We start from the raw sequence: 57,671 nt of genomic DNA on the forward strand, positions 1-57,671 counted from the left end.
GGTGGTCGAAGACGCCACCTTGACCAACATCACCGACGAACTCATCGAGCGTGACTGGGCGCCAAAGGTTTACGGCGCCTGGAACTTGCACGCCGCCACCGCAGACCAGCCGCTGGACTGGTTTTGCTCGTTCTCCTCGGCCGCCGCCCTGGTCGGTTCGCCCGGACAAGGCGCCTACGCCGCGGCCAACAGCTGGCTCGATGCCTTCACCCGCTGGCGACACGCCCAGGGCCTACCGGCCACCGCCATCGCCTGGGGCCCCTGGGCACAGATCGGCCGTGCCACCGCATTGGCCGAGGACAGCGAGGGGGCGATCGCTCCCGAGGAAGGTGCTCACGCGTTGGAAGTACTGCTGCGCCACGACCGCCCCTTCACCGCGTATGCGCAATTCCTGGGCAGCCCGCAGTTGACCGCCTTGGCCCAACACAGCCCCTTCGCCGAAATTCTCGGCTCCGCCAGGCAAAACCCAACGGGCACAAGCGGGTTGCGCGCGGAGCTCGCCGGACTGCCCCCCGCCGAGTGGCCCGCCCGGCTGCGGCGCTTCCTTTCGGACCAGGTCAACGTGATCCTGCGGCGCAACATCGATCTCGACCGTCCGCTCGCCGAGTACGGCGTCGACTCACTCGGCGCCCTGGAACTCAGTACCCGCATCGAGGCCGAAACCGGAATAAGCCTCACTTCCGGCAAAGTCTCTGCAACCACCATTCGCGATCTGGCAGAGGTACTGTACGAAAGGCTGGCGCCCGCGCAAGCCGTCTAGACGCCGACTTTCGGTTGTTGACTCGCGGACCTGCCGGGACCTGATCGTTGCGCCAACGCCGAAATTGCCTTTTTGAAAATGGCCTGTCCTACGCGTCCACCGCTGGATAGGCGCGTGAATCAGAGACCGACGCGGGTGTCGGTTACCAGCGCACTCAGATGGCTCGCTCTCGCTGCGGCAGAACATGTACTGCACGCTGTGCCCGGCGCTCCCCGCGCTAGTGCAAGCGCCTTTCTTTTGGTATCAGATTTTGGTATCAGACCCCGACCAAACGGTTTAGTTATCAGAGGCCCGCTGCGCTGCCAGCCGGTCGCGCAGGCTCTTCGGCCGTATGTCTGGCCAGTTTTGTTCGATGTAATCCAGGCACGCTGCGCGATCGGCTTCACCGAAAACCACCCGCCAGCCAGCTGGGACATCGGCGAAAGTCGGCCACAGGCTGTGCTGCTCTTCGTCGTTGATCAAGACGAAGAACGTGCCATTGTCGTCGTCGAACGGGTTAACGCTCACAGTTCCCCTAAAGCACCTAGTCGAGCTGACTCAAACCTTCCAAACCATACTGGAAGCCAACAGGACAAGCCGGGGTTTCAACAAAGTTCGCACCGCTGCGAATCGCCGACAATCCGTACCACGTCAATCGACGGCGAGTGTGCGGTCGGCTGACGCCGCGTTCGTTCACCGCCGCCGACCGCGGCGGCGAGCAGGCGGTCGCGTAATCGAAATGTCCGGACCGGCATACCGGCACCACTGCGCGTGGAGCCGGGGTCGGCCCGAGCAACAGGACCTGCGGCCCGGTACTGCGCAGCTGCTGCACCAGCCAGGTTAAGCCGTCGATCCGTGCGGGCTCGCATGACGTCATTCCCGACAGCCCAATGTCTTGCACCAACACGGCGCACAGCGTCAATCGTGCGACCCTCGCACCGAGTTCAGCCACATCACGATTGGGTAACAACCCGATCAGTTATCCATAAGCCCTCACGCGGTGCGTAATACCCTCCCTCTGCTTCCAGGCCGCCGGCGGCCCGGCTCGGGGAGGCCATCAATCGGGCGTGATGTAGCAACCTGGGTAGCCGACAAGCTGCCGCGTCTTGCGTCGGAAGGCGGAAAAGGCCAGGTAGTCATGCTGTAGGAGGCGGAATGGTTCCATCTCGAGCGATCGATGATGGTGTGCATCGCCCAGGTTCACCGGATTCTTCGCCCGAGGTCGCCGAACCCGTCACCGCAATTGCCGTCATCGGCATGGCCTGCCGCCTTCCCGGCGGAATCGATTCGCCGGAGCGGCTGTGGGAGGCGCTGCTGCGCGGGGCTGACCTGATCACCGAAATCCCGGCCGACCGCTGGGATGCCGAGGAATACTACGACCCCGAGTCCGGGGTGCCGGGACGGTCGGTGTCCAAGTGGGGCTCGTTCCTGGACGACGTCGCCGGATTCGACGCCGAATTCTTCGGCATCGACGAGAGCGAAGCTACCGCGATCGACCCGCAGCACCGCCTGTTGCTGGAAACCTCTTGGGAGGCAGTGGAACACGCGGGTTTCGACCCCGCCGATCTGGCCGGTTCGCAAACCGGCGTGTACGTGGGTTTGACGCACGACGACTATCTGTTGGTGGCGGCCGACGCACACGCATTGGACGGGCCACACGGCTTCCTGGGCAACAGTCACAGCATGGCGTCCGGACGCATCGCCGAGGCCATGGACCTGCGCGGTCAGGCGATATCGGTGGACACCGCATGTTCGTCCGGCCTGGTCACCGTGCACATGGCATGCCGCAGCCTGCATGAAGGCGAATGCGATCTGGCGCTGGCGGGCGGCGTTTCCCTCACGCTGGACCCACGCCGATACGCCGCGGATTCGGCCGGTGGCATGCTGTCTCCGACCGGCCACTGCCAGGCGTTCGACGCCGCCGCGGACGGATTCGTGCCGAGCGACGGTTGCGCGATGGTGCTGCTCAAGCGGCTGCCGGATGCGCTGCACGATGGTGACCGAATCCTGGCTGTGGTGCGCGGGACCGCCGTGAACAACGGTGGTCGTACGGCGAACAGCAGCACGCCGTCGCGGTCGGCGCAAGTCGCCGCGTATCGGGCCGCGTTGGCCGCTGCGGGCGTGGACGCCGACACGGTCGGCATGGTGGAGGCCCACGGCGCCGGCACGCCACCGGGCGACCTGATCGAATTCGCCAGCCTGGCAGAGGTTTACGGCATCGACGGCCCCTGCGCACTGACCTCCGCGAAGGCCAATTTCGGGCATAGCCAATCGACTTCGGGAACCTTGGGCTTGATCAAGGCGGTCCTGGCACTACAACACGGCATGGTCCCGCAGAGTCTGCACTTCTCCGGCCTGCCGGACGAGCTGGCCCCAACCAAGACCAACCTTTATGTGCCGCAAGACAATACACCGTGGCCGAGCGATGATAACCGACCGCGACGGGCGGCAGTCTCGGCCTACGGGTTCTCTGGAACCAACGCTCACGCAATTCTGGAGCAAGCCCCCGAGCCCGCCGAAACCCACGCGGCGTCACTGCCCGACCGGGCGCCGCTGCTGTTTCCGCTGTCGTCCACCTCGGCCGACGAGCTGCGCCGCACCGCCGACAGGCTGGCCGACTGGGTGCAAGCACATGACGACGCTGCGCTGACGGACCTGTCCTATACCCTTGCCCGCCGGCGCGGGCACCGGCCGGTGCGCACGACGGTCGTCGCCGGCAGCACCGATGAGCTGCTGGCTCGGTTGCGCGAGATCGCCCACAGCGATACGTCCTACCCGTCCGCGCCCGGACGCGATGACCGCGGTCCGGTGTGGGTGTTTCCGGGGCAGGGCTCACAATGGGCGGCGATGGGCGCGCGCCTGCTCGCCAGCGAGCCGGTGTTTGCCGCGACCGTCGCGGCGGCCGAGCCGCTGATTGCCCACGAGTCGGGGTTTTCGGTGACCGAGGCAATGACGGCGCCCGAGGTAGTGACCGGTGTGGACCGGGTCCAGCCGACGCTGTTCGCCATGCAGGTCGCGCTGGCGGCCACGATGGAGTCCTACGGAGTGCGCCCGGGCGCGATCATCGGACAGTCGCTGGGCGAGGCCGCCGCGGCGGTGGTGGCGGGGGCGCTGTCCCTGGAAGACGGGGTCCGCGTCGTCTGCCGCACCTCGCGGTTGATGTCCCGCATCACCGGGTCCGGTGCCATGGCATTGGTGATAATGCCCGCCCAGCAAGTGCTTTCGGAGTTGATGACGCACGGGATCAAGGGCGTCGCGATGTCGGTGGTGGCCTCACCGGAGTCGACGGTGATCGGCGGGCCGGCCGAGACGGTGCGCGAACTGGTGGAGGCCTGGCAGGCGCGGGAAGTGCTGGCGCGCGAGGTGATCGCCGATTTGGCATGGCACACTCCACAAGTTCAACCGATCCTTGACGAATTGGCGGAGGCGCTGGCAGATCTCGCCCCGAGGACACCGGCAGTCCCGTTCTACTCGACGAGCCTGTTCGACCCCCATGAGCAGCCGGTATGCGGGGCCCGGTACTGGGTGGACAATGTGCGCCGCACGGTGCGGCTGGCCGCGGCGGTCCAGGCGGCTTTGCAGGACGGCTTCCGGGTTTTCGCCGAGCTGGCACCGCATCCCCTGCTCAACCGCGCCCTGGTGCAAAACGCCCGCGGCCTCGATATCTCGGTGTCCGCGCTGGCCAGCTTGCACCGCGACGAGGAGTTGCCGCATGGGCTGCGGGGGTTCCTGGCGGATTTGCACAGTGCGGGCGCCGCCGTCGACTTCTCGGTGCTCTATCCCAGTGGGCGGCTGGTGGATGCGCCGCTGCCGACGTGGACGCATCGGCGGCTGTGGTTGGACCGGGACACTCAGGAAGCCTCCCCCGGCCACGCCGGTTGCACCGTTTCCGTCCATCCACTGTTGGGCCAGCATGTGCGCTTGCACGAGGAGCCGGAACGGCACGTGTGGCAGACGGAGGTCGGTACCGCGGCCGCGCCCTGGCTTAGCGATGGCCAAACCTCTTCTGCTGCACGGCTTCCCAGGGCGGCCTACTGCGAGATGGCGGTGGTGGCGGCACGCACTGTGCTGGGCCAGGAGGCCGAGGTCCGCGACATCCGCTTCCATGATGAGCGGCCACTGGAGGAGCAGACCACCTTCGACGCCGAGGCGTCTGTCGTATCGCCGGGCGTCGTGGACTTCACCGTGGCCACCAACCACGGTGCGCAACATGTGCGGCGCGCGACGGCAGCCCTTTACGCCGCGCCGGACGAGCAGCCACCTGCGCACGATATGGCCGCACTTCTCGCCGCGCATCCGACTGGCCGCGATGAGGCGTTCACCGGTCTGGGCATGGTCCACACCGGCGATGCAGCAGCTGGCACGGTGCTGGCCGAGGTCGCATTGCCACGCGAAATCCGCTCGCAGCAAGATGTTTTCGACGTGCATCCGGTGCTCCTGGACGCTTGTTTTCAAAGCGTTGCCGCTCATCCCGGCGTCGAGTCCAGCGACCGGGACGCCCCGGCGTTGCCGCTGGGCATCCGGCGGCTGCGGGCCTACGACACGGCCCGCAACGCCCACTACTGCTACACCCGAGTGACCGGAGCCGACGACTCCTCCATCGAGGCCGACCTCGAATTGCTCGACGAGCACGGCGCGGTCCTCGTCGTCGTAGCGGGGTTGCGGTTGCGCACCCGAGTCTCGGCGAAAGAGGCCAGAGACCGCGTGCTGGCCGAGCGGCTGGTGGCGATGGATTGGCAGCCGCGACAACTGCCCGACGTCGAATACGCCGACGCCGGTACCTGGCTGCTGATCAGCACTGCCGCCATCGCCGATGTGCTTGCAACCACCTTGGCGGACGCCCTGAAAAGTCATGGCGCGCAATGCACCACCATGTGCTGGCCGCCGCATGCCGACCACGCCTCCAGCAGCCAGCATCTTCGGAATCTGCTGCTTGGCAATGGGTTTACCGGTGTGGTTGTTTTGACCGAGCCGGAGAAGCGCGACGCGGGTGACCAATTCCCGCAGCGTGGCCGCGAGCAGGTGAGGCATTTGACACGCATCACCGGCGAATTCAGTGATCTGCCTGGCAACTGGCCTCGGCTCTATGTCGTGACCCGCTCCGCCCACGCCGTACTCGCCGACGAGACGCCGAACCTGGAACAGGCTGGGCTCAGGGGTTTGATCCGGGTGGCCGGCGCTGAGCACCCCCACTTGCAGGCCACTCAGATCGATCTGGACACCGACGTCGACGCCGAACAACTTGCAGCCCAACTGCTGGTCGGATCCGCGGAAGACGAAACCGCCTGGCGCAACGGCGCATGGTATACGGCGAGGTTGTCGCCCAGCCCGCTGCGCGCCGACGAGCGACGGACCGCCGTGCTCGACCACGACCGCGCTGGGATGCGGCTGCGAGTCCACGCCCCGGGCGATTTGGACAGCATGGAACTGGTTGCGTGCGAACGGATTCCGCCGGGTCCCGGCCAGATCGAGGTGGCCGTCAGCGCGTCGGGCGTCAGTTTCGCCGATGCGCTGGTCGCGTCTGGCCGCTACGGCGACGGGGCGCAGCTGGGCAGCGATTTCGCCGGGGTGGTGACCGCCGTCGGCACTGGGGTGGCAGGGCTCCGAGTGGGCGATCGCGTCGGCGGTCTTTGCCCCAGCGGGTCATGGGGCACGTTTGTGACCTGTGACGCCCGACTGGCAGTTCCGTTGCCGGGCGGGCTGTCTGAACAACAGGCGGCCGCGGTGACCACCGCCGGCGGCACCGCCTGGTACGGGCTGCACGAGTTGGCCCGCATCGAGGCCGGCGAGAAGGTGTTGATTCATTCCGCGACCGGCGGCATCGGGCAGGCGGCCGTCGCCATCGCCCGCGCTGCCAGAGCCGACATCTTTGCTACCGCGGGAACCGAGCAACACCGACAATTGCTGCGCGACATGGGGATTGAGCACGTTTACGATTCGAGAAGCATCGCGTTCGCGGAGCAGATCCGCCACGACACCGACGGCTACGGTGTGGATGTCGTGCTCAACTCGGCCACCGGTGCCGTCCAGCGCGCCGGGTTCGAATTGCTGGCGCACGGTGGCCGCTTCGTCGAGATCGGCAAACGCGACATCCACCGCGACATTCGGCTCGGCCGCGCGCCCTTGCAACGCAACCTCACGTTTTATGCCCTGGATCTGGCGGTGCTGGCGCAGAGCCACCCCCATCGGTTGCACACGCTGTTGAGCACGGTCTACCGGCTCGCCGCCGAAGGCGTGCTACCGGTTCCGAAGAGCAGGCACTACCCGCTGGCGGAGGCCGCGACTGCCATGCGGGTGCTGAGCAGCGACCAGCACACCGGGAAGATTGTGCTCGACATTCCGCGGACCGGGAGCAGCCTCGTGACCGTGCCACCGGAGCAGGCCCCGGTGTTTCGGCGCGACGGCGCCTATATCGTCACCGACGGTCCGGGTGGCCTCGAAATCCTTAGCATCCTGCTGGCGGCACGGATGGCTGATGCCGGCTGCGGTCGTATCGTGCTGTGTTCCCGCTCCCAGCCGCCTGCCGATGCTCGGGAGATCGAGCGGATCCGTGCCGGCGGCGCCGACCTGGTGGTGGAGTTCGCCGATATCGCTGAAGCGGCCACCGCCGACAGGTTGGTGGCCGCAGCCACGGCCAGCGGTCTTGCCTTACGCGGGGTGCTGCACACCGCGGCGGTTGCCGAGGATGCCCCCTTGACCACGTTGACCACCCTGACCGACGAGCTGATCGAGCGGACGTGGGCGCCCAAGGTGGGCGGCGCCTGGAACCTGCACCACGCCACCGCCGGGCACCCGCTGGACTGGTTTTGCGTGTTCTCCTCGGCGGCCGCGCTGGTGGGCGCCGCCGGACACGGTGCCGCCGCGGCGGCCAACAGCTGGCTCGACGGCTTCACCCTGTGGCGACGGGCCCAAGGCCTGCCCGCCACCGCGATCGCCTGGGACCGGTGGGACGCCATCACCCCCGACGAGGGCGCTTACGCCTTCGAAACACTGCTGCGCTACGACCGCGGCCACGCCGGCTATCTGGCGACCGCCTGGCTGGCCGCAACCGCCCAGCACAGTCCGTTCGCCCTGGCCTTCACCGAAGACCAAAAGACAACCGGCACAACCAAATTGCGTGCCGAGCTGGATGTGTTGCCGTTGGCCGAGTGGCCCACCCGACTGCGGCGGGTGATCTCCGATCAGGTCAACCTGATCCTGCGTCGCAACGTCGACGAAGACCGGCCGCTCTCCGAATACGGGATGGACTCGCTGGGCGCTCATGAACTACGCACCCGCATCGAATCCGAAACCGGCATACGCATCACTTTCACCGACCTCGCCGACATCGGTACGATCCGCGGCCTCGCAGAACTGCTGAGCGAGAGGATGGCAAGCGCTCAAGACATGAACACCGAAAGAGCGTATGAGTTGATGGAACAGCATGAATAATCGCTACATGCCGACACTCCGCAAAATCGAACCATGTGCGGCGAGGTGATCGGTGCCGACCCGGATACTTTCCGCGCGAACGTCTTTGACTAGTCGGGCAGCGAACGGCGCCACCCGGCCGGACAATCGGCTTACCTACGTGGACCAGGCCTTGTTCACCGGCCAGCGTGTGACCGGCCCCAAACAAGTCATGCAGGTCGTGGGAGTCTATGAGCACCCCATCGATCTGGACGGGCTGAGGCGCTTCAACCGTAACCTCGGATACGGGTTGTTAGGGCGGCGCGTCGAACGCTCCCCGCTGCCGTTTGCCCGGTACAGGTGGGTCCTGGATCGCGGACCCTCGGATATCGATATCGCCGAAAACCCGCGCCCCCGTTCCGAACTCAGCGACTGGGCTGACGAACGCACCCAAGTCCCGGTCGATCCGGAATGGGGGCCCACTTGGCATCTCGCCGTGCTCCCGCTCACCGACGGTTCGACCGGATTCAGCTTGCTGATCTCGCACTACGTCCTCGACGGTCTCGGGCTGGTGCTATCGATACTCGATGCGATTCTGGGCAACAGGCTCGATCTTGGCTATCCGCTGCCACATTCACGCACTCGACTGCGCGCGATGGTCGAGGATGCCCGCCAAACGGCGCGGCAAGCGCCCGAGGTTGCCCGGGCCGTTGTTGCGGCGGCAAAGCAGGGCCGTGCGCATCGGCAGGACATCGCCCGATCCCGGACAAAGCGACCCCGGGCCCGCACGGAACGCAACACCGCCACGGCCGCGGACGGCTTCGTCGTCGTGCCGAACGTGACCGTCTTGGTCGAGCTCGACGACTGGGACACCCGTGCGCAGGCGCTCGGCGGCACCAGCAAGACGCTGGTCGCCGGGTTCGTCGCGAAATTCGCGGAGCACATCGGCCGCCGCCGTGCCAGCGATGGCGCCGTGATGCTGCAACTCCCGATGAGCACCCGCACCGACGGCGATACCCGCGCGAACGCGGTGTCGTTTGTTCGGGTCAGCGTCGACACGTCGCAGGTGACGACGGATCTGCGGGAACTGCGCGCCGCCATCAAGCACGCGCTGCAGACGATGCCGGAAACACCCAACGACGCGGCGCTACTGGCTCCGCTGATCCCGTTCGTACCCAAACGCGTGCTGAAACGGCTGGGCGAGGTGGACGATGCGGTGCTCGGCGAAGATCTGCCCGTGCTGTGCTCCAATCTCGGCGAGCTCGGCGCGGTCGTGTGCCGCCTGGATGGCACCGACGCCGAATACGTCACCGGACGACTGGCCTTCCAGCAGCTGACGCGGCAGTGGCTGGACCGCATGGGCGGCCTGATGACGGTGCAGTCGTGGCGGCTGCCCGACAGGATCATCATCAGCATCGGGGCCTACCAGCCGGGCGCGGAGAACACCAAGCCCGCCATGCGGGACATCGCGAAGCGCACGCTGGACGACTTCAACCTGACCGGCCAGATCGACTGACAGCTCAGGGCTCCATCGCGAGTTTGAGCTGTTCGCCATATAGGGCGAGCGATTCGGCGGCCATCATGTCGTCATGTCCGCAGTCGACCGGATACACGGTGATGTTGCCGGCCACGTACGGCTCCCAATTCCGCGGATGGGCGGAATCGTTCCCATTGTCACTGCGCGCGGAAAATATGATCATGTCGCCGTCGAATACCCCGGGCTGATGTTCTCGAAGATGTGACCCGTTGGCGTTGTAATTCTCCACCACGAAATCGAAGACCTGCCGGGGCGGAAGAATGAACTCCACGGTTTTCCCGTGTTGCCGGATCAATTCCTCAGCCGTCCGGTAGGTAAGCGGCTTGGCATGTTCTGGGATATCGATGCTGTTCGATCGCAAGGTGAGGTCCAAGATGCGGCTCTCGCCTTGACCGTCCGCGTCGCTAGTTGCGCCGCCGTCGGCACCGAGCACCGGGTCCAGCAGGACAAGGCGTTGGACCGCACAACCGCGCCGGCGCAGTTCGACGGCCAGCTCATGCGCTACCGGGCCACCAAAAGACCAGCCCAGCAGCTTGTAGGGTCCGACGGGGTACAGCTCCTGGAGGCGATCGGCATAGCTTTTCGCCATCTCACGAATCGATTGCCGTCCAGCTTCCCCGTCGAGCGGGATTTGGTTGATTCCGACGATCGGGCAATCCAGGTACTCTCCCAACGCCCGATATGCATAACTGAGTCCGAGACCCTCGTGGACACAGCACAGCGGGACCCCGGTTCCTTTCTTGAGCACCTCGATGGGAAGCAGTTCCACCGCGGCGTCGTCGCTGCTCAGCTCCTGGCTCAGACTGCTGACCGACGGCGCGTCCAACAAGGTGCGCACCGCAAGGTGGGCGTCGAAAGTCTTGTTCACCATCGCGATCACCCGCATCGCCAACAGCGAATCCCCGCCCAGGTCGAAGAACGAGTCGTCCACTCCCACCCGGTCCAGCCCGAGGACCTGAGCGAAGATGCCGGCCAGCGTCGCCTCGGTGGCGTCGGCCGGCGCGCGGTAGCGTCCGGAATCGACGTAGTCGGGCGCCGGCAAGGCGCGTTTGTCGAGTTTGCCGTTGGACGTCAAGGGCAGCGCCCGCACCACCACCACTGCGGCCGGCACCATATAGGCCGGCAGCCGGTCGGCCAGCTGGGCGCGCACGACGGCCGGTTCGGCGGTGCCGGTGATGTATCCGACGAGTCGCTTGTCGCCGGGGCGGTCCTCGCGGACGATCACCACCGCCTGTCCCACTCCGTCCAGCTCGGTCATGGCGGCCTGGACGTCGCCCAGTTCGATGCGGTACCCGCGGATCTTGACCTGCTCGTCCGCGCGGCCGACGTACCGCAGCTGCCCGTCGGAACCCCAGCGCACCAGATCGCCGCTGCGATACATCCGTTCACCCGCAACCGCGCCGTCACCGAACGGGTAGGCCACGAACCGTGACGCGGTCAGCGCCGCCCTGCCCAAGTACCCATATGTGACACCGGCACCGGCCACGTACAGCTCGCCCACCACGCCCACCGGAACCGGGCGCAGCCAGCCGTCCAGAACGAACAGCGCAGCTTGCGGGACCGGCGCACCGATCGGCACCGGCCCGCTGGACCCTGGCTGCAGCGGCGCGCTGAAGGCGACACCCATCGTCGTCTCGGTGGGGCCGTACGCGTTGATCATCCGCCGCCCCGGCGCCCACCGATCCACCACCTCGGGCGGGCAGGCCTCACCGGCCACCATCAACGCCATTGACTCCAGACGCTCGGGTGACAGCGCTGCCAGCGCCGACGGCGTCTCGGTCAACAGGTCGACATGTTCGGCGAGCAGCAACGCCTGCAAGTCTTCCGGCGAGCGCACCACGTCTTCGGGCACCACCACGACCCACCCGCCGTGCAACAGCGCCGCCAAGATCTCGGACACCGAAACGTCGAAGGTCAGGGAGTGACAGTGCGCCGCGGCGCCCGTCGTCGGCAGATAGCTGTCGAGTATCTCCAGCAACTGGGTGACGTTGTGGTGGGTGACGGCCACCCCCTTGGGCACACCCGTGGTGCCCGAGGTGTAGATGAGGTACGCGATGTCGTCGGGCGCCGGTGCCGGCAACGCGGTGCACGGATAGCCCGCGATACGACGGTCCTCGATGTCGAGGACCACTAACTCGTGCCCGTCGAGCCGGGTCCGCGGATCGGCGGTGGTGATAGCGGCGACGGGGGCGGCATCGGCCAGCATGAACTCGAGCCGGGCCGTGGGCAGCACCGGGTCGATCGGCAGATACGCCGCCCCGGCTTTCAGCACCGCCATGATGGCCACGACCGCCTCGACCGACCGGGGCATCACCAGCGCGACCACGTCACCGGCCCGGACACCGCGGTCGGCCAGCAGGTGCGCCCACCGGTTCGTCGCCTCGTCCAGCTCCCGGTACGTCATCGAGCGGCCTTCGCACGTCACCGCGACCGCGTCCGGGGTGCGCGCCACCTGGGCAGCGAACAGCACCGGCACCGATACCGGCGCGGACCGCGCCCGGGTTAGCGCCGCCCGATTACCCCAATCAGCCAGCCGGGCCTGCTCGTCGGCGCCGAGCAGGTCGATCGAGCAGAGTCGCCGGGTCGGGTCGGCCGTCATGGCGACCAGCAACTTCTGCAGTCGGGCGAACAGCGCCTCGACGCCGGGTTGGTCGAATACGTCCAGGTCGAATTCGACGCGAAGCACCAATTCGTCACCCGGAACGGCCGCCACGCCTAGCGGGTAGTGGTTGGACTCGCGGGCGATGACGTCGGTGATGTCCAGGTCGTGGTCGGCGGTCAAGGCGGCGGTGTCGACCGGGTAGTTCTCGAACACCAGCATCGTGTCGAACAACTGGTCGTGATCGGTGAGGCGGTGGATTTCGGCCAGCGCCAAATGCTGATGCTCGAGCGTGCCGTTGTGGGAGTCTTGCAACTGCTCCAGCAGCCCCACCGCGGTGGTTGCCGCCCCGATGTGGGCCCGCACGGGCACCGTGTTGATCAACAGCCCGACCATGGAGTCCGCGCCGGCCAGCTCGGCCGGCCGCCCGGAAACCGCGGTACCGAAGACGACGTCATGCTGGCCGGTCAACCACATCAACACCTGCGCCCAGGCGGCCTGCAGCACGATGTTGACGGTGGTGTGCTGCGCGCGTGCCAGCTCGCTCACGGCCCGGGTGGTCGTCTCCGGCACCCGGAACCACTTGACGCCACGTTTTCCGGGTCTCGTCCGGCCGGGCGGACCCACCAGCGTGGGGAGGCCGAAACCGGCTAGTGCCTCGCGCCACGCTGCCTGTGCCGCGGCGCGATCCCGCTCGGCCAGCCAGGTCACGTAGCTGCGGTAAGGCGCGGCGGCCGGCAGCCGACGCCCGTAATAGCCGGCAAAGATCTCCTGGAGCAGGATCGGCAGCGACCAGCCGTCGACCACGATGTGATGATTGGTCAGCACCAACCGGTGTCGATCCGCGGCGATGCGGATCAGCGCCGCCCGAAATGGCGACTGCTCGGCAAGGTCGCACACCGCGGCCCGCTCAGCGGCGCACACCTGCTGAACCTGATCGTCAACGGCCACGCCGCCGGAATTCAGCTCCACATATCGCCAGGGCGCCACCGGATCGGCCGGTATGACCTGCACCGGCTCGTCCGTTTGCGGGTAGAAGCGGGCCACCAGGTTGGGATGGCGTGCCACCACGGTCTGCAGCGCCTGGCGCAGCCGCTGCGGGTCGAGCGCACCGATCACGGTGAAATCCAATTGCACCGCATAGACGTCGTCACCCCGGTCGCGCCCCGCGCTGGCGTGGAACAGCAACCCCTGCTGTAGCGGGGTCAGCGGCAACACATCGGCGATGCGGTGTTTCTCCTGCAGCTCGTCGAGCTGCTGCTGGGTCAGCCGGGCCGGCACGAAATCCGACGGCGTCCACCCGCCTCCACCACCGCGGACATGCGCGCAAATCCCGGACAGGGCCTCGAACCACAGCTGGCTCAGCAGGCTGACTTGGGTCTGGTTCAGTGCCGATTGCGCCCACGACCAGTTGGCGTACAGCCGCGGGCCGGTGTCGGCGTCGACCGTGCTGGCGTTGAGCTCCAGCGTGTTCGCCAGCGGCATCGGTAGGGCCGAGGCCGCTTTGGTCACCGCCTCGGTTTCCTGGGACAACGCCCAGACATCATCGGTGACGTCGGCTCCCGCCCCCAGCCGGCCCAGATAGTTGAAGCCGATCACCGGCTCCGTACCGGCCAGCTCCACCTCGGTATTCAGATGGCTCAGCAGACCATAGCTGAGCGGCTCCGGTAGGGCGCGGAGCTGCTCTTTGGCGTCCTTGATCACCCGACCGAGTTCGGCCGTTCCGGTCACCACCTGCGCCCACGAGAGCCCGCCGACCGCCAACGACACCGGATACCAGGTGGTAAACCATCCCACGGTGCGCGTCAAGTCCACGTCGGCGGCCAGCTCCTCGTGGCGTCCATGACCCTCGACATTGATGCCGATCGGCGCGTTACCGCTGCCCGCGAACTCCGCGACCGCCAATCCGAAGGCAATCAACAACACCTCGTGCACCCCGGTGTGAAACGCCGCGGGCACTTCTCCGAGCAACGTGCGTGTGGTCTCGGCGTCCAGCGACGCCGACAGGTGACCGGCCGTGGCGAACGTATCCAGGGCAGGTCGCACGGCTGGCAGCAGCGCCGGAGTGGCCAGCACCTGTCGCCACGCGTCGGCCAGCTCCGCTGTGTCCGGCGGGTAGGCGCGCTCCTCCAGCAGCGACGACCACCGGGCAAACGACGTCCCACCCGCCGGCAAGCTGATCGGCTGGCCGCTGCGGTGCTGAGCCCACGCAATGTTGAAGTCTTCCAACAGAATTCGCCAGGACACGCCGTCGACCGCCAGATGATGAATGATCAACGCCAACTGGCCCGTCGGCCCCACCCACAGGGCACTCAGCATCACCCCGGCCCTCGGGTTCAACCGCGACCGCGCGGCCACCAGCTCCTCCGGTGACAAGGCGGCCACCGCCCGCAAGCAGTTGCGCGCGGCCACGGCTCCCGGCTCGGGCACCAGCAGCGACCAATTCCGGTCGCGGTGCTCGGCGCGCAGCCGCAACATGGCGTGCCGATCCAGCAGCGCCTGCAACACCACCAGCACGTCGGCCTCGGTCGCCCCCGCGGGAGCCTGGATCAGCACCGTCTGGTTGAACTGCTCGACCGGCCCATCGATGCCCGCCAGCCAGCGCATGATCGGGGTGGCGACAACCGGGCCGAGGCCCTCGTCGATGACGCCTCTGGCACCGTCGGTCACCCCGACCACGCGGGCAAGCCGTGCCACGGTCTGCTCGACGAAGATGTCACGCGGCCGGCACCGCAGGCCGGCCACTCGGGCCCGGGCCACCACCTGCATCGACAAGATGCTGTCGCCGCCCAGTTCGAAGAACGATTCGTCGACACCGACTCGTTCCAGCCCGAGAACTTGGGCGTAGATCCCGGCCAGAATCTGCTCGGTCTGGTTGGACGGCGCCCGGTACCGATCGGCATCGGTGTAGTCCGGTGCCGGCAGGGCGCGTTTGTCGAGTTTGCCGTTGGCCGTCAACGGCAGCGCGTCTACGAGCACCACCGCGCTGGGCACCATGTACCCGGGCAGCCGTTCGGTCAGCCCGGCACGCACGCCCGCGGGGTCTGCGGTGCCGGTCACATATGCGACCAGGCGCTTGTCGCCGGGGCGGTCTTCACGAACGATCACCGCCGCCTGCTGGACTCCGTCCTGCCCGGCCACCGCGGCCTGGACTTCGCCCAGCTCGATGCGATACCCGCGGATCTTGACCTGCTCGTCGGCCCGGCCGACATAGCGCAGCTCCCCGTCGACGCCCCACCGCACCACGTCTCCGGTGCGATACATGCGCTGTCCCGGCCCGCCGTACGGAGAGGCCACGAACCGCGACGCGGTCAATCCCGGCCGGCCCACGTATCCCAGGCCGACCCCGGCGCCGGCCACATACAGCTCACCGGCGACACCGGCCGGTACCGGATGCAGCCAGCGATCCAGCACGAAGAAACCGAGCCGGGCCAACGGCACCCCGATCGGGCTGGCCACCCTGTCAACGTCGCTTGCCGTGATCTGCCGCAACGAGGCATGCACCGTGGTCTCGGTGGTGCCGTACAGATTGAGCAGCCGCGGCGACCGCGGGTGACCATCCAGCCACGTCCGCAGGCGGTGCGGCTCCAGCGCTTCTCCGGCGAACAGCACCGCCTGCAATGCCAGCCGCGTCCCCAGCTCAGGCGCCAGCGAGTCGGCGGTTTGCAGCGCGTAAAACGCCGACGGGGTCTGGCTCAGCACGCTGACCTGTTCAGCGACCAGCAGGGCGTGGAAGTCCTGCGGGGAGCGGGCCACCGACTCGGGCACCACCACCAGCCGCCCGCCGTACAGCAGCGCGCCCCAGATCTCGCACACCGAGACGTCGAAGGCCAACGAATGCCACTGCGACCACGCCTGCCCGGCCAGCTGCATCCCCGCCTCCAGGGATGCCAGCAGCTGGATCACGTTGTGGTGTGTGATGGCCACTCCCTTGGGCACACCGGTGGTGCCCGAGGTGTAGATGAGGTAGGCGATGTCCTCGGCCGCGGGCGCCGGCAACCCGGTGGCGGGTTGAGCGGCGATGCGCGGATCGTTCACATCGATGACGGCCAGGTCGTGCCCGACGAGTCGGTCGGCCAGTTGGGCGCTGGTCACCGCCGCAATCGGGGCGGCGTCGCCGAGCAAGAACTCGATGCGTGCCGCCGGCACCACCGGGTCGATCGGCACATAGGCCGCCCCGGTCTTGAGCACCGCCAGGATCGCCACGATCGCCTCAGCCGACCGCGGCAAAAGCAGCGCCACCCGGCCACCCGGGCCGACGCCGTGCCGGATGAGTAAGTGCGCCAACCGATTCGAGGTCTCGTCGACTTCGCGGTAGCTCACTGACCGGCCCTCGAAGGTCAGCGCCGTCGCCTCCGGCGCCCGTGCCACCTGCGCGGCAAACGCCGCCGGAATCGCCGACTGCGCCGACGACCCGCGTCGGGTCAGCGTCGCCCGGTTACCCCACCCCTCCAACTGGGCCTGCTCGGCTTCGCCGAGCACATCGATCGAGGAGACCCGCCGCGCCGGGTCGGCGGTCATGGCTGCCAGCACCCGCTCCAGCCGCTCGATCAGCGTCTGGATGGTGGCTGCGTCGAATACGTCGGTGCGGAACTCCACCACCCCACCGATCCCGGCGGGATCTTTGGCCTCGGTCCAGCGCTCACCCAGGGAAAACGTCAGGTCCATGCGGGCGGTTTCGGTTTCCGCCGGCAGCGGGCTGACCCGCAGGTCGCCCAAGGCCAACGCGGCGGTGGGCCCACCGGCGAAGTTCTGCCAGGCCAACATCACCTGGACCAGCGGGTGGTGGTTCAGGCTTCGGGCCGGGTTGAGCCGCTCGACCAGGACCTCGAACGGGACGTCCTGGTGCTGGTAGGCCGCCAGGCTGCGCTGCCGCACCTGGGCCAATACCTCGGCCGCGGTCGGATCACCCGCCATATCGACGCGCAACACCAGGGTGTTGATGAAGCAACCGACCAGCTCATCGAGGGCGGGGTCACGCCGCCCGGCGATCGGGAAGCCGACGGCCACGTCGGCGCTCCCGCTGAGCTTGGCCAACAGCACCGCGAGGGCGGCCTGCATGACCATGAAGCTGGTCACCTTGTGCTCGCGCGCCACCTGGGCAATCCGCTGTTGCAGCTGCGCCGGCCAATCCACCGCCACCCGGGCACCGCGGTAGTCGGCCACCGGCGGATACGGCCGGTCAACGGGCAGCTCGATGCGCTCGGGCAGCCCCGCCAGCTGCTGCTCCCAGTACGCCAGCTGGGCACCGATGCGACTGTCGCGGTCGTCGAGGTCGCCGAACTGTGCGCGTTGCCAGAGCGTGTAGTCGACGTACTGCACAGCCAATGGCGCCCAGCCGGGAGCCCGTCCGGCGCAGCGGCTGGCATAGGCCACGCCCAGGTCATGCACCAGCGGCCCGATGGACCAGCCGTCGGCGGCGATGTGATGCACCACCGCCACCAGCACGTGCTCCTCGTCGGCGACCCGGAAAAGCTTTGCCCGCAAAGGGATTTGGGTAGTCAGGTCAAACGGGTCGCGCGCCGCGGTGCCGACCGCGTCAGCCAGCCGGGAATCCGGCCAGCCGGTGGCGTCGACGACGTTCCACCGGAAATCCGCGCGCTCGACCGGGACCACCAGCTGCCGGGGTGTCCCGTCGGCGGCGGGGAAAAGGGTGCGGAGGCTTTCGTGTCGGGCCACCACGTCGGCCAGCGCCGCCCGCAGCGCCTCGGGCCGCAGCCGTCCGCCCAGCCGCAACGCGACGGCCATGTTGTAGACCGGGGAAGGCCCCTGCAACTGATCGATGAACCACAACCGGTTCTGGGCAAACGACAACGGCACCACATCGGGCCGCTGCACCGCCACCAGGGGCTCCAGCCCCACCCCGCCGGCACCGATGCGGGACGCCAACTCGGCCACCGTTGGCGCCTCGAACAATGCGTCCACTTCCAGCCGGGCGTCCAACGACGAGTTGACGGCGGCTGTCAGGCGCATCGCGAGCAGTGAATCCCCGCCCAGGTCGAAAAACGAGTCGTCGACCCCGACCCGTTGCAGACCCAGCACCTGGGCGTAGATATCGGCCAACAGCTCTTCTGCCGCGCTGGATGGGGCGCGGTAATGGTCCACATCCCCGTACTCCGGGGCGGGCAGGGCCCGCCTATCGAGCTTGCCGTTGACGGTCAGCGGCAGCGTCTCGAGCGCCACGACCGCGGCCGGAACCAGGTAGGGGGGCAGTTGCTCGGCGAGGGCGGCGCGGACCTCGCCTGGATCCGCCGTCCCGGTGATGTAACCCACCAGGCGCTTGTCACCGGGGCGGTCCTCGCGGGCGATCACCGCCGCGCGATCCACCCCGTCCAGCGCCGCCAACGCCGCTTGGACTTCGCCGAGCTCGATGCGATATCCGCGGATTTTGACCTGGTCATCCGCGCGCCCAAGGTAAATCAACTGACCATCGGTGCCCCACCGCACCAAATCCCCGGTGCGATACATCCGCTGCGCCGACGCTCCGGGCTCACCGAACGGACAGGCGACGAACCGCGACGCGGTCAAACCTTTCCGCCCCACATATCCGTACGCCACCCCGGCACCGGCCACATACAGTTCACCGACCACGCCGGCCGACACCCGGCGCAGGCCCGCGTCCAGCACAAACAACGCCGCCCCCGGCACCGGCGCACCGATCGGCACTGCCCCCTTCTCCGCCGAGCCCGGGGTCAGTGGCGCGGTGATGGCCGCATATATCGTCGCTTCGGTCGGTCCGTAGGCGTTGATCATCGCGTGCCCGCGCGCCCACCGCTGCACCAGCTCGACGGGGCAGGCCTCACCGGCCACCACCAACGCCAGCGACTCCAGCCCCTCAGGGGATAGCACTCCCACCGCGGACGGCGTTTGGCTCAAAACACTGACGTCTTCGCCGACGAGCAGGGCGTGGAAATCTTCCGGCGAAGCGGCCACCTCTTCGGGCACCACCACCAGCCGTGCGCCGTGGAAGAGCGCCGCAAAGATCTCGTACACGGACACGTCGAACGCCAACGAATGCCATTGGGACCAGGCCCGTCCCGGTCCAGTCGGCATGCCGGCCGGGACGGCCGCCAACAGCTGAGTGACATTGCGGTGGGCGACTGCGACGCCCTTCGGGACACCGGTGGTGCCGGAGGTGTAGATGAGGTAGGCGACGTCGTCGGGAGCCGGCGGCGGCAATGGCGTGGTGGGCTGGCTCGGGCCAGCGGGAGCCCCGATGTCACTGACGTCGATGACCAGCACGTCGCATCCGTCCAGGCGGGATCGCAGCTCCGCGGTGGAGATGGCGGCGACGGGCGCGGCATCGGCCACCATGAACTCGACGCGCGCCGCCGGCAGTGCGGGGTCGATCGGCAGGTACGCCGCTCCCGTTTTGAGTACGGCCAGGATCGCCACGATCGCCTCCGCCGACCGCCACGAGAGCAGCGCCACAGTTTCACCCGGGCCCGCGCCATGCCCCGCCAACAGGTGCGCCCACCGATCGGCGGCCTCGTCGAGCTCGCGATACGTCAACGAGCGGCCCGCACACGTCAAAGCCACCGCGTCCGGTGTTCGGGCCACCTGTGCAGCAAACAACTCCGGGATCGACGCGGAGGCCGGCACCTGCGCCGTCAACGCCGCCCGATTGCCCCACTCGTCCAGCCCGGCATACTCGTCGTCGTCCAGCAGGTCGAGCGACAACAACCGCCGGCCGGTGTCGGCGGTCACGACTGCTGCCCCGAATCGGCTGTCATCGCAACCAGCACCTTCTGCAACCGCCGGAACAGCGACTCGATCCGGGCGGCGTCGAACACGTCGGTGTCGTATTCGACGCGAAGCCGCAGTTGTTCGCCGGGTTGCGCTTGCACGGCGAGCGGGTAGTGATTGGATTCGCGGGCCGCGATCTCGGTGATGGTCAACTCCTGATCGCTGGTCAGTGCTGCTGCGTCGACCGGGTAGTTCTCGAAGACGAACAAGGTGTCGAACAACTGGTCGTGTCGGCTGACGCGGTGGATCTCGGCCAGCGCCAGATGCTGATGCTCCAGCGTGCGGTTGTGAGCGTCTTGCAGCTGGTCCAGCAAATCGCCGATCGTGGTCGAAGCGGTGATGGTTGCCCGCACCGGCACCGTGTTGATCAGCAGACCCACCATCGACTCGGCTCCGGCCAACTCCGTCGGCCGTCCGGAAACCGCCGTTCCGAAAACGACATCGTGCTGGCCGGTCAGCCACATCAGCACCTGCGCCCAGCCGGCCTGCATCACGACGTTGACGGTGGTGTGCTGCGCACGCGCCAGCTCGCTGACGGCGCGGGTGGTCTCCGTAGAGAACGTGAACGATACGACGTTCCGCGGCCCGGGCCCGGACCCGCCCGGTGGGCTCACCAAGGCCGGGGTGTCGAAATCGGCCAACACCTCGCGCCAGGCCGCCTGCGCCGCGGCGTGGTCCCGGCCGGACAACCACTCGACGAAGCGGCGATACGGCACTGGCGCCGGTAGCCGGCGCCCGTAATAGCCGGCAATGACTTCGCCCAGCAGCACTGGCAGCGACCAGCCATCCATGACGATGTGGTGATTGGTCAACACCAACCGGTGTCGATCGTCTGCGGTGCGGATCAACGCCGCGCGGAACGGCGGGTCGGCCAGATCGCACACTGCGGCCCGTTCGGCGGCGCATATCTCTTGGATCTGCTCGTCGACGCTGAGGCCGTTGGGATTCAGCTCGTCATAGCGCCAGGGCAGCGTCGGGTCCGCCGGGATGACCTGCACCGGCTCGTCGAATTGGGTGCAGAACCGGGCTGCCAGGTTCGGGTGGCGGCGGACCACGGCGTCCAGTGCCTGACGCAGCCGATGCCGGTCGAGCGTGCCGCTCAGGGTGATCTCGAGCTGCACCGCGTACACGTCGTCACGGCGGTGCCGCGCGGCGTGGAACAGCAGGCCCTGCTGCAGCGGGGTCAGCGGCAGCACGTCGGCGATGCGCTCGCGCTGCGCCAGCTCGTCGAGTTGCCGCTGGGTCAACCGGGCCGGGACGATATCGGACGGCGTCAGCCCGCCGCCGCCGTTGCGCACATGCGCGCAGATGCCGGACAGCGCCTCGAACCACAACCGGCCCAGCCGGCCGACCCGCTCGCGATCCAGGGCCGAGGGCGCCCATGTCCAGTTGGCGTGCAGCCGCGGACCGCTCTCGGTGTCAGCGGTGCCCGCATTGAGTTCCACGGTGTGCGGCAGCGGCATCGGTATCGCGGCTGCCGCGCCCGTCAACGCCGACGCCTCTTGGGCGATTCGCCAGAAATCCTCCGAAACGTCGGCGCCCGCGCCCAGCCGGCCCAAATAGTTGAACCCGATCACCGGGTCCGGGCCGGCCAGATCGACGTCGCTGTTCAGGTACCGCAGCAGACCGTAGCTCAGCGGGTCCGGCACGGCGCGCAGCTGCTCCTTGGCGTCCTTGATCAGCTCCCCTAGCGGCGCCTCACCCGCGACCACCTGGGCCCAGGAGAGTCCCCCGACCGTCAGCGACACCGGATACAGGGTGGTGAACCACCCCACCGTGCGGGTCAGGTCCACGTCGGCGGCCACCTCTTCGTGGCGTCCGTGTCCCTCGACGTCGATGCCGATGGGCGCGCTACCGGTGCCCACAAACTCGGCGATCGCCAGTCCCAATGCGATCAGCAACACCTCGTGCACCCCGGTGTGAAACGCCGTGGGCACTTCCCCGAGCAGCATGCGCGTGGCGTCGGCGTCCAGCGCCAGCGACAAGTGCCCGGCGGTGACGAACGTGTCGACGCCGGGTTGCACCGGCGGCAACATCGCTGGTGTCGCCGCGACCTGCCGCCACGAATCGGCCAGCTCGACGACCTCCGGCTTGCGCGCGTGTTCGGCCAGCAGCGACGACCACCGCGCAAACGATGTCCCCGCCGCCGGCAACGCCGCGCGCTGCCCGTCCCGGTGCTGGACCCACGCGATGTTGAGGTCTTCCAGCAGAATCCGCCAGGACACCCCGTCGATGGCCAAGTGATGGATGATCAACGCCAATTGTCCCGTCGACCCCGCCCACAAGGCGCTGAGCATCACCCCCGCGGCTGGGTTCAACCGCGACCGCGCCTTGACCAACGCTTCATCGGACAGCGCATCCACGGCCTGCAGGCAGGCGCCGGCATCCACCGACCCGGCCTCGGGAATCGTCAGCGACCACGCCGCCGCATTTTCGACGCGCGCCCGCAACATGGCATGCCGATCCAGCAGCGCCTGCAACACCACCACCACGTCGGCCTCGGTGACCCCCGCCGGGGCCTGTACGACCACCGTCTGGTTGAACTGCTCGACGGGTCCATCCACCTCCTGCAGCCAGCGCATGATCGGGGTGGCCGTCACCGGCCCGACACCCTCGTCGATGCGGCCGGCCTCGCCGCTGGTGACCCCGGCGACCCGGGCCAGCCGGGCCACGGTCTGTTCGACGAAAACGTCACGTGGCCGGAACAGCAGACCGGCGGCCCGGGCCCGGGCCACCACCTGCATCGACAAGATGCTGTCCCCGCCGAGCTCGAAGAACGACTCGTCCACGCCGACCCGGTCCAGCCCGAGCACCTGGGCGTAGATGCCGGCCAAGATCTCTTCGACAGCGCTGCCCGGGGCGCGGTAATGATCGGCCTCGGTGTATTCCGGCGCGGGCAGCGCGCGGGTGTCGAGTTTGCCGTTGGCCGTCAACGGCAGCGCGTCCAGCGCCACCACCGCGGCCGGCACCATGTAGGCCGGTAGCCGCTCGGCCAGCGCCGCCCGGATGTGAACCGTGTCCACGGCTCCGCTCACGTACCCGACCAGGCGCTTGTCGCCGGGACGATCCTCGCGGGCGATCACCGCCGCCTGATCCACCCCGGCCAACGCGGCCAGCGCGGCCCGGACTTCGCCGAGTTCGATGCGATATCCGCGGATCTTCACCTGCTCATCGGCCCGGCCCACATACCGCAACTGCCCATCGGCACCCCAGGACACCAGATCGCCGGTGCGGTACATCCGTTGACCAGGTGCTCCCGCCCCCGCGAACGCGCACGCCACAAACCGCGACGCCGTCAACCCGGGCCGCCCAACGTACCCACACGCCAGCCCAGCACCGGCGACATACAGCTCACCCACCACACCCGTCGGAACCGGATGCAACGCCGCGTCCAGGACGGCGAAGCCGAGATGGGCCAGCGGCAGCCCTATCGGACTGACATTGTTGGCCGTGTCGGCGTCGGTGATCTCGCGCAACGAGGCATGCACGGTCGTCTCGGTGATGCCATACATGTTGAGCAAGCGCGGTGATCCCCGATGGTTGTGCAACCAGGTCGCCAACCGCTGCGGTTCCAGCGCCTCGCCGCCGAACACCACCGCCTGAAGCCGGAGTTGATCGCTGAGCTCGGAAGCCAGCGCATCGGCGGTTTGCAGCGCGTAAAACGCCGACGGGGTCTGGCTCAGCACGCCGATCTGCTCAGTAACCAGCAAGGCGTGCAAGTCCTCGGGAGAGCGGACCGCCGGATCGGGCACCACCACCAGCCGTCCACCGCTGAGCAGCGCGCCCCAGATCTCCCACACCGAGAAGTCGAATGACAAGGAGTGACATTGCGTCCACGGCAGCCCTTGCCCAACCTCCGCATCCAAGGACCGCAGCAGCCGGGCGACGTTGCCATGGGTTACCGCGACCCCCTTGGGGATTCCGGTGGTGCCGGAGGTGTAGATCAGGTAGGCGATGTCGTCATGGGCCGGCGCGGGCAGTCCCGTACTCGGGTAGTCGGCGATGCGAGGCTCTTCGACATCGATGATGGTCAGGTCGTGCCCGGCCAGCCGGGGGCGCAGATCCGCCGTGGTAATCGCGGCGATCGGCCTCGCGTCGGCGAGCATGAACTCCATCCGGGCCGCCGGGTGCGCGGGATCGAGCGGCACATACGCCGCCCCCGTCTTGAGCACCGCCAGGATCGCCATGACCGCCTCAGCCGAGCGCGGCAGCAGCAGCGCAACCCGCTCGCCCCGGCTTGCGCCGTGTGCGGCGAGCCGGTGCGCCAACCGGTTGGCGACCTCGTCGACCTGCCGATAGGTCCAGGAACGACGCCCGCAGGTGATCGCCACCGCATGCGGGCTGCGGGCCGCCTGCTCGGCGAACAGCACCGGAAGTGACGGCGTTGACGGCACAAAACGGGTCAACACCCCATGGTTGCCCCAACCCGCGAGCCGGCTGTGCTCGACGCCGTCCAGCAAGTCCACCGCGGACAGCCGAAGTGCGGGGCCGGTGGTCAGCGACATCAGCACCCGCTCCAACCGCTCGGTCAGGGTCGCGATGCTTTCCGCGTCGAAGACGTCGGTGCGGAACTCGACCTCGCCGGTGATCCCGGCCGGGTCACCGGCCTCGCTCCACTGCTCGGCCAGGAAGAACGTCAGGTCCACCCGGGCCACCTGGGTGTCGGCCGGCAGCGGGGTGACCCGCAGCTCGCCCAGTTCGGCGGCCAGGTCGGCGTCGTTTCGGGCGAAGTTCTGCCAGGCCAACAGCACCTGAACCAACGGGTGGTGAGTCAGGCTGCGGGCGGGGTTCAGCCGGTCCACCAGCACCTCGAACGGCACGTCCTGGTGCTCGTAGGCGGCCAGGCTGCGCTGGCGCACTTGGGCCAACACCTCCGCGACGGTCGGATCACCACCCAGATCGACCCGCAGCACCAAGGTGTTGACGAAGAATCCCACCAGTTCGTCCAGCGCGGGGTCGCGCCGCCCGGCGATGGGGAACCCGACGGCGACATCGCTGCTGGCGCTCAGCTTGGCCAGCAGTACCGCCAGGGCGGTCTGGATCACCATGAAGCTGGTCGCATTGTGCTCACCGGCCAACTGGGCGATCCGCTGCTGCAACTCCGCCGGCCACTGCACCGACACCCTGGCGCCGCGATAGTCGGCCACCGGCGGATAGGGCCGATCGGTGGGCAGCGCAAGGCGCTCGGGCATCCCGGCCAGGGCCCGCTCCCAGTAGGCCAGCTGCGCACCGATGCGGCTGTGGCTGTCGGTCAGATCACCGAATTGCGCGCGCTGCCACAAGGTGTAGTCGACGTACTGCACCGGCAGCGGCGCCCAACCTGGGGGCTGGCCGACGCACCGGCTGGCATAGGCGAAACCCAGATCGCGCACCAGCGGCGCGATTGACCAGCCGTCGGCAGCGATGTGGTGCACCACGGCCACCAGCACGTGCTGACGGTCGTCGATGCGGAAAAGCCGCGCGCGCAACGGAATTCGCGTTGCCAGGTCAAACGGCTCGCGCACCGCGGTGCCGACGGCATCCTTCAGCCGGCTCTCCGGCCATCCGGTCGCGTCGATGATCTCCCAACCGAATTCGGCCCTTTCGACCGGCATCACCAGCTGTTGGGGAATCCCGTCCACCGCCGGGAACAGCGTGCGCAGGCTCTCGTGGCGGGCCACCACATCGGCCAGCGCCGCGCGCAGTGCCTCGAGGTCCAGACGCCCCTCCAGTTGCAAGGCGACGGCCATGTTGTAGACCGGCGACGGCCCCTGCAATTGATCGATGATCCACAACCGGTTCTGCGCAAACGACAGCGGAATGACCGCGGGCCGCTCCATCGGCCCCAACGGCTCGAGCCGACTCGTGCCCGCACCGATGCGCGGCGCCAACTGGGCCACCGTGGGCGCCTCGAACAATGCCCGCACCTCGACGTCGGTATCGAGTGCGGTATTGACCGCGGCGACCACCCGCATCGCTGACAGCGAATCCCCGCCCAGCTCGAAGAAGGATTCGTCGACACCCACCCGCGGCAGTCCGAGGACCTGGGCGTAGATGGTCGCCAGAATCTCTTCGACGGCGCTGGAGGGCGCGCGGTAATGCTCGACATCGCCGTACTCCGGAGCGGGCAATGCGCGCCGGTCGAGCTTGCCGTTGACCGTCAACGGCAACGCGTCCAGCACCACCACCGCGGCCGGCACCATGTAGGCGGGCAACCGCTCCGCGAGTGCACTGCGCAACCCGGCCGGGTCTGCGGTCCCCGTGATATAGCCGACCAGGCGTTTGTCGCCGGGTCGATCCTCCCGGGCGATCACCGCCGCCTGCGTGACACCTTCCATAGCGGCCAACGCCGCCTGGACTTCGCCCAGCTCGATGCGATACCCGCGGATCTTAACCTGCTCATCCGCCCGACCGAGATACCGCAACTGGCCGTCACCGCCCCAGCACACCAGGTCCCCGGTGCGATACATGCGGTGCCCCAGCGTCCCCTCGCCGCCGAACGGACAGGCCACAAACCGCGATGCGGTCAGGGCGGGCCGACGCCAGTACCCCAATCCCAGGGTCGTGCCAGCGATGTACAACTCACCGACCACACCGGCCGCCACCGGTCGCAGCCAGGAATCCAGCACGAACAATGCCGCACCCGGCAGCGTCGAGCCGATTGGCGGCGCTCCAGAACCAGCCGTCAACGGCGCGGTGTAAGTCACGTCCACCGTCGCCTCTGTCGGGCCGTATTTGTTGATCATCACCCGCCCCGGTGCCGCCCACCGGTCGACCAGGTCGGCTGGGCAGACTTCGCCGCCCACGAGCAAGGCCACCGACTCCAAGCCGTCCGGCGGTACCGCACCTGCAGCCGAAGGGGTCAGGCCCAACACATCGACCCGTTCGGACACCAACAGGTCGTGCAGCTCGGTCGGCGAGTTGGTAATCGGCTCGGGAACGACCACCAACCGCCCACCGGGTAAGAGCGCGCCCCAGATCTCCAAGACCGAGAAGTCGAACGACAGAGAGAACCACTGCGTCCACACTCCGGGGCGTCGCAGGCGGGCGTCTAGTGAACCGATGTACTGGATCACGTTGCGATGGGTGATGGCCACGCCCTTGGGGACACCGGTGGTGCCCGACGTGTAGATGATGTAGGCGACGTAGTCAGGGGCCGGCGCCGGCAACGGCGTACCCGGATACGCCGCGGTTGCGGGGCCGTCGATGTCGATGACCGCCACGTCGTGCCCGGCCAACCGTTCTCGCAGCGCCCGGGTGGTGATCGCGGCGACCGGCGCGGCGTCGTCGAGCATGAACTCGATCCGGGTCGCCGGCAAACCCGGGTCGATCGGCACATACGCCGCCCCTGCTTTGAGGACGGCCAGAATCGCCACGATCGATTGCTCGGAGCGGGGAAACAGCAACGCCACACAGCTGCCCGGGCGCACGCCACGGTGGGCCAAGAGACGCGCCAGCCGGTTGGCGGCCTCCTCGAGCTCCCGGTACGTCATCGCACGTTTCTCGCAGGTCAGCGCGACCGCGTCGGGTGTGCGCAGCGCTTGAGCGGCGAACAACTCGGGAAGCGACAGCGCCGCGGCAGCCGGCAACGGAAGGTCCAACACCGCCCGGTTGCCCCACTTCTCCAGCCGGGCGTGCTCAGCGGCGTCGAGCAGATCCACCGACGACAACCGCTGCCCCGGATCGGCGGTCAGCGATGTCAACACCCGCTCGAACCGCTCGATCAACAGCTGGATGCTGCCCGCGTCGAAGACATCGGTGCGAAACTCCACCGCCCCGCCGATCCCGGCGGGCTCACCGGCCTCGGTCCAACGCTCACCGAGCGAAAACGTCAGGTCCATCCGGGCGGTGTGGGTATCGGCCGGCAACGAGCTGACCCGCAGATCACCCAGGGCCAAGCCGGCCGCCGGGTCGATGTCCTGCCCACTGAAGTTCTGCCAGGCGAACAACACCTGAACCAGCGGGTGATGATTCAGCGCCCGAGTCGGGTTGAGTCGCTCGACCAGCACTTCGAACGGCACGTCTTGATGCTCGTAGGCGGCCAGGCTGCGCTGCCGCACCTGGGCCAACACCTCGGCAACGGCGGGATCGCCGCCGAGATCCGCGCGCAACACCAGCGTGTTGACAAAGCAACCCACCAGGCCGTCCAGCGCGGGGTCGCCGCGGCCCGCGATCGGGAAACCCACCGCCACGTCGGTGCTGCCGCTCAACTTGGCCAGCAGCACCGCCAATGCCGCCTGCATCACCATGAAGCTGGTCGCATTGTGCTCGGCGGCCACCCGGGCAACCCGTTGTTGCAACGCTGCGGGCCAGTCCACGACCACCTTGTCGCCGCGATAATCGGCCACCGGCGGATAGGGCCGATCGGTGGGCAACTGAATCCGCTCGGGCATCCCGGCCAGCGCCTGCTCCCAATACGCCAACTGCCCGGCGATGCGACTGTCACCATGGTCGAGATCACCCAGCTGCGCGCGCTGCCACAGGGTGTAGTCGACATACTGCACCGGCAACGGCGACCACCCCGGAGCCTGCCCCACGCACCTGGCGGCATACGCCATACCCAGATCACGCACCAGCGGCCCGATAGACCAGCCGTCGGCGGCGATGTGGTGCAGCACCGCCACCAGCACGTGCTCTACCTCGTTGATCCGGAAAAGCCTTGCCCGCAAAGGGATCTGGACGCCCAGATCGAACGGTTCACGCACCAGGGCGCCGATGGCCTGCGGCAACCGGTCGGCCGCCCAGCCGGTGGTGTCGACCATCTGCCAGCCGACGTCGGCCTGCTCGGGAGGCACCACCACCTGCCGCGGAGCACCGTCCACCGTCGGGAATAGCGTGCGCAAGCTCTCATGCCGGGTCACCACGTCAGCGACGGCTGCCCCCAAAGCGTCGGCCTGCAGCGGCCCGTCCAGCCGGAACCCGACCGCCATGTTGTACACCGGCGAAGGGCCCTGCAGCTGGTCGATGAACCACAACCGGTTCTGGGCAAACGACAACGGCACCACCGCGGGCCGCTGCACCGGAGCCAGCGGCTTGGACCGGGCCCCGCCGGCGCCGAGGCGCTGCGCCAACTGGGCCACGGTGGGCGCCTCGAACAACGTGCGCACCACCAGCCCGGCATCGAGCGTGGTGTTGACTGCGGCGACCAACCGCATGGCCGACAGCGAATCGCCACCCAAGTCGAAAAACGACTCGTCGACGCCGACTCGCTCCAGCCCCAGCACCTGGGCGTACATGCCCGCCAACAGGTCTTCGACGGCGCTGGCCGGAGCGCGGTACTGACCGCCCTCGTGATACTCCGGTGCCGGCAAGGCGCGGGTGTCGAGTTTGCCGTTGACGGTCAGCGGCAGGTCATCGAGTACCACCACCGCGGCGGGAACCATATACGCGGGCAGCCGCTCGGCGAGCCGGGCGCGCAGGTCACCCGGGTCCGCGGTGCCGGTCACGTAGGCCACCAGCCGTTTCTCACCGGGACCGTCCGCACGGGCGACCACCGCCGCCTGCTGCACCCCGTCCAGCCCGGCCAGTGCGGCCTGGACTTCACCGAGCTCGATGCGATACCCGCGGATCTTGACCTGCTCGTCGGCCCGGCCCAGATAGACCAGCTGCCCATCGGGGCCCCAGCGCACCACGTCCCCCGTGCGGTACATGCGCTGCCCCACGCCACCGAATGGGCAGGCCACGAACCGCGAAGCGGTCAGCCCGGCCCGCCCGACATACCCGTACGCCAACCCGGTACCGGCGACGTACAACTCACCCGCCACACCGACGGGCACCGGCTGCAACAACCTGTCCAGCACGAAGAAGCCGAGATGGGCCAGCGGCACCCCGATCGGGCTGACGCTGCGGTCCACGTCGGCGGCGGCGATCTCGCGGAACGAGGCGTGCACCGTCGTCTCGGTGATGCCGTACATGTTGACCAGCCGCGGTGATTCCCGGTGGCGGTCCAGCCACGTCCCGAGACGCTGCGGCTCCAGCGGCTCCCCGCCGAACACCACCGTCTGCAGCGTCAGCCGGTCTGGCTCGGGTGCTCGGGTATCCGCGCTTTGCAGGGCGTAAAACGCCGACGGTGTCTGACTCAACATGCTGACCTGCTCGGCGATCAGCAAGGCGTGCAGGTCTTCCGGCGATCGGACCACGGATTCGGGCACCACCACCAACCGGCCGCCGTGCAGCAGCGCACCGAAGATCTCCCACACGGAGAAGTCGAAGGCATAGGAGTGACACTGCGTCCAGACCTGGCGCGTCAGCTCGGCGTCGGCGTTCAGCGACGCCAGCAGCCGGATTACGTTCTGGTGCGCGACGGCCACACCCTTGGGAATCCCGGTCGTGCCCGACGTATAGATCAGGTAGGCGATGTCGTCGGGCGCCGGCGATGGCCGCGACGGCGGCGCGGTGCCGGTTCGTCCGGTGATCGCCGTGTTCCCGACGTCGACGACGGCCAGCCGCGTGCCGTCCAGGCGGTCGGCGAGATCCGCGGTGGTGACCGCGGCAACCGGCGCGGCGTCGGCGACCATGAACTCGATCCGCGCCGCCGGGTGCGCCGGATCGATCGCCAGATATGCGGCCCCGCTCTTGAGCACCGCCAAGATGGCCACCACCGCCTCGGCCGAACGTGGCAATAACAGCGCCACACAGTTGCCGGGCCGGGCCCCCCGGGCAACGAGCGCGTGCGCCAGCCGGTCAGACGCTTCGTCGAGTTCGCGATACGTCATCGAGCGGCCGTCGCACGTCAGCGCCAACGCCTCGGGGGCGCGCGCCACCTGTGCGGCAAAAGCCGCCGGGATCGACATCGACGGGGCCGCCGGCTGGGCCAGCACCGAGCGGTTACCGATCTGGTCCAGGTAGGCATGCTCATCGGCATCCAGCACGTCCATCGACGACAGCCGGCGCCGCGGATCGGCGGTCATGATCTCCAACACCCGCCGCAATCGCTCGGTCAGCGTCCCAATGCTTTTCGCGTCGAACACATCCGTGCGGAACTCGACTGCTCCACCGATTCCGGCGGGTGCCCCGGCGTCGGTCCAGCGTTCGGCCAGTGAGAAGGTCAAGTCCACGCGGGCCGTGCGCGTGTCAATGGGCAACGAGCTGACCTGCAGGTCCCCTAATGCCAACCCGGTGGCCGGGTCGCCGGCGAAGTTCTGCCAGGCGAACATCACCTGGACCAGCGGGTGATGGTTCAGCGATCGCGTCGGGTTGAGCCGCTCGACCAGCACTTCGAATGGCACGTCTTGATGCTCGTAGGCAGCCAGGCTGCGCTCGCGCACCTGAGCCAACACCTCGGCAAGGGTGGGGTCGCCGTCCAGGTTGACCCGAAGCACCAGGGTGTTGACGAAGAAGCCCACCAAGTCGTCCAGCGCTGGATCGCGCCGGCCGGCGATCGGGAACCCCACTGTGACGTCGGCGCTGCCGCTGAGCTTGGCCAGCAACACCGCTAACGCCGCCTGCAGGACCATGAAGCCGGTCGCGTCGTGCTCGCGGGCCATCCGAGCAACCCGCTGCTGCAATTGCGCCGGCCAGTCGACGGCCACGCTGGCGCCGCGATAGTCAGCGACCGGCGGATACGGCCGATCGGTGGGCAGCTCGATGCGCTCCGGCAGCCCCGCCAGCGCAGCTTCCCAATACGCCAGCTGGGCGGCGATGCGGCTGTCCCCGTCGTCGAGGTCGCCGAACTGCGCCCGCTGCCACAGCGTGTAGTCGACGTACTGCACCGCCAACGGCGTCCAGCCGGGGCCCCGCCCGGCACACCGGCCGGTGTACGCCAGCCCCAGATCACGCACCAGCGGGGTGATCGACAAACCGTCGGCGGCGATGTGGTGCACCACCGCCACCAGCACATGCTCGTCGTCGGCAACACGGAAAAGCCTTGCCCGCAACGGGATTTCCGATGCCAGGTCAAACTTGTGGCGGGTGCATTCTTCGATCGCTTCGGATAGCCGAGCGGGCGACCAGCCGGTGGCATCGACCACCTGCCAACCAAACTCGGCCCGCTCAACCGGCATCACCAGCTGCCGAGGTATCCCGTCGACGGCGGGGAACGCCGTGCGCAGGCTTTCGTGACGGCCCACCACATCGGCCAGCGCCGCACCCAGCGCGTCGGCGTCCAGCCGCCCGCCCAGCCGCAACGCGACGGCCAGGTTGTACACCGGCGACGGGCCCTGCAGCTGGTCGATGAACCACAACCGGTTCTGGGCAAACGACAACGGCACCACCTCGGGGCGCTGCATCGCCACCAAGGGCTCCAGTCCGCTGCCAGTCCCGCTCACGTGAGACGCCAGCTGGGCCACCGTCGGCGCCTCGAACAAGGTGCGCACCGAAAGATCGGTATCCAGGACGGTATTGATCGCAGCGATCACCCGCATCGCCGACAGCGAATCGCCACCCAGGTCGAAGAACGAGTCCTCCACCCCCACCCGATCCACGTTGAGGACTTCGGCGTAAATACCGGCCAGAATTTCCTCGACGTTGTTGGCCGGGGCTTGGTAGCGGTCGGCATCGGTGTATCCGGGCGCGGGCAGGGCCCGCCGGTCGAGTTTGCCGTTGATGGTCAGCGGCAGGGCGTCGAGCACCAGGACCGCGGTCGGCACCAGGTACGCCGGCAGTCGCTCGGCCAGCGTCGCGCGCGCGGCGGCCGGGTCGGCCGTGCCAGTGATATAGCCCACCAGTCGCTTGTCGCCGGGGCGGTCTTCGCGGGCGATCACCGCCGCCTGATCCACCCCGTCCAACGCAGCCAATGCGGCCTGGACTTCGCCGAGCTCGATGCGGTACCCGCGGATCTTCACCTGCTCGTCGGCCCGGCCCAGATACACCAGCTGCCCATCGGCACCCCAGCGCACCAAGTCGCCGGTGCGATACATCCGCTGACCCGCCACTGCGCCCGTTTCCGGCCCGGCGAACGGACACGCCACAAACCGCGATGCGGTCAGCCCGGCCCGCCGCACATAGCCACAGGTAAGTCCGGTGCCCGCCACGTACAACTCGCCGACGACGCCGATTGGCACCCGCCGCAGGCCCGCATCCAGCACGAACAACGCCGCGCCGGGCACTGGAGCACCGATGGGAACCGCGCCGCGACCCGGCCGCATCGGTGCGCTGATCGAGGCGTACACGGTGGTCTCGGTCGGGCCGTAGCCGTTGACCATCACCCGTCCCGCCGCCCACCGGTCCACCACCTCAACCGGGCAAGCCTCCCCGGCCACCATCAACCCAACCGAGTCCAAGCCCTGCGGGGAAAGCATCCCGAGCGCCGAGGGGGTCTGGCTCAACACGCTGACGCGTTCGGCAATCAGCAAGGCGTGCAGGTCTTCTGGGACGCGTGTCACCGATTCCGGCACCACCACCAACCGGCCGCCATGCAGCAGCGCACCCCAGATCTCCCAGACCGAGTAGTCGAACACCAGGGAATGACACTGGGTCCAGACCTCTCCCGGCGCGAGCGGCAGGCCGACGTCGAGCGAGTCGAACAACCGGGTCACGTTGTAGTGCGTGACGGCCACTCCCTTGGGAACCCCGGTCGTCCCCGAGGTGTAGATCAGGTAGGCGATGTCGTCGGGAGCGGGTGCCGGCAACGCGGTACCGGGCTGGGCGGCGATACGTGGGTCGTTCGCATCGATGACCGTCAGGCCGTACCGGGCCAGCCGGTCCGCCAGCGCGGCGGTGGTGACAGCCGCGATCGGTGCTGCATCGCCGAGCAGGAATTCGATGCGGGCCGCCGGCACCGCCGGGTCGATCGGCAGATAGGCCGCCCCGGTCTTGAGCACCGCCAAAATGGCCACGATCGCCTCAGCCGAACGCGGCAACAGCAGGGCGACGCACTCGCCTGGGCCGACCCCCTGCCCGGCCAGCAGATGGGCCAACCGATTGGAGGATTCGTCGAGTTCGCGGTAGGTGATTGAGCGGTCTTCGAAGGTAAGCGCTGCCGCTTCCGGAGTGCGGGACACCTGCGCGGCGAAAACCACCGGAATCGAGGCCGTCGGTGGCACCGGACAGGCCAACACCGCCCGGTTGCCGATCATGTCCAGGTGGGTGTGTTCGGCCGCGTCGATCAGGTCTACCGAGGACAACCGCCGGGCCGGGTCGGCGGTCAGCGTGACCAGCACCCGCCGCAATCGCTCGATCAGCGCCTCGATGCTGGCCGCATCGAACACATCTGTCCGAAACTCCACGCTGCCGCCGATCCCGGCGGGTTCCCCGGCGTCCGTCCAGCGTTCAGCCAACAGGAACGACAGGTCCATGCGGGCAGTGCGGGTATCTACCGGCAGTCTGGTGACCTCGAGATCGCCCAACTGCAAACCGGCGGCCGGGTCACCGGCGAAGTTCTGCCAGGCCAACAGCACCTGGACCAGCGGGTGGTGGCTGCGGCTACGCGCCGGGTTGAGCCGCTCGACGAGTACCTCGAAGGGCACGTCTTGATGGTCGTAGGCGGTCAGGCTGCGCTGCCGTACTTGAGCCAACACCTCGGCCAGAGTGGGATCACCAGAGAGATCCACTCGCAACACCAAGGTGTTGACGAATGCCCCCACCAGCTCGTCGAGCGTCGGCTCGCGCCGACCGGCAATCGGAAACCCTACGGCCACATCGGAATTGGCACTGATCTTGGACAGCAGCACCGCCAGGGCGGCCTGCATGACCATGAACCCGGTTGCGTCGTGCTCGCGGGCCACCCGAGCTACCTGCCGCTGTAGCTGCGCGGGCCAGTCGACGGGCACGCTGGCGCCGCGATAGTCGGCGACCGCCGGATACGGCCGATCCGTCGGCAGCTCGATCCGCTCGGGCAGCCCGGCCAGGATCTTCTCCCAGTAAGCCAGCTGCCCCGCAATGGGACTGAGCGGATCCTGCAGGTCACCCAGCTGTTCGCGCTGCCACAGCGTGTAGTCGACATACTGAACCGCCAGCGGCGCCCAGCGGGGGGCTTGTCCCGTGCACCGGTAGGCATAGGCCACCCCAAGATCACGCACCAGCGGGGTGATCGACAAGCCGTCGGCAGCAATGTGGTGCACCACCGCCACCAGCACATGCTCGTCGTCGGCAACACGGAAAAGCTGTGCGCGCAAAGGGATTTCGGACGCCAGGTCAAACGCGTGGCGCGTGCACTCGCCGATCGACTCCTCCAGCCGGCCCGCCGACCAGCCGGTGGCATCCACCACCTGCCAACCAAAGTCAACTCGCTCAACCGGCACCACCACCTGCCGCGGTGTCCCGTCGCACGCCGGGAACACGGTACGCAAGCTCTCGTGACGGGCCACCACATCGCGCACGGCGGCACCCAGCGCGTCAGCGTCCAGCCGTCCGCCCAGCCGCAACGCGACGGCCATGTTGTACACCGGCGAAGGGCCCTGCAACTGATCGATGAACCACAACCGGTTCTGGGCAAACGACAACGGCACCACCTCGGGGCGCTCCACCGCCACCAACGGCTCGAGCCGATGGGCGGCCGCGCCGATTCGGGGAGCCAGCTGGGCCACCGTCGGTGCCTCGAACAAGGCACGCACCGACACACCGCCGCCCACGGATTTGTTGATCGCAGCGATGACTCGCATCGCCGACAACGAATCCCCACCCAGGTCGAAGAACGAGTCTTCGACCCCGACGCGGTCGATGCCGAGGACCTGGGCGTAAATACCGGCCAGGAGCTCTTCGATGGCGGTTGCCGGGGCGCGGTAACGCTCGGCGTCCCCGTATTCCGGCGGCGGCAAGGCCCGCCGGTCGAGCTTGCCGTTGACGGTCAGCGGCAGCGCGTCGAGCGCCACGATCGCGGCGGGGACCATATACGCCGGCAGCCGCTCGGCCAGGTTCGCGCGCGCGCCGGCCGGGTCGGCGGTGCCGGTGATGTAGCCCACCAGCCGCTTGTCGCCGGGCCGGTCTTCGCGCGCCATCACGGCCGCCTGATCCACCCCGTCCAGCTCCGCCAAAGCGGCCTGGACTTCACCGAGCTCGATGCGATACCCGCGAATCTTCACCTGCTCGTCGGCCCGGCCCAGATACACCAGCTGCCCATCGGCACCCCAGCGCACCAAGTCGCCGGTGCGATACATCCGCCGCCCCGGCACTTCGGGCACGGTGAACGGACACGCCACAAACCGCGACGCAGTCAATCCCGCACGGCGGGCGTACCCATACGCCAACCCGCCCCCGGCCAGGTACAGCTCACCGACCACGCCCGCGGGCACCTGGCGCAGTCCCGCATCCAGGACAAACGCTGCCGCCGCGGGTACCGGCGCACCGATCGGCACGGTCCCGTTCGTCACCGATTGCGCCTCTAGCGGCGCGCTGACCACCGCATACACCGTGGCCTCGGTCGGGCCGTAGGCGTTGATCATCACCCGCCCCGGCGCCCATCGATCAACCACGTCCACCGGGCAGGCCTCACCAGCGACGATCAACGCCGCCGAACCCAGACCGTCGGGCGACAGCACCCCCACCGCCGACGGCGTCTGACTCAACACGCCAACTTGCTCGGCAACCAGCAACGCATGGAAATCCTGCGGCGAGCCGGCCACCTCGTCAGGCACCACCACCAGCCGCCCGCCGTGCAGCAGCGCACCGAAGATCTCCCACACCGATACGTCGAATACCAGCGAATGCCATTGCGACCACACTTGTCCGGGTCCCGTGGGCAGCCGGTCATCCACCGAGGTGAGGAACTCGGTGACGCTGCGGTGGCTGACCGCCACCCCTTTGGGCACCCCGGTGGTCCCGGAGGTGTAAATCAGATACGCCACGTCGTCCGGCGCCGGCACCGGCAGATCGGTGCACGGCTGAATGCCGACGGATAGATCGGTGACGTCGAGCACCGGGACGTCAGCCCCGTCCAGCCGCGAGTGCAGCTCCGCGGTGCTCAGCACCGCCACCGGGGTGGCATCCGCCACCATGAACGCGGCGCGTGCCGATGGCAGCGCGGGGTCGATCGGCACATACGCGGCCCCGGTCTTGAGTACCGCCAGGATGGCCATGATCGCCTCGGCCGACCGCGGCAACAACAACGCGACGCACTGCCCCGGACCCGCGCCGAGGCCGGCCAACACGTGCGCCCACCGGGACGATGCCTCGTCAAGCTCGCGGTACGTCAACGAGCGGCCGGCATACGTCACCGCGACCGCCTCCGGCGTGCGCACCACCTGCGAGGCAAACAACTGCGGAATCGACCGCGCGGCGGAGCCCGGCACTGGCTGCTTCAATGCCGCCCGATTGCCCCATTCGTCCAGCCCGGCATGCTCGTCGTCGTCAAGCAGGTCGATCGACAACAACCGCCGGCTGGCGTCGGCGGTCATGCTGACCAGCACCTGTTCCAGCGTCTTGAACAGCGACTCGATCCTGGCCGCGTCGAACACGTCGGTGTCGTATTCGACGCGAATGCCCAGCTCGTGACCCGGAATCGCCGCCACCGTCAGCGGGTAATGCGTCGATTCGTGCAGCGCGAACTCGGTGATGGTCAACTCGTGATCGCCCACCAACTCAGCGGTGTCTACCGGGTAGTTTTCGAAGACGAACAAGGTGTCGAACAGCTGGTCGTTACCGGCGACGCGGTGAATCTCGGCCAGGGCCAGATGCTGGTGCTCCACGGTGTGGTTGTGAGCGCCTTGCAGCTGATCCAGCAGAGCCCCGACAGAGGTCGCCCCGCTGACGCGCGCTCGCACCGGCACGGTGTTGATCAGCAGGCCCACCATCGAGTCGGCACCGGCCAACTCCGCCGGCCGGCCCGACACCGCGGTGCCGAAGGCCACGTCGTGCTGGCCGGTCAGCCACATCAGCACCTGCGCCCAGCCGGCCTGCAGGACGATGTTGACGGTGGTGTGCTGCGCGCGGGCCAGCTCGCTGACGGCGCGGGTGGTCTCCTTGGACAACCACAACGTGGTGACGTCTCGCCGCCCCAGCCGCGACCGGCCGGTCGGACTCACCAATGCCGGGGCATCGAAATCTGCCAGCACCTCACGCCAGGCCGCCTGTGCAGCAGCGCGATCCCGCCCGGCCAACCACTCCACGAAGCGGCGATACGGCGCGGCCGGCGGCAGCCGGCGACCGTAATAGCAGGCGAAGATTTCGTCCAACAGGATTGGCAGTGACCACCCGTCGAGCACGATGTGGTGATTGGTCAACACCAACCGGTGCCGATCGTCTGCGGTGCGGATCAGCACCGCGCGAAACGACGGCGGGTCGGCCAGATCGCAGACCACGACGCGTTCGGCGGCACAGATCTCCTGGACCCATTCGTCGACATCCAAGTCGGCGCCGTCCAAGTCGATATACCGCCACGGAATCACCGGACGGGCGGGAATGACCTGCACCGGCTCGTCGAATTGGGTGCAGAACCGGGCGGCCAGGTTCGGATGGCGATTGACCACGGTGTGTAGCGCCTCGCGCAGCCGATGTTGATCGAGGGCGCCGGTCAAGGCGATGTCGAGCTGCACCGCGTATACGTCGTCACCGGGCCCTTGGGCGGTGCTGGCGTGAAACAGCAGCCCCTGCTGCAGCGGGGTCAGTGGCAGCACGTCGGCGATGCGGTCATGCTGCTGCAGTTCGTCGAGTTGCTGCTGGCTCAACCGGGCCGGGGCGACATCCGACGGCGTCAACCCGCCGCCGCCATTGCGCACATGCACACAGATCCCGGTCAGGGCCTCGAACCACAACCGGCCCAGCCGGCTGATCTGCTCGCTGTCGATGGCCGAAGGCGCCCACGACCAGTCGGCGTGCAGGCGGGGGCCGCTGTCGGTATCGACGGTGCCGGCCGTGAGTTCGACGGTGTGCGGTAGCGGAATGGCCGCGGCCACCCCGCTCACCAATAGCCCGTCCTGACACAACCGCCAGACATCGTCGGAAACGTCGTCTCCGGCGCCCAACCGGCCCAGATAGTTGAATCCGATCACCGGCTCGGGCCCGGCGAGCTCAACCTCGTCGTTGAGGTAACGCAGCAGACCGTAGCTCAGCGGGTCCGGCAGGGCGCGCAGCTGCTCTTTGGCACTCTTGAGCAGCGCCCCCAACGCGGCCTGGCCCTCCACCACGTGCGTCCAGCCCAGCCCACCGACCAGCAGCGACGCCGGGTATTTGGTGGTGAACCAGCCCACGGTGTGGGACAAATTCACGTCGGGGGCCAGCTCCTCGTGGCGTCCGTGGCTCTCCACGTCGATGCCGATCGGCGCCGCACCGCCGCCCACTAGCTCCGCGACCGCCAACGCGAATGCGATCAACAAGACCTCGTGCACGCCGGCGTGAAAGGCCGCGGGCACGTCACCAAGCACCATGCGCGTCGTCTCCGCGTCCAGCGACAACGACAGGTGACCGGCCGTGGCGAAGGTATCGACGTCCGGCTGGGCCGCCGGGAACACCGCGGGAGCCACGGCCACCTGCCGCCACGCCTCGGCCAGCGCAACGACTTCCGGCCGGTGGGCGTGCTCCGCCAGCAACGCGGACCACCGGGCAAACGACGTGCCGACCACCGGCAAGCCGATCGGCTGCCCGCTGCGATGCTGAATCCAGGCGACATTGAGGTCCTCCAGCAAAATTCGCCAGGACACCCCGTCGATCGCCAAATGATGAATTATCAACGCCAACTGGCCCGTCGACCTGGCCCACAGCGCGCTCAGCATCACCCCCTCGGCCGGGCTCAACCGAGACCGCGCCTCGACCAACGCCGCACGGGACAGCTCATCCACGGCGTGCAGACAGTCGCCGGCGTCCACCGACGCCGCCTCGGGCACGGTCAGCGACCACCCCCCGGGCCCGTCGTCGACGCGCAACCGCAACATGGCATGCCGGTGCAACAGCGCCTGCAACACCACGACCACGTCGGCTTCCGTCACGCCCGCGGGCGCCTGCACGATCACCGTCTGGTTGAACTGCTCGACCGGTCCGCCGATGTCCTGCAGCCAGCGCATCAGCGGCGTCGCGACTATCGGGCCAATGCCCTCATCGATCGCGCCTCTTGTACCGTCGGCCAATCCGACCACCCGGGCCAGCCGGGCCACCGTCTGCTCGACGAAGACATCGCGCGGCCGAAACAGCAGGCCGGCCGCCCGGGCCCGAGCGACCACCCGCATCGACAAGATGCTGTCCCCGCCGAGCTCGAAGAACGACTCGTCGACCCCGACCCGTTGCAGTCCCAGCACCTCGGCGTAGATACCGGTCAAGATCTCTTCGGTGGGGGTGGACGGTGCCCGGTAATGATCGCGGTCCTGGTATTCGGGTGCGGGCAGCGCGCGGGTGTCGAGTTTGCCATTTGCCGTCAGCGGCAGAGCGTCAAGGACCACCACCGCGGCCGGCACCATATACGCCGGCAACCGCTCGGCCAGCTTCGCGCGTGCGGTTGCCGGGTCGACGGTCCCGGTGACATACCCGACCAAGCGTTTGTCGCCGGGGCGATCTTCGCGGGTGATCGCCGCGGCCTGTCCAACGCCGTCCAGCCCAGCCAGTGCAGCCTGGACTTCACCCAGCTCGATGCGATATCCGCGGATCTTGACCTGCTCGTCGGCACGGCCGACGTACCGCAACTGTCCGTCAGCACCCCAATACACCAAGTCCCCGGTGCGGTACATGCGGGTTCCGGTGCCGCCGAACGCGCACGCCACAAACCGCGAGGCCGTCAACCCCGCGCGGCCGGCATACCCATATGCCACTCCGGCGCCGGCCACATACAACTCACCGACCACACCCGCCGGCACCGGATGCAACCATCCGTCCAGCACGAATAACGCCGCCCCGGGAACCGGCGACCCGATGGGCACGGTGCCGTCGACCTGCGACGCCTGCAACGGTGCACTGAACGTCACGACCATCGACGTCTCGGTCGGCCCGTAGGCGTTCAGCATCACCCGCCCCGGCGCCCACCGATCCACCACCTCAACCGGGCACGGCTCACCGGCCACGATCAATGCCATGCTGTCCAGCCCCTGCGGCGAGAGCATGCCAACCGCAGACGGCGTGCGGACCAGCGCGCTGACCCGCTCGGCTACCAACAAGGCGTGAAAGTCTTCCGGCGAATTGGCCACTTCGTCGGGCACCACCACCACCCGGCCGCCACGCAGCAGCGCACCGAACATCTCCCACACGGACGCGTCGAAGCCATGCGAATGGCACTGCGTCCAGACTCCCTGCGGGAGATAGTTGTCCGTCACCTGCAGTAGTTGGGTCACGTTGCCGTGGCCGACGGCCACCCCCTTGGGGACGCCGGTCGTGCCCGAGGTGTAAATCAGGTAGGCGATGTCGTCGGCCGCGGGTGCCGGCAAAGCGGTGCATGGATAGGTCTCGACGAGGCGGTCATCGACATCGATCACGGCCACATCGCGTCCGTCCAGCCGAGATCGAAGTTCTGCCGTCGTGACCGCGGCCACCGGTGCGGCGTCGGCGACCATGAATTCCACGCGTGCATCGGGGTGCGCCGGGTCGATGGGCACATAGGCCGCGCCGGCCTTGAGTACCGCCAGGATCGCCACGACTGCCTGCGTCGACCGTGGCAACAACAGCGCCACGCACCGACCCGGACCCGCCCCTTGGTCCACCAAAAGATGCGCTAACCGGTTGGCCGCCTCGTCGAGCTCCTGGTAAGTCAGCGAGCGGCCATTGCAGCTGATTGCGACGGCATCGGGCGTGCGCGCCACCTGCTCAGAAAACAGCGACGGAACCGATACGGCCGTGGTGGCCGCCCGCGTTAGCGCCCCGCGGTTACTCCACTGCATCAGCCGGGCATGCTCGGCGTCGACGAGTAGCTCCAGCGATGACAGCCGCCGTCCCGGATCGACGGACATCGCCGTCAACAGCCGCTCCAACCGCCCCGCCAGATCAGCCACGTCCAGGTTGGACAAGGGCGGACCAGTACCGGCAGTGCTGAGAATCAGGTCATCGCCGTCGCTGGAAAACAGCAGTCCAAAACCATTGACCAGGCCGCTGTTGGTCAGTGACGCCGATGCCGGGACGCCACCGAATGGGAGGCTGAACCTGGATGGAAGGAAGTTGATGCTCACCCGGTCCGGTGGGGGCGCTCCCGGTCCTAGGCGGCGGGATTTGCGCTCCAGGGCTTGTACCGGAAACCGCTGATGCTGCACCGCTTCCCGGATCCGCGAGTCAACATGGCCGCAAAATGCCGCGACCGTGGAGTCTGGCGACACTTTCAACACCAATGGCACCACCCCGGCGAGCAGCCCAGGCAGCGTCTTGGCCTCCGGAGCCACTCGCCGGCTGACCGGGAAGTCGAGCACCACCTCGGAGTTCGACGGGGACCACCGGCGTATCAAGAGCGCGCAGGCCGCGGTGACGATGGTTGACCGGGGGACATTCCAGGCGCGCGACAACGCCTCAACTCGCCGCAGGACCGCCGCGTCCAACCGAACGGGCGCGGACGGCCAGTCCGGCTTCCCTTCGTCGCCGCCGCCGTGGGGCGCCGAAAAGTGCTCGGTGTCTTCCCCGGGGAGATTCTGGATCCAGTAGTTTTGATCCGTCAGGTAGTCGTCTGACGCTTCGTATTCCGACTCGCAGTCAATTAAGTCCGGCAAGGACCCGAAGCAGGCAGCAGGGATGGGCGTCCCCGAAATGATCGCCGAGTAGATCGCTGCAATTCGCTGGCCAACCAGCGCAATGCCGGAGCCATCGATCACAATGTGATGACAGCACCAAAATAGATAGAATTCATCGGGCCGAACCTGGAATAAAGCGAATTTGAATAGCGGCCCGGTAAACGGCAATGGCGTGCGTTGGATCGATGACGCAATTTCATGGGCGTCTCGCACGGGGTCGTCCGAGGAGCAGAGGTCGTAGTAGGCCACGGTGACATCCGGGTGATCGATCACCCGTTGGAAGACCTGGCCGTCCGCCTCGAAAAAGCCGGCCCTGACCGGTTCGGCCTCGCTTAGTGCCCGGCCGATAGCCCATTCAAGGGCTTCACGTTCGACCGGACCCTCGATCCTCAAGAACAGGCCGAGCTGCCACTCCGTACCCGGTTGAGCCGTCTCGTGCGCAAGCCAGATTTCAAGCTGAGCCCGCGTCAGCGGAAACGCCTGGTCCCCAGGCTCCATAGACTCCCCCAAGTCACCCGGCTTAGTTGTCCGAAACCCGGTCAGCGGGCAGCCTTTCGCGCAGATTCAACGGCCGCATATCGGTCCCGGTCGATGCGGTCCGGTCAGGTAGCATGGTCGGCCCCGCCGCGTACACTCCGCTCGCAGACTGGAAAATCGGCAAAGGCCGGCCACAGATTGTGACGCTCCTCGTTGGTGCCGAAGCCCAAAAGGTTGCCATTGTCGTCGTCGAACGGATTGATGCCCACAGGTTCCCCAAACCGCCTAGTCGAGATGAGTGAAACCGACCCAAACATAGTGGAGGCCCACAGGGCCTGTACCCGTTTTGGGGCAAACATTCCGGTGGAGGTTCCCAAGTCTGGGCGATTGCACCTCGAGCGCCGGTTTCGCAGGCTCTGACGTGCAGCGATGGATGCGTTTGGCGCCGTCGCCCGGCAGGCCTGGGCAGCCCTGATGTCGGCGGTGACCCAGCGCCGGCGGATCAACAGTTACCGCAGCGAAAGCCGTTGAATTAACGGCTTGTTCAATAAATAGCTTTTCCGCGGGCCATCGCCGCTCTAAGTGCGGGCAGCGCTTATCACGCGGCCCTTGAGCCCGAATCGCACCGTAGGGACGGCAGCTTCCCGGACTATGACACCGCGTGATTTGCAGCCGACACGCATGACGCCCAGCGCCATGCCATGCGGCGCGAATGCATTACGATCCCATATCGCGTCGCAAACGACCCGATATGGGGGACGTCAGCATGGTTTACTCATCAAGATTCGGGTTGCGTTCCCCGATGCACTGCAGGTTTGGGATGCCGTCGCGCGGTTCGCCTGCGACGGCAACCACACTCGATGTACCGTCGACGGGTGTTGCGGTCGGCGCGCAGTTGCATGCCTAGCGGCTGAGACGGCGTCGGCTCTGAAACGGGTGGGAGGTTGATGCGGTGGTGGAGCGCGGGGTGCGTGACATTGCGCAGGCGCGATCCCATGTCCCTGACGCGGGGGCCGCAAACGTTGACCAAGGATCTGGCGGCCCAACCGCTTCTTGGCAACGTGGTCCCGGACCTTCAGCCGCCCCGCCAGCACCAAAATCGCGACAGAGACGTCGAAGTCGGGGGTTACCGATTATCAAGGTTTTGAGGCGAGTGTGGGTCCTGCTCGTGATACTCGCCGTGGTCATCGCCGGCGGGTTCGCCGTGTCACGACTGCACGGGATCTTCGGCTCTGAAAAGCGACTTTCCTACGGCGACACCAGAGTCGACGATTCCAAGCCCTTCAACCCCAAGCATCTGAGATATGAGGTCTTCGGAACGGGGAGCACGGCCGACATCAGCTTTTTCGACGGCGATGGTGAACCCCGGCGCCTCAAGAACGCCCGCCTACCCTGGTCGCTGGAATTCGAAATCGGTGCCGCCGCCGCGGTCGGAAATGTCATGGCACAAGGTGATGGCGACACCATTGGCTGCCGCATCTTGGTCGACAACGTGGTCAAATCCGAGAAGACCACGCATGAGACCAACGCGTTTACCTTCTGCCTGCTGAAGGCAGCATGAGCGCATACCCGGTGGAATCGCAGCGGGCCGCGCACCCATTCGGAGCGCGCACGATTTACCGATTCTCCGGCCTGATCATCTTGGGCTGGTTGGCAATAACCGTCTTGGTGACTATCGGAGTCCCGTCGTTGGAGCAGGTCGAGAAAGCGCACTCGCTGTCGTTGACCCCCCCGGACGCACCGGCGTTCAAGGCGATGACCCAGCTGGGCAACGACTTCCACGAAACCAATTCCGACAGCGTGGCAATGATCGTTCTGGAGGGTCAGCGACCTCTGGGCGATGACGCCCACGCTTATTACAATCGCCTGGTTCGTCAGTTGAGAGACGACCGGAAACATGTGCAGCACGTCCATGATTTCTGGGGCGATCCACTCACGGCCGGCGCCGCGCAAAGCACCGATGGTAAGGCCGCATATGTGCAACTGGACCTGACCGGCAGCCCCGGCTCGACTCCGGCGAATGAATCAACCCAAGCCGTCCGTGACATCATTGCGCATTCACCGCCTCCGCCCGGTGTTCAGGCTTATGTCACTGGTCCCGCGGCCATTGTCGCGGACATGGGCAGCAGTGGTGACCGCACCGTCATCATCGTCACGGGTGTCAGTCTTGCCGTCATCCTGATCATGTTGCTGCTCGTCTACCGATCAATCATCACGGTAATTGTTTTGCTGTTGATGGTCGCAATAGAACTGCAGGTGGCGCGCGGAATTGTCGCGTTCTTCGGCGATCGTGGGCTTATTGGGCTCACCACCTTCGCCATCAATCTGGTGGTATCCATCGGAATCGCCGCTGGAACCGACTACGGCATATTCTTTTTCGGTAGATACCACGAGGCGCGCCTGGCAGGTGAGGATCGGGAAACGGCCTTCTACACCACCTATCACGGCGTCTCGAAGGTGGTCTTGGCCTCTGGCTTGACCATCGCCGGGGCTCTTTTCTGCCTCAAGTTCACCCGTTTGCCCCATTTCCAGTCGCTGGCCGTGCCTTGCGCCTTGGGCGTGCTCATTGCGGTCGCCGTCGCCCTCACTCTCGTTCCCGCAGTTATTCATGCCGGGAGCCGGGTGGGCCTATTCGAGCCGAAGCAAAAGGTGTTCGCTCCGGGGTGGCGCCGAATAGGCACATCGATCGTTCGGTGGCCGGCGCCCATCCTCATCGCGAGCTTGGCAGTCGCGCTTATCGGCCTTTTGACGTTGCCGGGATACAAACCCAGCTACAACGACATGAACTATCTGCCCAAGAACATCCCGGCCGCGCAAGGCTTCGAGGCCGCACAGCGACATTTCTCCCAATCGCGGATGATGTCGCCCGAGATCCTCTTGATCGAGGCCGACCACAATTTGGCGAACTCGGCAGACGCGCTGATCTTGAATAAAGTTGCCAAAGGCATTCTTTCGGTCCCCGGCATTTCCCGTGTGCAAGGGTTGACCAGGCCTGAGGGCACCCCCATCGCACACGCGTCAATACCGTTCATGCTCAGCATCCAAAACGCTGCGCAGCTGCAAGTCATGCCATTCCAGCGGGAGCGGATGAATGACATGCTCGCGCAGGCCGACGAGCTGGGCAAAACGATCAACATCATGCAGCGCATGTATGGCCTGATGCAACAGCTCGTGGCCACCACCCATCACATGGTCGGCGAAACGCATGAATTACAAGCAGTTACCGAAGAGTTGCGCGACCATATTGCGGACTTCGAAGATTTCTGGCGGCCGATCCGCTCGTACTTTTACTGGGAAAAGCATTGCTACGATATTCCCATCTGCTTTTCGCTGAGATCTATATTTGATGCCGTCGACGGTGTCGACTTGATCGATGACAATCTGCGGAATCTGGTAACAGACCTTGATCACCTGGACGTGGTGCTACCGCAGCTCGTGACGCAGTTCCCGCCGATGATCGAGACCATGCAGGGCATGCGAAGCATGATGCTGACCATGCACAGCACCATGAGCGGAATCATCAACCAGATGGACCAGGCGGGCGACAACGCGACAGCCATGGGTAAAGCATTCGACGCTTCCAAGAACGACGATTCTTTCTACATCGCTCCGGAGGTCTTCAAGAACGAAGACTTCAAACGGGTGATGAAGATCTTCTTGTCACCGGACGGCAAGGCTGCCCGGATGCTCATCACACAACGGTCCGATCCCGCTTCACCGGAGGGTGTCGCGCGGGTCGACGAAATAAAGAATGCGGCGGAAGAGGCACTCAAGGGGACTCCCCTAGAGGACGCAAAGGTGTACCTCACCGGCACGGCAGCCATTACGAAAGACATCGTGGATGGCTCCAAATATGACCTGATGATCGCCGGAGTCGCTGCCGTCTGCCTGATTTTCATCATCATGCTGATCATGACGCGCAGCTTTATCGCGGCCCTCATTATCGTCGGTACGGTATTGCTGTCGTTGGGCGCGTCGTTCGGCCTGGCCGTTCTGCTCTGGCAGTATTTACTCGGCATCCAAATACACTGGCTCGTCCTCATCATGGCGGTCGTAGTTCTGCTGGCCGTCGGGTCTGACTACAACCTGCTCTTGGTGGCCCGGATGCAAGAGGAAATAGGTGCCGGCATAAAGACAGGCATCATTCGCGCGATGGGCGGTACCGGTAAGGTCGTGACAAATGCGGGCCTGGTGTTCGCGTTCACCATGGCCTCCATGATCGTCAGCGATCTGGTCGTGATCGGTCAGATCGGCACCACCATTGGGCTGGGCCTGCTATTCGACACGTTGATCGTGCGCGCGTTCATGACGCCGTCCATTGCCGCGTTGCTAGGACGATGGTTCTGGTGGCCCCAACGTGTGCGTCCGCGCCCGGCCAGCGCACTACTCCGGCCGATGGGACCCCGTCCATTGGTACGCGCTCTGCTGAGACAGCCGCAATAGGTGCGGAATATCCGGTCGGACGCCCGTATGAGCACCCAGCACCCACGAATTCCTTTCCTAGCGCGGATGATCCGCAAGCTTTCACTGTTGGTCATCTTGGCTTGGGTGGCTTTGACTCTGGTCGTTACCCTGGCGATTCCATCGCTGGAGCAGGTCGGCGAAGAGCATTCGGTACCGCTGAGCCCTCAGGACGCGCCGTCAGTGCAGGCGATGAAGCGCATGGGCACGGACTTCCACGAGTCGAAATCCGACAGTTTCGCGATGGTCGTGTTGGAGGGCGATCGTCCGCTGGGGGAAGACGCTCACACCTATTACGCGAAATTGATTCGTGAGCTGCGAGCCGATACCAAGCATGTCGAACATATCCAGGACTTGTGGGGAGACCGCCTAACGGCCGCCGGAGCGCAAAGCGCCGATCGAAAGGCCGCCTACGCGCAATTGAATCTGGCCGGCAATCAGGGTACGACGTTGGGCCAGGAATCGGTGATGGCCGTCCGGAACATCATTGCGCATTCACCGCCACCCCCCGGTGTCAAAGCCTATGTGACCGGCCCCGCCGCTCTGGTCACGGATCTGCAGGGCAGTGGTAATAAGTCCATCCTGAAAATCACCGCCATAACCGTTGCGATGATTTTCGTGATGCTGTTTCTCGTTTACCGCTCGATCATCACCGTGGTCCTGTTGCTGGTCATGGTCGGTATCGAATTGGGCGCGGCCCGTGGAATCGTCGCTTTTCTCGGCCACAACAATCTGCTGACGCTCTCGACCTTCGCCATCAACCTGTTGGTTTCGCTCGGTCTCGCGGTCGGAACCGATTATGGGATCTTCTTCTTCGGCCGGTACCACGAGGCCCGCCAGGCGGGCGCCGACCGGGAAACGGCCTACTACACGACCTACCGCAGCGTCGCTCCCGTGGTGCTGGCGTCCGGGTTGACGATCGCCGGGGCACTTTTGTGCCTGAGCTTCACCCGGATGCCGATCTTTCAAACCATTGGTGTGCCGTGTGCATTGGGCATGGTCGTTGCGGTCTTGGTGGCCCTCACCCTCATTCCGGCAGTTCTGACGGTGGGCGGCCGGTTTGGGCTATTCGAACCCAAACGGTGGATCGGGTTCGGCCGGTGGCGCCGGGTAGGCACGGCGATTGTCCGCTGGCCGGCGCCCATCCTCGTCACGACCCTGGCGATCGCGGTGATCGGTCTCATTACGCTGCCGGGTTACAAGACGAGTTACAACGACCGGCTCTATATGCCGAAAGACATTCCGGCGAATGTGGGCTACGCGGCCGCCGATCGCCATTTCTCTCAATCTCGCATGATGCCTGAGATTCTGATGATCGAAGCGAATCACGATATGCGCAATTCAGCAGATTTTCTGGTGCTGCACAAGGTGGCAAAGTCGATTTTCCGGGTACCCGGCGTTTCTCGAGTGCAAGGGATCACGCGGCCCGAGGGAACCCCCATCGAACACACCTCCATACCATTCCTGCTGAGCATGCAGAATGCCAGCCAAATGCAAACCATGAATTACATGAGACTGCGCATGGACGACTTGCTCAAACAGGCGGACATGCTAAACACACAAATCGCGTCAATGAAGCGCTTGTACGCGTTGCAGCAGCAGGTCGACGATATAACTCACCACACGATCCTCGAGACGAAGGAGATTTCCGCCGTCACGGCCGAGTTGAGAGATCACGTGGCGGATTTTGAGGACTTTTGGCGGCCGATCCGAAGCTATTTTTACTGGGAAAAGCATTGCTACGATATCCCAATATGCTGGTCGTTGAGAGCGATATTCGACACGCTCGACGGTATCGACGCGCTAACCGATAAACTCGGCGATTTGGTGGTTGACCTGGACAAGATGGACGCGTTGCTGCCTCAGTTGGCGGCGCAATTCCCGCCGATCATCGCGATGGCCGAAGACGCGCGCATGATGCTTCTGAAATCGCATAGCACCATGGCCGGGACCCTCAGCCAGATGGATGACGCGACCGAGGACGCCATGGCCATGGGCCGGGCATTCGACGCATCCAAGAACGACGATTCCTTCTATCTGCCTCCCGAGGCGTTCAAGAACGCCGACTTCCAGCGCGCCATGGGTTCCTTCCTGTCACCAGACGGAAAAGCGGCACGGTTCATCATTTCGCATAAGGGCGATCCGGCCACCCCCGAGGGCATTGCCCGGATCAACCAGATAAGAACGGCAGCCGAGGAAGCGCTGAAGACCACGCCACTGGAGGACGCCAAGATCTATATCGCCGGTACCGCGTCGACCTTCAAAGACTTCCGGGACGGCGCAAAATACGACCTGTGGATCGCGGGTATCGGCGCGCTGTGCCTGATTTTCATCATCATGCTCATCATCACGCGGAGTTTCATTGCCGCCTTGGTGATCGTGGGCACCGTTGCGGTTTCGCTGGGCGCATCATTTGGTCTCTCGGTGCTCATCTGGCAATACATTTTGGGCATCAAATTGCACTGGATGGTCCTGCCGATGTCTGTCATCGTCCTTTTGGCGGTGGGCTCGGACTACAACCTGCTGCTGGTATCCCGGATAAAAGAAGAAATTGCCGGCGGTATCAATACCGGCATCATCCGCGCAATGGGCGGCACCGGAAAAGTCGTGACCAATGCGGGCCTGGTGTTTGCGTTCACCATGGCCTCGATGGTGATCAGCGATTTGCGGATTATCGGCCAGGTCGGTAGCACCATCGGCCTGGGCTTGATGTTCGACACCTTGATCGTGCGCTCCTTCATGACGCCGTCGATCGCCGCGCTGCTGGGGCGTTGGTTCTGGTGGCCGCAGATAGTCCGTCCCCGGCCGGCCAGCCGAATGCTCAGGTCGCTGGCACCGCGTCCGGTGGCTCGGGCCTACTTGCTCAGGGAGCAACCCTACGACGACGAGACGGACACCGCCCCGATACCGATAGCGCCCCACTATCGATAGCTCGGCCGTCCGCTCAGCCTGCGACGGCGCCCGGCTCGGCGAACGGCGCTCCGAAATCGCCCACCGACTGGAACCCACGCTTACGCGCTAACGCGACGCCACGCCGGGCCAGCGTTCCTAATGTCGCCAGCCCGCTGTGATCCAGCACGACGAACGGCGATAGCAGCCGGTTGTGCACGAACGAAAAGGCCATTCCGGACGACGGGTCCGCCCAGCCGAACGAACCGCCCAGTCCCACATGACCGAAGCCGGGCGTCGGACCTGGGACGCTGTGATAGCCCAGGTGGAATGACAATGGCACGAAGACGTTTCGGTCCCGTTGCCGGTTGCGCCGACTGGTCAGCCCGGCGACGATCCCGCGGGACAGGAATCGGGTGCCGTCGATCTCACCGCCATTGGCGATCGCTCCGTACATCCGCGCCAGAGCGCGCGCCGTGGCGACACCGTTGGCGGCCGGCATCTCGGCGTCCAACAGCGGGATCTCCCCTTGCACGGCGGCCATGACGCCCTTGAAGTACATCGAGCGGAATCCGCCGGACAGCTCCGACGCGACTCGGTACGCGGCGGAGTTGAGGCACGAAAGGCCGGGAACGCTCTGCGGCGTGATGATCTGGGCGACCCGGGTCGATGAGTCCGCGGGAGGCCGGCCCAGGTGCATGCCGTCGGTGCCCAAGGGCTCGGCCAGCTCCTCACGAATCAGTGTCCGCATACCCTTTCCGGTCACCGCCCGCGCCAGCCCGGACATCAGCCAGCCGAAGGTCAGCGCGTGGTAGGCGGGTTTGCCCAGCAGCCGCCCGGGCGGCGCAGCCGCGAGGCGCTCTTCCATTGCCAGGTGGTCCAGCAAGTCTTCCCGGGTAGCACCGCGCAGTCCGGACAGGCCGGCCTGGTGCTTCATCACCTCGCGAACGGTCATCTCGGACTTGCCCGCGGCACCGAAAGCCGGCCAGTATTCGGCAACCGGAGCTTCGTACTCGATCAACCCACGGTCGGCCAGGCGGTGGATGACGGTGGATGCCATACCCTTGGTCGCCGAGAACACCATCGGAGCGGTATCCGCGGTCCACCGGATTTTGCCGGCGCGGTCCGAACGCCCGGTCCACACGTCTACGACCGGTTGCCCGTCGAGATACACAGCCAGGGCACCGCCACCGAATCGGCGGCCGGGAAACAAGCTGGCGAAGCCACGAACGAGGCAGGAAAAACTCGGGTCCGCCGCACCAAACACCCGACGACCGACTCGATCGCCGCTCCGGGAGGACTCCGCGCTGAGCCCTACCCCCGATTCTGCGTTCACGGCAATGAATCTACTTCTTAGGCGTCGTAGCTCACGAGCAAACTAAGATTAAGTTACCTTTCCGTTAAACTGACGCGACCTTCAAAATTTGCTGAGCCGCCATGGCCGGCGTCAGTTCCCCCGCCTTGACCTGGCGCTCCACCTGCGCGCGGATCTTGCGGACCTCCGGGTTGAGCAGCACCCGGTCCACTACGGTGTCGCGGACCATCTGCCACGTCCACTCGACCTGCTGTGCGCGCCTTCGCGCTTCGAACTCCCCGGCGTCGCTGAGCACCTGACAATGACGCCGCACGGTGTCCCAGAGCTCTGACAATCCGGTCTCCCCCACCGCACTCATGGTGAGAACCGGTGGCCGCCATAAGGTTTCGCGCGGGTAGATCAATCTGATCGCCGAGGAGAGTTCCCGGGCCGCTGACCGCGCCTCGGGCAGGTGCGGACCGTCGGCCTTGTTCACCACCACGATGTCGGCCAGCTCCAGCACACCTTTCTTGATGCCCTGAAGCTGATCGCCCGCGCGTGCCAGCGTCAGCAAGACGAACGTGTCGACCATGTTGGCCACGGCCACCTCGGACTGACCCACCCCGACGGTTTCGACCAGGATCACGTCGAACCCGGCCGCTTCCAGCAGCACAATCGTTTCCCGGGTGGCCTTTGCCACGCCACCCAAAGTGCCCGACGTAGGAGACGGCCGGATGTAGGCGTCCGGGTGCGCTGCCAGCCGACCCATGCGCGTCTTGTCGCCCAGAATCGACCCGCCGGTCCGGGTCGACGACGGGTCCACGGCCAGCACCGCGACTCGATGGCCCTGCTCGATCAGGTGCATGCCGAGCGCGTCGATGGCGGTGGACTTGCCCACACCGGGCACGCCGGTGATACCGACCCGGTGGGCGTTCCCGGAGTCCGGCGTCAACTCGAGCAGCAGCTGTTGGGCTTGCTCACGGTGGTCGTCGCGGGTGGATTCGAGCAATGTGATGGCACGCGGCAATGCCGCCCGATCGCCGGCGCGAACGGCCTTGACCAACGCTTCGACGGTGGGGTTGTTCGGAGACGTCATCTAGCTGCGGGCACTAGGCGCGATCGCCAAGGTCATAACCTCGTCGTTCGGCGAGCTTGTGCAGCAAGCCGATCGCCGCGTCGGCGATCACCGTCCCGGGCGGGTAGATGGCGGTGGCCCCGGCCTGGTACAGCTCGTCGAAGTCGCCGGGCGGGATGACGCCGCCGACCACGATCATGATGTCGGGCCTGCCCACTTCGGCCAGCGCGTCGCGAAGCGCCGGTACCAGCGTCAAATGCCCGGCGGCCAACGAGGACACGCCCACTACGTGCACGTCGTTGTCGGCGGCTTGCCGCGCCACCTCCTCGGGGGTGGAGAACAGCGACCCGACGTCGACGTCGAACCCGATGTCGGCGAACGCCGTTGCGATTACCTTCTGTCCGCGGTCGTGGCCGTCCTGGCCCATCTTGGCCACCAGAATCCTGGGCCGCCGGCCGTCGGCCTCGGCGAACTTCTCGACCAGCTCGATAGCGCTTGCGATATTGGAGGCCTTTCCGACTTCGTCGCGGTAGACCCCGGAGATGGTACGGATCTCCGCTTGATGACGCCCGTACACCTTTTCCAGCGCGTCGGAGATCTCCCCGACGGTGGCCTTTGCCCGGGCCGCGTTGATGGCCAGCGCCAGCAGGTTGTTGCCCAAGCCATCCCCACCGTGGGCCGCCGCGGCACGGCTGAGGTCGGCCAAGGCGGCTTCGACGGCGGCAGCGTCCCGGCCGGCCCGCAGCTCCTGTAATTTGGCCAGCTGCTCGGCGCGCACCCGGCTGTTCTCGACCTTGAGCACCTCGATTTCCTGGTCTTCGTCGACCTGGTACTTGTTCACCCCGATCACCGGCTGCTGGCCGGAGTCGATGCGGGCCTGGGTGCGCGCGGCCGCCTCCTCGATGCGCAGCTTGGGAATGCCGTCGCTGATGGCCTGCGCCATGCCGCCGTGCTCGGCGACCTCGGCGATGTGAGCACGCGCCCGTTGCGCGAGCTGATGAGTCAGCCACTCCACGTAGAAGGAGCCGCCCCACGGGTCGATCGGGCGGGTGGTGCCCGACTCCTGCTGGAGCACCAGCTGGGTGTTGCGGGCGATCCGGGCGGAAAAGTCGGTGGGCAGTGCGAGCGCCTCGTCGAGGGCGTTGGTGTGCAACGACTGGGTGTGCCCCTGGGTCGCGGCCATCGCCTCGATGCAGGTGCGGGCGACGTTGTTGAAGACGTCCTGCGCGGTCAGCGACCAACCGGAGGTCTGCGAATGTGTGCGCAACGACAGCGATTTCGGGCTCTTCGGCCCGAACTGGGCGACCAGCTCACTCCACAGCAGCCGGCCGGCCCGCAGTTTGGCCACCTCCATGAAGAAGTTCATCCCGATGCCCCAGAAGAACGACAGCCGCGGCGCGAACTTGTCGATGTCCAACCCGGCGTCCAGGCCCGCCTTGATGTAGTCCACGCCGTCGGCCAGCGTGTAGGCCAGCTCCAAATCCGCTGTGGCACCGGCCTCTTGGATGTGATAGCCGGAGATCGAGATCGAGTTGAACTTCGGCATCTTGGCGCTGGTGTAGGCGAAGATGTCGGAGATGATCCGCATCGACGGCTTGGGCGGATAAATGTAGGTGTTGCGGACCATGAACTCCTTGAGGATGTCGTTCTGGATGGTGCCGGCCAGTTTCTCCGGCGGCACCCCCTGCTCCTCGGCAGCCACCACGTACAGCGCCAGAATCGGCAGCACGGCACCATTCATGGTCATCGACACCGACACCGAAGACAGGTCGATGCCGTCGAACAGCTGTCGCATGTCCAAGATGGAATCGATTGCCACGCCGGCCATTCCGACGTCGCCCTGCACACGGGGATGGTCGGAGTCGTAGCCGCGGTGGGTGGCCAGGTCGAAAGCCACCGACAGGCCCTTCTGGCCCGCGGCCAGGTTGCGGCGGTAGAAGGCATTGGAATCGGCTGCGGTGGAAAACCCGGCGTATTGACGAATCGTCCACGGCTGGTTCACATACATCGTCGGATACGGCCCGCGCACGAACGGCGGCTCACCGGGGAAACTGTGCAGCGGATAGCCCGCTTGCTCGGCCGCGTGGCGGTCTTGCGCGATGTACACCGGCTTGACGTCGATGCCCTCCGGCGTCTGCCAAACCAGCTGATCTGGCGTAGACCAGTGAGCGGCCGCCGCGGCGGCGACATACTCGCGCACCGCGGCTTCGGTGGGGGCCGGCGCGGCCCGATCGCCGTGCAGCGGGATGTCGGCGAAACTACCGATAACGGGGGTACTGATCGTCATTGCGGCTACGCCCCCAACCTGGTGAGCAGATTCGAAAGTGCTTCCACGGCATTGATTTTCGCGGTCAAGAATTCGTCTGGCCGGTGCCCTGACCCGTCCAGCGCCGACGCCGAGCCCGCCAGGTAGACGTGCTCGATGCCCGCGCTGCGGGCCGCCCGCACCACGTCGGCCGCCTCATCCTGGTAGCGCTTGTCGGTGCCGCAGATCACCACCACTTTCGGTGACCCCGCGGCTGCGACGGCCTCGCCGACGCCCTCGGCGCCGACCGGCCCCGGGTTGACCGCCTCGATGCCGCCGGAGGCCAGCAGGTTGGTTGCGAACGTGGTCCGGATGTTGTGTTCGGCCAGTGGGCCCAACGGCAGCAACAGCACCTGCGGCCGCGCGCCTTCGCGCGCCAGATAGCGGTCCGACCTGTCGCGTAATGCCTCGAACTCGGCGGCATAGCGCACCACGTTTCCCGCCCGGCCCAAGCAATCACCTTGCGGCAGTGGGGGTTCGGCGAGGTTGGGAAATTCGTTGACGCCGGTGATCGCGATACGGCGATGCGCGATGTCGTCGGCGCGCCGTGCGGCCAGCTCACCGATCTGAGCGGTCAGGTGATCATGAGCGTCGACGAATCCGCCGTGCGACTCGATGGACTGGAAATGTGCCCACGCCTGCTCGGCCAGCTGCTCGGTGAGGTTTTCGACGAACCACGATCCGCCGGCGGGGTCCAGCACCCGACCGACGTGTGACTCTTCCAGCAGCAGCAGCTGCGTGTTGCGGGCAATCCGGCGGGCGAAGCCGGTCGCCGTGCCCGGCCAGCCACCGGGGATGGCTACGTCGAAGGCGTACACCAAGACGGTGTCTGCCCCGCCGACGCCGGCGCCGAAGGCGGCCAGCGTGCAGCGCAGCATGTTCACCCAGGGATCACGCTGGGTCATCATCGCCAGCGAGGTCTCCGCGTGGACGACGGTTGCGCCACCGTCCGGATCGCCCGCGACCTCGGCGACCCGTGCCCAGAGCTGACGCACCGCACGCATCTTGGCCAGCGTCATGAATTGGTCGTCGTCAGCGGCGAGCCGGAAGCTGATCTGCCGCAATGCCTGGCCCACCGGCATCCCGGCTTCGGTGAGCACCCGCAGGTATGCCACCGCGGCACCGATACTGGCGGCCAGCTCCCAGGACGCGGTGGCGCCCAGGTTGTGGAAGGCGGGGCCGTCGACGGTGATCGCCCGCACTCCCGGCACTGCGGCCGCCCGGGCGGCGACCGCGACGACCTCCTCGATCGTCGGCGCACGACGGTTGCTCAAGGTCGCCGTCAGCGGGTCTGCGGCCAGGTCGATCGACACCGTGCCACCTTGGCCGACGTCCACCTGGTCAGCTAGGGCCAGCATGACGTCGGCGGTCGCGACGTAGTCAGATCCCGCGTCGAAAATGACCGGCGCCATGCTCAGGTAGACACCGTCGAGCAGCTTTTCCAGCTGCCCGGGCGTCACCCCGGACTCCCCGACCCGAATCAGCAGCGCGCCGGCCCCCTCGCCGAGCGCGGCCAGCACCGCCGCGTTGACGTCGGCGCCGGCCTGCCCCGGCAGCGGAAATGCCTCGACGACTTTCCACCCGGACTTGACGTCACGGGATGCGTCACCGCCCCGCACGAACGGCCACTGACCCGGCAGGGGCGGCTCGGGCAGCTCATCGAACGCGGTGTAAAGCGGCCGGATCGCGAACCCGTCGTAGGTCGGCGTCTCGAGCCACCGCTCGGGCTGCTCCGCCAACTCCGCAGGGTCTTTACGCGCGCTCTTCGACAATACACCGGCGACCGCGCTGCGCCAGCGTTCGCGAACCTGTTCCAGGTCGGCGCGCTCGGGTACGTCAATGGACACCGACTGCTCCTGTTTCCGCAGCGAAACGCAGCGATTTCTTCGGGTTGCCTCGCGTTGCATTTGGTAATGCGACTTACTAATCAGGCTAATTGATGGAGCTAGTCGCTAAAAAGCAGCGTTGCGGTGGTGAAACGCCGACCAAAGCGAAACGAGTTATTCAGGTCGGCCCCGTACCCTGTAGACCGTGACGACCCCCGCCACCTCGAAAACCGCCGATAGCCTGCGCAGTCTCGCCAGCGCGGTGGGCACCGCCGTGCGCCAGTTGCCGCCGGTGCGGACCGTCGTGACAGTGGTGGTTATCACAGTGCTCGTCGCGGTGGCGCTGTTGGTCAAACTGCCCACCGCGGTGCAGTTGCGCGACTGGGCCCAGTCGGTCGGCCCCTGGTTTCCGCTGGCGTTCCTGGCCGCGCAGATCGTCGTCACGGTGGCACCTGTCCCCCGCACCGCGTTCACCCTGGCCGCCGGCCTGTTGTTCGGGCCGCTGCTGGGCGTGCTGATCGCGGTGGTCGGCAGCACCGCGAGCGCGGTAGTGGCGTTTCTACTGGTACGCGCGGCTGGGTGGCGGCTCAACCGGTTGATCCGACACCATGCGGTGGACCGGCTGGACGAACGGCTGCGTGAGCGCGGCTGGCAGGCCATCTTGTCGCTGCGGCTGATTCCAGCCGTGCCGTTCTCACCGCTCAACTATGCCGCCGGGGCGTCGGCCGTCCGGTTGCTGCCCTACGCCTTGGCGACGCTGGCCGGTGTGCTGCCCGGCACCGCTGCGGTGGTGATCCTGGGCGACGCGCTCACCGGTGACGTCAGCCCGCTGCTGATTCTGGTGTCGCTGTGC

At 66.8% G+C, this 57,671-nt stretch carries 14 protein-coding genes (1 of these 14 running past the window's edge); 7 read left to right on the forward strand and 7 right to left on the reverse strand.

The window, feature by feature from the left end:
* The coding region (locus tag AC5Y2L_RS16010) for a KR domain-containing protein (protein ID WP_499936836.1) at positions 1-760 on the forward strand (760 nt) is incomplete at its 5' end.
* A gap of 276 nt (positions 761-1,036) precedes the next feature.
* Here AC5Y2L_RS16010 and AC5Y2L_RS16015 read toward each other — a convergent pair.
* A complete protein-coding gene (locus AC5Y2L_RS16015) occupies positions 1,037-1,267 on the reverse strand; it encodes an MbtH family protein (RefSeq protein WP_499936835.1) in 231 nt (76 codons plus the stop codon).
* Between the two features lie 627 nt (positions 1,268-1,894).
* On the opposite strand from AC5Y2L_RS16015, the gene pks2 reads away from it, so the two are divergent.
* The gene (pks2, locus tag AC5Y2L_RS16020) at positions 1,895-8,170 is read left to right on the forward strand and encodes a sulfolipid-1 biosynthesis phthioceranic/hydroxyphthioceranic acid synthase (RefSeq protein ID WP_499936831.1); all 6,276 of its coding nucleotides are present in this window, start codon (positions 1,895-1,897) and stop codon (positions 8,168-8,170) included.
* Positions 8,171-8,222: 52 nt separating this feature from the next.
* On the forward strand, positions 8,223-9,644 hold the full coding sequence (locus AC5Y2L_RS16025; RefSeq protein WP_499936830.1) for a hypothetical protein: 1,422 nt from the start codon (positions 8,223-8,225) through the stop codon (positions 9,642-9,644).
* Positions 9,645-9,648: 4 nt separating this feature from the next.
* On the opposite strand, the gene AC5Y2L_RS16030 is transcribed toward AC5Y2L_RS16025, so the two are convergent.
* Together AC5Y2L_RS16030 and AC5Y2L_RS16035 are read right to left on the reverse strand one after the other, a co-directional pair.
* Entirely contained in the window at positions 9,649-19,971 is a 10,323-nt protein-coding gene (locus tag AC5Y2L_RS16030; protein WP_499944143.1) for an amino acid adenylation domain-containing protein, read from the reverse strand.
* Complete coding sequence (locus AC5Y2L_RS16035) at positions 19,968-42,989, reverse strand: non-ribosomal peptide synthase/polyketide synthase (RefSeq protein WP_499936828.1); 23,022 nt, start codon at positions 42,987-42,989, stop codon at positions 19,968-19,970. Before AC5Y2L_RS16035 ends, AC5Y2L_RS16030 begins: the two co-directional genes overlap by 4 nt.
* A 1,123-nt stretch (positions 42,990-44,112) precedes the next feature.
* On the opposite strand from AC5Y2L_RS16035, the gene AC5Y2L_RS16040 reads away from it, so the two are divergent.
* From AC5Y2L_RS16040 to AC5Y2L_RS16050, 3 genes are read left to right on the forward strand one after another with little or no spacing between them, the layout of a single operon-like run.
* A complete protein-coding gene (locus AC5Y2L_RS16040; RefSeq protein ID WP_499936826.1) occupies positions 44,113-44,529 on the forward strand; it encodes an MmpS family transport accessory protein in 417 nt (138 codons plus the stop codon).
* A complete protein-coding gene (locus AC5Y2L_RS16045; protein ID WP_499936825.1) occupies positions 44,526-47,411 on the forward strand; it encodes an MMPL/RND family transporter in 2,886 nt (961 codons plus the stop codon). Before AC5Y2L_RS16040 ends, AC5Y2L_RS16045 begins: the two co-directional genes overlap by 4 nt.
* A gap of 27 nt (positions 47,412-47,438) precedes the next feature.
* Positions 47,439-50,360: an MMPL/RND family transporter gene (locus tag AC5Y2L_RS16050; protein ID WP_499936823.1), complete on the forward strand. Its 2,922-nt coding sequence runs from the start codon at positions 47,439-47,441 to the stop codon at positions 50,358-50,360.
* A 13-nt stretch (positions 50,361-50,373) separates the two neighbouring features.
* On the opposite strand, the gene lipL is transcribed toward AC5Y2L_RS16050, so the two are convergent.
* The 4 genes from lipL to mutA form a co-directional block, all read right to left on the reverse strand.
* Positions 50,374-51,654: an esterase/beta-lactamase LipL gene (lipL, locus tag AC5Y2L_RS16055; RefSeq protein ID WP_499936821.1), complete on the reverse strand. Its 1,281-nt coding sequence runs from the start codon at positions 51,652-51,654 to the stop codon at positions 50,374-50,376.
* A 64-nt stretch (positions 51,655-51,718) separates the two neighbouring features.
* A complete protein-coding gene (meaB, locus tag AC5Y2L_RS16060; protein ID WP_499936820.1) occupies positions 51,719-52,708 on the reverse strand; it encodes a methylmalonyl Co-A mutase-associated GTPase MeaB in 990 nt (329 codons plus the stop codon).
* A gap of 13 nt (positions 52,709-52,721) precedes the next feature.
* The gene (scpA, locus tag AC5Y2L_RS16065; RefSeq protein ID WP_499936818.1) at positions 52,722-54,974 is read right to left on the reverse strand and encodes a methylmalonyl-CoA mutase; all 2,253 of its coding nucleotides are present in this window, start codon (positions 54,972-54,974) and stop codon (positions 52,722-52,724) included.
* A gap of 5 nt (positions 54,975-54,979) precedes the next feature.
* The gene (gene mutA, locus AC5Y2L_RS16070; protein ID WP_499936817.1) at positions 54,980-56,839 is read right to left on the reverse strand and encodes a methylmalonyl-CoA mutase small subunit; all 1,860 of its coding nucleotides are present in this window, start codon (positions 56,837-56,839) and stop codon (positions 54,980-54,982) included.
* Between the two features lie 184 nt (positions 56,840-57,023).
* Here mutA and AC5Y2L_RS16075 point away from each other — a divergent pair, with 184 nt between their 5' ends.
* Positions 57,024-57,671 carry the 5' portion of a TVP38/TMEM64 family protein gene (locus tag AC5Y2L_RS16075; protein ID WP_499936816.1) on the forward strand. Its footprint extends 117 nt past the window's final position, so the window shows 648 of its 765 coding nt (coding positions 1-648); it begins with the start codon at positions 57,024-57,026; its stop codon lies beyond the right edge, outside the window.

This window comes from Mycobacterium sp. NGS66 (assembly GCF_059812225.1).

Bases quoted from the DNA above. Each gene is read 5' to 3' on its own strand.
- pks2 (WP_499936831.1), top strand. From the start codon at position 1,895: ATGGTTCCATCTCGAGCGATCGATGATGGTGTGCATCGCCCAGGTTCA.
- AC5Y2L_RS16035 (WP_499936828.1), bottom strand. From the start codon at position 42,989: ATGGAGCCTGGGGACCAGGCGTTTCCGCTGACGCGGGCTCAGCTTGAA.
- AC5Y2L_RS16045 (WP_499936825.1), top strand. From the start codon at position 44,526: ATGAGCGCATACCCGGTGGAATCGCAGCGGGCCGCGCACCCATTCGGA.
- AC5Y2L_RS16050 (WP_499936823.1), top strand. From the start codon at position 47,439: ATGAGCACCCAGCACCCACGAATTCCTTTCCTAGCGCGGATGATCCGC.
- meaB (WP_499936820.1), bottom strand. From the start codon at position 52,708: ATGACGTCTCCGAACAACCCCACCGTCGAAGCGTTGGTCAAGGCCGTT.
- scpA (WP_499936818.1), bottom strand. From the start codon at position 54,974: ATGACGATCAGTACCCCCGTTATCGGTAGTTTCGCCGACATCCCGCTG.